This is a genomic window from Aeromonas sp. S15(2024) (assembly GCF_041402265.1).
GTDB lineage: Bacteria > Pseudomonadota > Gammaproteobacteria > Enterobacterales > Aeromonadaceae > Aeromonas > Aeromonas dhakensis.
On the sequence record NZ_JBGLQY010000014.1, the window covers coordinates 1 to 56232 of the forward strand.

The 56232-nt window shown below is 61.0% G+C and carries 56 protein-coding genes (1 of these 56 only partly in view); 19 read left to right on the forward strand and 37 right to left on the reverse strand.

The features are described from left to right. The coding region (locus tag ACB033_RS20205) for a hypothetical protein (protein WP_371140719.1) at positions 1-205 on the forward strand (205 nt) is incomplete at its 5' end. 109 nt (positions 206-314) lie between these two features. Here ACB033_RS20205 and ACB033_RS20210 read toward each other — a convergent pair. From ACB033_RS20210 to ACB033_RS20235, 6 genes are read right to left on the reverse strand one after another with little or no spacing between them, the layout of a single operon-like run. Then, a complete protein-coding gene (locus ACB033_RS20210; protein ID WP_017781085.1) occupies positions 315-1493 on the reverse strand; it encodes a hypothetical protein in 1179 nt (392 codons plus the stop codon). 2 nt (positions 1494-1495) lie between these two features. Then, entirely contained in the window at positions 1496-2158 is a 663-nt protein-coding gene (locus ACB033_RS20215; protein WP_017787829.1) for an energy transducer TonB, read from the reverse strand. Continuing rightward, complete coding sequence (locus ACB033_RS20220) at positions 2155-2556, reverse strand: biopolymer transporter ExbD (RefSeq protein WP_139725612.1); 402 nt, start codon at positions 2554-2556, stop codon at positions 2155-2157. The genes ACB033_RS20215 and ACB033_RS20220 overlap by 4 nt, the downstream gene beginning before the upstream one ends. Beyond that, a complete protein-coding gene (locus ACB033_RS20225; protein ID WP_094697168.1) occupies positions 2553-3083 on the reverse strand; it encodes a MotA/TolQ/ExbB proton channel family protein in 531 nt (176 codons plus the stop codon). The genes ACB033_RS20220 and ACB033_RS20225 overlap by 4 nt, the downstream gene beginning before the upstream one ends. Next, on the reverse strand, positions 3080-4387 hold the full coding sequence (locus tag ACB033_RS20230) for a MotA/TolQ/ExbB proton channel family protein (protein ID WP_139431915.1): 1308 nt from the start codon (positions 4385-4387) through the stop codon (positions 3080-3082). Before ACB033_RS20230 ends, ACB033_RS20225 begins: the two co-directional genes overlap by 4 nt. Further along, the gene (locus ACB033_RS20235) at positions 4384-5145 is read right to left on the reverse strand and encodes a DUF3450 domain-containing protein (protein ID WP_043171116.1); all 762 of its coding nucleotides are present in this window, start codon (positions 5143-5145) and stop codon (positions 4384-4386) included. The genes ACB033_RS20230 and ACB033_RS20235 overlap by 4 nt, the downstream gene beginning before the upstream one ends. Positions 5146-5354: 209 nt before the next feature. On the opposite strand from ACB033_RS20235, the gene ACB033_RS20240 reads away from it, so the two are divergent. After that, entirely contained in the window at positions 5355-6131 is a 777-nt protein-coding gene (locus tag ACB033_RS20240) for a LuxR family transcriptional regulator (RefSeq protein WP_016352388.1), read from the forward strand. 69 nt (positions 6132-6200) lie between these two features. On the opposite strand, the gene glmS is transcribed toward ACB033_RS20240, so the two are convergent. After that, positions 6201-8033, reverse strand: coding sequence for a glutamine--fructose-6-phosphate transaminase (isomerizing) (gene glmS, locus ACB033_RS20245; protein WP_139725610.1), 1833 nt, complete (start codon positions 8031-8033; stop codon positions 6201-6203). A 51-nt stretch (positions 8034-8084) separates the two neighbouring features. Next, the gene (locus tag ACB033_RS20250) at positions 8085-8858 is read right to left on the reverse strand and encodes a DeoR/GlpR family DNA-binding transcription regulator (RefSeq protein ID WP_005307234.1); all 774 of its coding nucleotides are present in this window, start codon (positions 8856-8858) and stop codon (positions 8085-8087) included. A gap of 122 nt (positions 8859-8980) precedes the next feature. On the opposite strand from ACB033_RS20250, the gene blrA reads away from it, so the two are divergent. The 4 genes from blrA (at position 8981) to creD (ending at position 13459) form a co-directional block, all read left to right on the forward strand. Continuing rightward, positions 8981-9655: a beta-lactam response regulator transcription factor BlrA gene (blrA, locus tag ACB033_RS20255; RefSeq protein WP_123245613.1), complete on the forward strand. Its 675-nt coding sequence runs from the start codon at positions 8981-8983 to the stop codon at positions 9653-9655. A 34-nt stretch (positions 9656-9689) separates the two neighbouring features. Then, on the forward strand, positions 9690-11111 hold the full coding sequence (gene blrB, locus ACB033_RS20260) for a beta-lactam sensor histidine kinase BlrB (protein ID WP_139725609.1): 1422 nt from the start codon (positions 9690-9692) through the stop codon (positions 11109-11111). Between the two features lie 75 nt (positions 11112-11186). Next, positions 11187-11981, forward strand: a complete 795-nt coding sequence (gene blaOXA, locus ACB033_RS20265; protein ID WP_139725608.1) for an OXA-12 family class D beta-lactamase — start codon at positions 11187-11189, stop codon at positions 11979-11981. Positions 11982-12097: 116 nt separating this feature from the next. Next, positions 12098-13459: a cell envelope integrity protein CreD gene (gene creD, locus ACB033_RS20270; protein WP_139725607.1), complete on the forward strand. Its 1362-nt coding sequence runs from the start codon at positions 12098-12100 to the stop codon at positions 13457-13459. A 50-nt stretch (positions 13460-13509) separates the two neighbouring features. On the opposite strand, the gene glmU is transcribed toward creD, so the two are convergent. The 15 genes from glmU to mioC form a co-directional block, all read right to left on the reverse strand. Then, positions 13510-14871, reverse strand: a complete 1362-nt coding sequence (gene glmU, locus ACB033_RS20275) for a bifunctional UDP-N-acetylglucosamine diphosphorylase/glucosamine-1-phosphate N-acetyltransferase GlmU (RefSeq protein WP_139725606.1) — start codon at positions 14869-14871, stop codon at positions 13510-13512. Between the two features lie 93 nt (positions 14872-14964). Next, on the reverse strand, positions 14965-15393 hold the full coding sequence (locus tag ACB033_RS20280; protein WP_005307217.1) for a F0F1 ATP synthase subunit epsilon: 429 nt from the start codon (positions 15391-15393) through the stop codon (positions 14965-14967). Positions 15394-15411: 18 nt separating this feature from the next. Then, on the reverse strand, positions 15412-16800 hold the full coding sequence (gene atpD / locus ACB033_RS20285; RefSeq protein WP_005307215.1) for a F0F1 ATP synthase subunit beta: 1389 nt from the start codon (positions 16798-16800) through the stop codon (positions 15412-15414). A gap of 33 nt (positions 16801-16833) precedes the next feature. Further along, entirely contained in the window at positions 16834-17700 is an 867-nt protein-coding gene (gene atpG, locus ACB033_RS20290; protein WP_005307212.1) for a F0F1 ATP synthase subunit gamma, read from the reverse strand. A gap of 43 nt (positions 17701-17743) precedes the next feature. After that, positions 17744-19285 carry a F0F1 ATP synthase subunit alpha gene (gene atpA / locus ACB033_RS20295; protein WP_005307210.1) on the reverse strand — a complete coding sequence of 514 codons (1542 nt, stop codon included), beginning with the start codon at positions 19283-19285 and terminating at the stop codon, positions 17744-17746. Between the two features lie 15 nt (positions 19286-19300). After that, complete coding sequence (gene atpH / locus ACB033_RS20300) at positions 19301-19834, reverse strand: F0F1 ATP synthase subunit delta (RefSeq protein WP_005307208.1); 534 nt, start codon at positions 19832-19834, stop codon at positions 19301-19303. 13 nt (positions 19835-19847) lie between these two features. Then, entirely contained in the window at positions 19848-20318 is a 471-nt protein-coding gene (gene atpF / locus ACB033_RS20305) for a F0F1 ATP synthase subunit B (RefSeq protein ID WP_005307207.1), read from the reverse strand. 52 nt (positions 20319-20370) lie between these two features. Continuing rightward, positions 20371-20613 (reverse strand): F0F1 ATP synthase subunit C, encoded by a 243-nt coding sequence (atpE, locus tag ACB033_RS20310; RefSeq protein ID WP_005307205.1) that lies wholly within the window; start codon positions 20611-20613, stop codon positions 20371-20373. Between the two features lie 58 nt (positions 20614-20671). Continuing rightward, positions 20672-21454, reverse strand: coding sequence for a F0F1 ATP synthase subunit A (gene atpB, locus ACB033_RS20315; RefSeq protein ID WP_005307200.1), 783 nt, complete (start codon positions 21452-21454; stop codon positions 20672-20674). 8 nt (positions 21455-21462) lie between these two features. Then, a complete protein-coding gene (locus ACB033_RS20320) occupies positions 21463-21873 on the reverse strand; it encodes an ATP synthase subunit I (protein ID WP_162519895.1) in 411 nt (136 codons plus the stop codon). A 190-nt stretch (positions 21874-22063) separates the two neighbouring features. Continuing rightward, entirely contained in the window at positions 22064-22978 is a 915-nt protein-coding gene (locus tag ACB033_RS20325) for a ParB/RepB/Spo0J family partition protein (protein ID WP_010635594.1), read from the reverse strand. Further along, complete coding sequence (locus ACB033_RS20330; RefSeq protein ID WP_005307193.1) at positions 22975-23778, reverse strand: ParA family protein; 804 nt, start codon at positions 23776-23778, stop codon at positions 22975-22977. The genes ACB033_RS20325 and ACB033_RS20330 overlap by 4 nt, the downstream gene beginning before the upstream one ends. 26 nt (positions 23779-23804) lie before the next feature. Beyond that, positions 23805-24431, reverse strand: coding sequence for a 16S rRNA (guanine(527)-N(7))-methyltransferase RsmG (gene rsmG / locus ACB033_RS20335; RefSeq protein ID WP_139725604.1), 627 nt, complete (start codon positions 24429-24431; stop codon positions 23805-23807). 20 nt (positions 24432-24451) lie between these two features. Further along, the gene (gene mnmG / locus ACB033_RS20340) at positions 24452-26341 is read right to left on the reverse strand and encodes a tRNA uridine-5-carboxymethylaminomethyl(34) synthesis enzyme MnmG (protein WP_017783543.1); all 1890 of its coding nucleotides are present in this window, start codon (positions 26339-26341) and stop codon (positions 24452-24454) included. A 509-nt stretch (positions 26342-26850) separates the two neighbouring features. Next, complete coding sequence (gene mioC, locus ACB033_RS20345) at positions 26851-27300, reverse strand: FMN-binding protein MioC (protein WP_043171123.1); 450 nt, start codon at positions 27298-27300, stop codon at positions 26851-26853. 383 nt (positions 27301-27683) lie between these two features. Here mioC and ACB033_RS20350 point away from each other — a divergent pair, with 383 nt between their 5' ends. From ACB033_RS20350 to fhuB, 5 genes are all read left to right on the forward strand, one after another. After that, a complete protein-coding gene (locus ACB033_RS20350) occupies positions 27684-29816 on the forward strand; it encodes a TonB-dependent siderophore receptor (protein WP_162519894.1) in 2133 nt (710 codons plus the stop codon). A gap of 79 nt (positions 29817-29895) precedes the next feature. Beyond that, positions 29896-31554, forward strand: coding sequence for a multidrug ABC transporter permease/ATP-binding protein (locus tag ACB033_RS20355; protein WP_139725602.1), 1659 nt, complete (start codon positions 29896-29898; stop codon positions 31552-31554). Positions 31555-31576: 22 nt separating this feature from the next. Then, the gene (locus tag ACB033_RS20360; RefSeq protein ID WP_005307174.1) at positions 31577-32341 is read left to right on the forward strand and encodes an ATP-binding cassette domain-containing protein; all 765 of its coding nucleotides are present in this window, start codon (positions 31577-31579) and stop codon (positions 32339-32341) included. Positions 32342-32359: 18 nt separating this feature from the next. Continuing rightward, a complete protein-coding gene (locus ACB033_RS20365; protein WP_139725601.1) occupies positions 32360-33283 on the forward strand; it encodes an ABC transporter substrate-binding protein in 924 nt (307 codons plus the stop codon). Further along, entirely contained in the window at positions 33283-35265 is a 1983-nt protein-coding gene (gene fhuB, locus ACB033_RS20370) for a Fe(3+)-hydroxamate ABC transporter permease FhuB (RefSeq protein ID WP_139725600.1), read from the forward strand. Before ACB033_RS20365 ends, fhuB begins: the two co-directional genes overlap by 1 nt. A 70-nt stretch (positions 35266-35335) precedes the next feature. Here fhuB and mnmE read toward each other — a convergent pair whose 3' ends face one another. The 8 genes from mnmE to ACB033_RS20410 all read right to left on the reverse strand — a co-directional run bounded on the left by mnmE (position 35336) and on the right by ACB033_RS20410 (position 41686). Further along, positions 35336-36697, reverse strand: coding sequence for a tRNA uridine-5-carboxymethylaminomethyl(34) synthesis GTPase MnmE (mnmE, locus tag ACB033_RS20375; RefSeq protein ID WP_106553667.1), 1362 nt, complete (start codon positions 36695-36697; stop codon positions 35336-35338). A gap of 109 nt (positions 36698-36806) precedes the next feature. Next, positions 36807-38453 (reverse strand): membrane protein insertase YidC, encoded by a 1647-nt coding sequence (yidC, locus tag ACB033_RS20380; protein ID WP_010635604.1) that lies wholly within the window; start codon positions 38451-38453, stop codon positions 36807-36809. Positions 38454-38458: 5 nt separating this feature from the next. After that, entirely contained in the window at positions 38459-38707 is a 249-nt protein-coding gene (yidD, locus tag ACB033_RS20385; RefSeq protein ID WP_010635605.1) for a membrane protein insertion efficiency factor YidD, read from the reverse strand. Continuing rightward, a complete protein-coding gene (gene rnpA / locus ACB033_RS20390) occupies positions 38674-39033 on the reverse strand; it encodes a ribonuclease P protein component (protein WP_005307159.1) in 360 nt (119 codons plus the stop codon). Before rnpA ends, yidD begins: the two co-directional genes overlap by 34 nt. Further along, positions 39033-39167 (reverse strand): 50S ribosomal protein L34, encoded by a 135-nt coding sequence (rpmH, locus tag ACB033_RS20395; RefSeq protein WP_005307156.1) that lies wholly within the window; start codon positions 39165-39167, stop codon positions 39033-39035. The genes rnpA and rpmH overlap by 1 nt, the downstream gene beginning before the upstream one ends. A 269-nt stretch (positions 39168-39436) precedes the next feature. After that, positions 39437-40171 (reverse strand): amino acid ABC transporter ATP-binding protein, encoded by a 735-nt coding sequence (locus ACB033_RS20400; protein ID WP_005307149.1) that lies wholly within the window; start codon positions 40169-40171, stop codon positions 39437-39439. Positions 40172-40258: 87 nt separating this feature from the next. Further along, positions 40259-40927 carry an amino acid ABC transporter permease gene (locus tag ACB033_RS20405; protein ID WP_005307147.1) on the reverse strand — a complete coding sequence of 223 codons (669 nt, stop codon included), beginning with the start codon at positions 40925-40927 and terminating at the stop codon, positions 40259-40261. Beyond that, complete coding sequence (locus ACB033_RS20410; RefSeq protein ID WP_005307144.1) at positions 40928-41686, reverse strand: amino acid ABC transporter substrate-binding protein; 759 nt, start codon at positions 41684-41686, stop codon at positions 40928-40930. Between the two features lie 313 nt (positions 41687-41999). On the opposite strand from ACB033_RS20410, the gene dnaA reads away from it, so the two are divergent. The 4 genes from dnaA to gyrB all read left to right on the forward strand — a co-directional run bounded on the left by dnaA (position 42000) and on the right by gyrB (position 48071). Continuing rightward, positions 42000-43370, forward strand: coding sequence for a chromosomal replication initiator protein DnaA (gene dnaA, locus ACB033_RS20415; RefSeq protein WP_005307141.1), 1371 nt, complete (start codon positions 42000-42002; stop codon positions 43368-43370). 83 nt (positions 43371-43453) lie between these two features. Beyond that, positions 43454-44557 (forward strand): DNA polymerase III subunit beta, encoded by a 1104-nt coding sequence (gene dnaN / locus ACB033_RS20420; protein WP_005307138.1) that lies wholly within the window; start codon positions 43454-43456, stop codon positions 44555-44557. Positions 44558-44559: 2 nt separating this feature from the next. Further along, complete coding sequence (gene recF / locus ACB033_RS20425) at positions 44560-45663, forward strand: DNA replication/repair protein RecF (protein WP_017787844.1); 1104 nt, start codon at positions 44560-44562, stop codon at positions 45661-45663. Continuing rightward, positions 45660-48071, forward strand: a complete 2412-nt coding sequence (gene gyrB, locus ACB033_RS20430; RefSeq protein WP_017766631.1) for a DNA topoisomerase (ATP-hydrolyzing) subunit B — start codon at positions 45660-45662, stop codon at positions 48069-48071. The genes recF and gyrB overlap by 4 nt, the downstream gene beginning before the upstream one ends. A gap of 102 nt (positions 48072-48173) precedes the next feature. Here the strand turns inward: gyrB and ACB033_RS20435 are convergent, their stop codons facing one another. Next, on the reverse strand, positions 48174-48551 hold the full coding sequence (locus tag ACB033_RS20435; RefSeq protein WP_139725598.1) for a VOC family protein: 378 nt from the start codon (positions 48549-48551) through the stop codon (positions 48174-48176). A gap of 66 nt (positions 48552-48617) precedes the next feature. Further along, on the reverse strand, positions 48618-49322 hold the full coding sequence (locus ACB033_RS20440) for a helix-turn-helix transcriptional regulator (RefSeq protein ID WP_371140720.1): 705 nt from the start codon (positions 49320-49322) through the stop codon (positions 48618-48620). Between the two features lie 236 nt (positions 49323-49558). Between ACB033_RS20440 and ACB033_RS20445 the strand changes: the two genes are divergently transcribed. Together ACB033_RS20445 and ACB033_RS20450 are read left to right on the forward strand one after the other, a co-directional pair. After that, positions 49559-49972, forward strand: a complete 414-nt coding sequence (locus ACB033_RS20445; RefSeq protein ID WP_010635612.1) for an Hsp20 family protein — start codon at positions 49559-49561, stop codon at positions 49970-49972. A gap of 93 nt (positions 49973-50065) precedes the next feature. Beyond that, a complete protein-coding gene (locus tag ACB033_RS20450) occupies positions 50066-50506 on the forward strand; it encodes an Hsp20 family protein (protein ID WP_042027063.1) in 441 nt (146 codons plus the stop codon). Between the two features lie 74 nt (positions 50507-50580). Here the strand turns inward: ACB033_RS20450 and ACB033_RS20455 are convergent, their stop codons facing one another. After that, complete coding sequence (locus tag ACB033_RS20455) at positions 50581-51831, reverse strand: valine--pyruvate transaminase (RefSeq protein WP_017766634.1); 1251 nt, start codon at positions 51829-51831, stop codon at positions 50581-50583. A 282-nt stretch (positions 51832-52113) separates the two neighbouring features. Between ACB033_RS20455 and ACB033_RS20460 the strand changes: the two genes are divergently transcribed. Beyond that, a complete protein-coding gene (locus ACB033_RS20460) occupies positions 52114-52347 on the forward strand; it encodes a hypothetical protein (RefSeq protein WP_005307116.1) in 234 nt (77 codons plus the stop codon). Here ACB033_RS20460 and ACB033_RS20465 read toward each other — a convergent pair. Next, entirely contained in the window at positions 52277-53101 is an 825-nt protein-coding gene (locus ACB033_RS20465) for a helix-turn-helix domain-containing protein (RefSeq protein WP_126880804.1), read from the reverse strand. The genes ACB033_RS20460 and ACB033_RS20465 overlap by 71 nt on opposite strands. 92 nt (positions 53102-53193) lie before the next feature. Here ACB033_RS20465 and ACB033_RS20470 point away from each other — a divergent pair, with 92 nt between their 5' ends. Further along, positions 53194-54321 carry a multidrug effflux MFS transporter gene (locus ACB033_RS20470; protein WP_126880803.1) on the forward strand — a complete coding sequence of 376 codons (1128 nt, stop codon included), beginning with the start codon at positions 53194-53196 and terminating at the stop codon, positions 54319-54321. Positions 54322-54325: 4 nt separating this feature from the next. On the opposite strand, the gene ACB033_RS20475 is transcribed toward ACB033_RS20470, so the two are convergent. Beyond that, on the reverse strand, positions 54326-55009 hold the full coding sequence (locus ACB033_RS20475) for a response regulator (protein WP_017780324.1): 684 nt from the start codon (positions 55007-55009) through the stop codon (positions 54326-54328). 38 nt (positions 55010-55047) lie between these two features. Then, positions 55048-56232, reverse strand: the 3' end of a protein-coding gene (locus tag ACB033_RS20480) for a sensor histidine kinase KdpD (protein ID WP_139725596.1). Its footprint extends 1404 nt past the window's final position; the window shows 1185 of its 2589 coding nt (coding positions 1405-2589); its start codon lies off the right edge, out of view; it ends in the stop codon at positions 55048-55050.

Below are 56232 nucleotides of genomic sequence, written 5' to 3' on the forward strand. Positions count from 1 at the left end.
AAAATTGTTTTTGATGCTCGATGCTGTGAGTGCCCACACAGATTGCTTGATTCAAATTGTTAAAGAGCGTGGCGCTTGTCGCGCTGAGGTGGCGTATAATACCTTCCTCACTTCGAAAGTCAAGCGGTTGTTTTCGCTTTTCTTTCGGCGCCCACTTCGCAAGGAAGCTGGCTCATCAGGTTGGCGTGTTCCGCCGTGCTGGTAGGGGCGCATTATAGGGAGCCGCGCCGCGATGACAAGGGCTTTTTGCAAAAACGCGTTCGTTTGCTGAAAAAGCAGACTAAAGCCCTCTAATCACAGGTTTTCGCCCGGTTTCACGCCGCTTTTTTGCTCAACTCTTCGCTTTGAGCCTGGATATAGTTGACCCAGCTGGTCGCCCGCTGCTGCCAGTTGCCCTGCTGCTGCAGCTCACGGGCCAGCACCAGCGCCTCGGCATACTGCTCCTTATTAAGGTGTGCCTGTACCAGCAGCGCCTTGGCCCTGTTGCCTTGCTCCCCTTTCACCGACTTGATGGCGGCGAGCTGAGTCATGGCGGCATCTGTTTTGCCTTGTTGCAACAGCAGCTCGGCGGCGCGCATGGCCGCCTTGGGATGAGCATGCTCGCGGGCGAGCAGTTGCCAGCTGTCGACGGCCTTCGGCCACTCGCGTGCCCCTTCCCACAACTGGGCCAGCAGCTGACGGTTCTCGGCGCTTTGCTTCATCTGTCCCTTTGCCATGGCAGCTTCCAGCAGGCGGGCGCCGCGATAGGGCAGCCCCTGCCAGGCGTACAGGCGGATCAGCTGGTTACGGGCGGCGGCATCATCCATCAGCTGACGGTCGATGGCGGTTTGCAGCAGAGCCAGCGCCTGATCGCCGCGCTTGGCAGAAAGATTGAGCGACACCGCCTGTTGCCACCACTTGCTCTCTTTCGGCTCGTGGCGGATCAGCTCTGCGGCCTGATCGGCCGCCACGCCGTAGCGCTGCAGCGCGGTGAGGGCCGAGAGGCGGATGATCGCAGCCTGCTTCTGCCAGCTCTTCTTCAACAGCTGTTCACTCTGGCTGGCCGCCTCACCATACTGCTTGTTGTGGTAATGGAGGCCGGCCAGACGCAGGCGCAAGGCATCGTCAGCCTTGATGGCCAACGCGGCCTTGTAGCTGGCGATGGCACCGGCCCAGTTGGATTGCTGGGCCTGGATGTCGCCGCGCAGCCGCAGCAGTTGCAGCTGTTGCTGCTCGGGCCACTCTTTATAGGCCAGCGCCTGCTCCACGTAACGGCTCGCCTGCGCGGTCTGCTGCAGGTTGGCAGCCAGGGAGGCCTGCAGCTGGGCCAGCCAGGCGCGCTCAGCATCGCTATTTGGTTTGAGGCCGGATGCCTTGCTCTGGGCCTGTTGCCACTGGCCGGACTGATAGAGCTTCATCACGGGCTCCAGCTGGCGGGAGAAAAGAGGGCTCACCTCCATCGCCAGACAGGCTTGGCTGACCAGGGCCAGCACACAGATCCAGATCCGCAACATAGTTATGACTCCAGTTTGAATTTGAGCGTGATGACTTGTACCAGCTTGTCGGTGGCACCCGGCCTAGGCTGATAGCGCCACTTGTTGATCGCCTGAATGGCCGCCCGCTCGAACTGACGCTTCGGCTTGGCCTCGACCACTTCCACATCCTGTACCCGACCGTCGGCATCGACGCTGAAACGCAGGGTCACCGACCCTTCGATGCCGGCCTGCTGGGCCCGATAGGGATAGACTGGCTCGATCCGCTGCAATGGCATCAGCATCTCGCCGGCGCCGATCCCGGCACCTTGCTGCTGGCCATGGAAGTTGCCGCTCGCGACCGGGTTGGGACTGGTCGCAACGCCAGGAGCATAGACCTGCACCGCGCTGAGGCTGGAGACCAGATCCAGGCTCGGCTGCACCGAGGGCAGCGGGGCCGCCGCCGGCATAGGCAGCGGCGTCGAGGCCAGCGCGGCAGGTGGCTCCGGCAGGGGTTCCGGCTCCTGGGGTACCGGGCGCTCACGCACCTGCACCTCGGTCACCTCGTTCTGCATGTTGATGACGATGGATTTCTGCTCGGCGCTCGCCTTCTCCCCTCTGGGCGGCTCCACCAGGGTGGCCATGAACAACAGGATCCCCAGACTGAGGGCAATCCCCAGTCCCAGGCTCATCAGCTTGTATTTCATTTCGGTGCCACCGCCACGGCGATGTTGGCGATGCCTGCCGCCTTGGCCTCATCCATCACCCGCACCACCTTGCCGTGGGGTACCCGCTCGTCGGCCTGGATCACCAGGCTGGCATCGGGCTGCTCCGCCAGCAGGCGGGCGACGCTGGTCTGCACCCGCTCCACGTCGATCTGCTTGCGGTCGAGGAATATCTGCCCCTGGGGGCCGATCGCCAGCATGATGCTGGAAGATTTCTGCGCCTTGGCCTGGCTGGCCTGAGGCCTGTGCACCTCGAGCCCGGCTTCGCGCACGAAGGAGGTGGTGACAATAAAGAAGATCAGCATGATGAACACAATATCCAGCATGGGGGTCATGTCGATCTGCACTTCATCGCGCTGGCGTTTGGATTGCCGTCTCATTGCATTACCTTCTCTTCTCGCAGGCCGTCCCGGGTCTTGGCCAGCGCACGCTTGGCCTGGCTCTCGAGCCGGCTGAGTAACAACACGCCGGAGAGAGCGACCACCATGCCAGCCATGGTGGGGATGGTGGCGCGGGAGATCCCGCCTGCCATGCTCTCCGGGTTAAAGCGGTTGGCCGCGGCCAACGCATCGAATACGCCTATCATGCCGGTCACGGTACCCAGCAGCCCCAGCATGGGGCAGAGCACCACCAGGGTGCGGATGAAGATCAGATGACGGTTGAGCTCAAGCTCGGCCTCGGCCAGCCAGCGGCTGCGGATCGCCCGAGCGTGCCAGCTGTGACGCTCGCTGCGGGCCTGCCAGCGGCCGAGCAGCTGGCGCTGCAGCGGGGCAAACCCCAGGTTGAGGTAGAGCAGCCGCTCGATCATCAGAATCCACATCAGCACCAGCAGGGCCAGAATGACCCAGAGCACCGGGCCACCACGGCCCATGAAGCTCTGCAGCTGTTGCCAGATGTCGAGCATCATGCCGCCCGCTCCATCCCGCCGTTATTGCTTTCGGCCCGCTCGGCCAGAATGCCGGCCACCTGCTGTTCCAGCACGTTGGAGAGCTCGGTGAAGCGGGACTGCAGCAGGCTGTGGGCCAAGATCAGCGGAATGGCCGCGACCAGACCCTGTACCGTGGTGACCAGCGCCATGGAGATGCCGCCCGCCATGATCTTGGGATCGCCGGTGCCGAACTGGGTGATGGCCTGGAAGGTGCCGATCATCCCGGTCACGGTACCGAGCAGCCCCAGCATGGGAGCGATGGCCGCGATCACCTTGACCATGCCGATGCCGCGCTCCATGCGAGGGGTCTCCTGCAGGATCGCCTCATCGAGACGCAGCTCGAGGGTCTCCATGCTCAGCTCTGGATGCTTGTCAGCCACCGTCAGCACCCGGCCGAGGGCGTTGTCGGCATGATATTCACCGCTCTTGAGCTGACGACGAACCCGACCCAGTTCACGGGAAAGACTCCACAGCCGTACCCCGGCGATCCCCAGGCCAATGGCGGCCAGCAGCACGATAATGGCGCCGACCTGGCCGCCCTGCTGGACTTGCTGCCAGAAGGTGGGGGCTTGTGCCAGCATCGCCAGCAGGGTGCCGTGGGAGGGATCCAGCGGCAGCGCTTCCCCTTCCTGGCCCTGATAAGCGGCCGCGGCGGAGAGCACGTTGCCGGGCAGGCCCAGCACCGGGCTCAGGCCTTCGGCGGTTGGCTGCAGGAACCCCTGCTCGCCAAACAGCGCGAAGCTGCCGACCCGGGTCAGCGACTGCTCGCTGGCCGCCCCCTGAGCATCCAGCACCTTGCCGTTGAACTGGGCAACCCGGCCCGACTCGCGGATCTCCTGCAGCAGGGTGGCAGGCAGCAGGGCAAGGGCGGCGCGATCCGGTACCTGCTTCTCCTGCGCCATCGCCTTGAGCGGCGCGAGGCGCTCGGGGTACTGACCTTCGACCGCGGATTCACTCAGCAGCTTGACCGCATCGCTGGCCCCCTGACGGGTGACCGCAAAGATCTCGTTCATGTCGCCGGAGGCCTGCTCCCACTGGGCATTGAGCTCCACCAGCTGCTTCTCATTGGTAGCGAACTGGCTGGCCAGCTCCTTGCTCAGGCGCTGGGCCTCGGCCAGCTTGGCGCGGGCACTGTTCAGCTCCTTGGAGACAGACGCCAGATCCTGTTGTGCCTGCTGTTCACGGGCCTGTTCCTGCTGCTGCCAGGCTTCATCGGCCACAGCGGCAGTGGTGCCCAGAGAGAGGGCGAGGGCGAGGGGGAACCACTTCATGGTGACGCTCATGACTGGGCCTCCTGACCACGGCTGACAGAAAGGGGGACATTCAACAACTGGGGAACCTTCTTGTCGGCGGCCATCTCCAGTGCCTCGGCGACGGGGGAGAGCCACTGGCTGTCGAGGGGCTGCCACTGCTTGTTCTGCCCGGACCAGCGCCACGCCTGGGAACGATCGGCGGTCATCGCCAACAGGGAGACCCGGCCCACCGCCAGCACGTCGACCCGGCGCGGCGCGCCGTCCAGCACCAGTTCGGCGGCATAACTGTCGAGCCGGCTGCCATATTCCGCTTCGATCTGGTAGGCCTGCAGCAGCTGGCGGAACTTCTCCGCCTCGCTCACGTCAGCCCTAGCCAGAGTGGCTTTCAACTGTTCAACTCGCGCCAGGCGATCTTCCTTGCGCAGCGGAATGTCATTTTGTACCAGCTGCTCCAGATCGGCCTGCATCTGCAGCATCAGCGGGATCAGGCCCTGCCGGGTCTCCTGTACCGCTTCCAGTTGCTGACTCAGCTTGCCCAGCTCATTTTGCTGATCGGCCACCAGAGACTGCATGTAGCGGTTGTAGGCTTCCAGATCGCGCAGTTGCAGCTGCGCATTCTGCAGCTCCAGCCTGGCGGCAACGGCCGCATCGGCGGCTTTCTCCACGCGCTGCTGGGAGGCTTTCCCGGCAGCTATGCTGTTTTTCAGTGCCGGCGCGACCAGCTCGTCGGCGCCGGCAGCGAAGTGGACTGACAGTGGCAACAAGGCCAAACCCCAAAACTTGTTCATGATATAAATCTTAACAATGATAACTATTCTCATTGTCTCAGAGTGGAGGGTCAGTGGCAATCAGATGATTTTGTTGGCCTTCGGCTGAAAAAACAGGATAATTTTTAAGCAAGCACGGGAGTCACTGGCGTTGTTCGTCACAACACCAAATTAATAAATAAAAAATATCTTTTCGATCAATGTGATAGAGATCGAAAAAGGAGAAGTTCATGTTCAACGATGCGATCTGGGAACATATCGATCGGTTCACCAAGGCCAAGAAGACCAGCGACATCCAGCAGCAGCTGGAGCGCTTCAGTCACCAGATGGGCTTTGATTACTTTCGTTTGCTGATTATTTTTCCCATCAGCATGCAGAAATCCCATGTGGCGTTGTTCAACAACTGCCCCACCAGCTGGTTCGATGCCTATTCGGAGCGGCACTACCTGACCCAGGATCCGGTCGTCTTTCTGGGACTGAAGCAGACCCAGCCCATCTTCTGGAACAAGCTCGACTGCGACTCCCCCTGGCTGCCCAGCGCCAGCCGGGAGGTGATGAACCTGGCCGCCGACTTCGGGGTGAGAAACGGCGTCTCCTTCCCGCTGCATACGCCGCAGGGGGAACACGGCATCCTCTCCTTCATCAGCAAGGAGAAGTCCAATTCCGATCTGATGTTTGAAAACGTTCCCTTGCTGTCGTTTTGCGCCAGCTACATCTTCAACTCGGCACTGCAACTGATAAAGAGCAGGCCGGACCTGATGAAGTACCTGACCGAGCTGTCCGATCGGGAGAAGGAGTGCCTGTTCTGGGCCAGCGAGGGCAAGACCTCCTGGGAGATCGCCACCATTCTCGGCATCAGCGAGCGGACCGTGAACTTCCACCTCAATCAGGTCACCAACAAGACCGACTCGAAGAACCGCAACCAGGCGATCGCCAAGAGCATCTCCAGCGGCATCATAGTACCTTCGCTGGACGACGTGACTATCACCAACCTGCGGTTGTCGTGACGCCAGCCCAGCAGCACAGCCAATAAAAAAGAGCCGCAATGCGGCTCTTTTTTCATTTCCGGCGACGGCTTATTCCACGGTCACGGATTTCGCCAGGTTGCGCGGCTGATCCACGTCGGTGCCCTTGATGAGGGCAACATGGTAGGAGAGCAGCTGCAGCGGCACGGTATAGACGATCGGCGCGATCACCTCTTCCACGTGGTTCAGGCTCATCACCCGCATGGTCTCGTCGCTCTTGAAGCCGGTATCGGCATCGGCGAAGACGTAGAGGATACCGCCACGGGCACGCACCTCTTCCACGTTGGACTTGAGCTTCTCCAGCAGATCGTTGTTCGGCGCCACCACTATGATGGGCATCTCGGCATCGATCAGCGCCAGCGGGCCGTGCTTCAACTCACCGGCGGCATAGGCCTCGGCGTGGATGTAGGAGATCTCTTTCAGCTTGAGTGCCCCTTCCATGGCGATGGGGTACTGGCTGCCGCGACCCAGGAACAGGCTGTGGTGCTTGTCGGCAAACTCTTCGGCCAGGGCCTCGATATCCTTGGCCAGCGCCAGGCTCTCCTTGATGCGCAGCGGCAGGGCCTGCAGCGCCTTGACCAGCTCAGCTTCGGCGGCGGTGCTCAGGTGGCCGCGGCAACGACCGATGGAGGCCACCAGCATCAGCAGACCAGCCAGCTGGGTGGTGAACGCCTTGGTAGAGGCCACGCCGATTTCGGCACCGGCTCGGGTCATAAAGGCCAGATCCGATTCACGCACCAGGGAGGAGCCCGGCACGTTGCAGATGGCCAGCGAGCTCATGTAGCCGGACTCCTTGGCCAGGCGCAGGGCGGCCAGGGTATCGGCGGTCTCGCCGCTCTGGGAGAGGGTCACCAGCAGGCTATTGGGGCGCACCACCGACTTGCGGTAGCGGAATTCGGAGGCGATCTCCACGTCGCAGGAGACGCCGGCGATCTCTTCGAACCAGTAGCGAGCCACCATGCCGGAGTGATAGGAGGTGCCACAGGCGACGATCTGCACGTGATCGACCTTGTCGAAGATGGCGCGCGCGCCGTTGCCGAACGACTCGACCACCACGTGATCACCACCCAGACGCCCTTCCAGGGTGTTGGTGATGGCCTTGGGTTGCTCGTGGATCTCTTTGAGCATGTAGTGGCGATACTCGCCCTTGTCACCGGCGTCGTGGGAGAGTTCGGACTCCTGCTCTTCACGCACCACGGCCTCGCCGTGGGTATCGAAGATGTGCACGTCGCGACGGGTCACTTCGGCCACGTCACCCTCTTCCAGGAAGATAAAGCGACGGGTCACCGGCAGCAGCGCCATCTGGTCGGAAGCGATGAAGTTCTCGCCGATGCCGCGGCCGATCACCAGCGGGGAGCCTGAACGGGCCACCACCATGCGGCTGTCGTCACGGCAGTCCATCACCACAGTGCCGTAGGCGCCGCGCAGCTGCTTCACCGCCACCTGCATGGCAGCCAGCAGGCTGGGGGCGGATTTCAGCTCGTGGTGCACCAGGTGGGCGATCACCTCGGTATCCGTGTCGGAGCTGAACACATAGCCCAGCGCCTTCAACTCTTCCCGCAGCTCTTCATGGTTCTCGATGATGCCGTTGTGCACCACCACGATATGCTCGGAGACGTGAGGGTGGGCATTGCGCTCGGACGGTTCGCCGTGAGTGGCCCAGCGGGTGTGGGCGATGCCGGTACCGCCATGCACGGACTGCTCGTCCAGCGCCTTGGCCAGCTCGGCCACCTTGCCGAGGCGACGCACCCGCTGCAGCGGCTGACTGGCGCTGAACACGGCCACACCGGCCGAGTCGTAGCCGCGGTATTCCAGACGGCGCAGACCCTCTACCAGAATTTCAGCCACATCACGTTGGGCGACGGCCCCGACGATGCCACACATACACTTCTCCTTAAGATGCTATTGATTCGGTTGGATAATCATTTGTTCAGGTCAGACTGCCACGGGGGCGCAGATCAGCTGGATCCCCTTGGCCTGAATTCGTTCTCTGGCCGAGATGGCCAGCCCCTCGTCGGTCACCAGGGTATGGATGCTGGACCAGGGCAGTTCGAGATTGGGGATCTTGCGGCCGATCTTCTCCGACTCCACCATGACGATGACCTCCCGCGACACCTCGGCCATCACCCGGGACAGCCCCACCAGCTCATTGAAGGTGGTGGTACCGCGTTCCGGATCGATGCCGTCGGCGCCGATGAACAGCTGGTCGAAGTCATAGGAGCGCAGCACCTGCTCCGCCACCTGACCCTGGAAGGATTCGGAGTGGGGGTCCCATGTGCCTCCCGTCATTAACAGGGTAGGCTCGTTTTCCAGCTCGCGCAGGGCACCGGCCACATTGAGGGAGTTGGTCATCACGATGAGACCGCGCTTGTTGCCGAGCAGCGGGATCATGGCGCTGGTAGTGGTGCCGCTGTCGATGATGACGCGGTTGTGATCGCGGATCCGTTCGGCCGCCGCCTTGGCGATAGCCAGCTTTCGTTTCGAAACTTGCTCTGGATTGCCGTCCACCACCATCTCGCTGGGCAGGGGGACGGCGCCACCGTAACGACGCAGCAACAGACCACCGGTCTCCAGCACGGCCAGATCTTTGCGAATGGTCACCTCGGAGGTGGAGAAGTGCTTGGCCAAGGCATCGACGCTCACTTCACCCTGCTCCTGCACCAGGCTGACGATGGTGTGACGGCGCTGCTGAGTATTACGTTTGGTCATCTTAAAGTTTCGATTCGAAAGAATGTCGAAATGTTAATGCCTTTTCTGGAAAAATCAAACGGCAAATAGGATCCGATATGGTTCGATGCCAGAATGGGGGGCTGATTTGCGACGAGGATGCCATGCAAAAACGAACCATCTGGCTGGTAGAAGATGAAGCCAGCATCGCCGACACCCTGATCTATGCCCTGCAAACCGACGGCTTCGAGGTGGAGTGGTTTTCCCTCGGCCAGCCTTTGCTGGAGCGACTTGCCCAGTCGCGCCCCGACTTCCTGATCCTGGATGTGGGGTTGCCGGACATCAGCGGTTTCGAGTTGTGCAAGCAGGTGCGGGTACTGTGCGATACCCCGCTGATGTTTCTCACTGCACGCAGCGAAGAGATAGACCGCCTGATCGGGCTGGAGATTGGGGCCGACGACTACGTGGCCAAGCCCTTCTCGCCTCGCGAGGTGTGCGCCAGGGTGCGGGTCATCCTGCGCCGCAGCCAGCCAGCCGCCCCCCAGCCGAGCCAGACCCTCACCCTGGACGAGGAGCGGGCCCGCATCAGCTTTCACGGCCAGCCGCTAGCGCTCACCCGCTACGAATACCTGCTGCTCAAGACCCTGATGCTGACGCCGGGCCGGGTCTACTCCCGCCAGCAGCTGATGGATCTGGTGTGGAGCGGGGCGGAAGAGAGCCTGGATCGCACCGTCGACACCCACATCAAAACCATCCGCGCCAAGCTGCGAGAGCGGGATCCGGACGCCAACCTGATCCTGACCCACCGCGGATTGGGTTACAGCCTGGAGCAGGCATGAACAGACGGTTGCCGGGTCACGGCCGGGGGATGACATGAGAATCGGACTGCAACTGCTGTGCGGGCTGGTGCTGATCTTTGCGCTGGCCGCCTGGTTCGTGCTGGAGATCTTCGTCGAGGAGATCAAACCAGGGGTGCGCAGCGCCACCGAAGATACCCTGGTAGACATGGCCCAGATGCTGGCCCCGCTGGCGCTGGATGACCTGCAGGAGGGGAAGATGGCCGACGGCCGGCTGGCCAGCGCCTTCGCCCGCCTCAACCAGAGCCCCATCAACGCCCTCATCGACGGCCACCTCAAGCAGCAGGCGGAGTACCGCATCTATGTGGTCGACCGCTGGGGCAAGGTGGTTTACGACTCGGACGGGGTGGATCTGGGCAAGGACTACTCGCGCTGGAACGACGTCTACCTGACCCTGCGCGGCGAATACGGCGCCCGCAGCACCCGCAGCGATCCCGACGATCCCACCAGCTCGGTGATGCACGTCGCCGCCCCGCTGCGGGAGGGGGACGACATCCTCGGTTCCCTCACCGTCGCCAAACCCAACCGTACCCTGCTGCCCATGATAGAACGCAGCGAGCACCAGCTGCTGCAGGGGGCTGCCTTGCTGCTGTTCATCTCGCTGCTCATTGGCGCCCTGTTGGTGTGGTGGCTCAACCGCGCCATCGGCAAGCTGGTGCACTATGCCGATGCGGTCAGCCAGGGCCAGCCCGCCACTCTGCCACGCCTCTACAGCCCGGAGCTGGATCGGCTCGGCCGCTCCCTTGAGACCATGCGCCGCCAGCTGGACGGCAAGGCCTACATCGAAGCCTATGTGCACAGCCTGACCCACGAGCTCAAGAGCCCGCTGGCCGCCATTCGCGGGGCAGGGGAAATACTGACCGAGGTGCCGCCGCTGGACGTCGCAAAGCGCTTTATCGGCAACATCAATCTGGAGACGGCCCGCATGCAGCAGCTGATCGAGCGGATGCTGCAGCTGGCCAAACTGGAGTCGGGACAGGGGCTGGACAGACAGGCGGTCGAGCCGGCCAGGCTGGGCAGGCGGGCGCTCGACGCCCGTCAGATCCTGGCCCAGCGCCGCCAGATCACCCTGCACGCCGAGCTGGGGGAAACCCAGAAACAGAAGTGGGACCCGCTGCTGGTGGAGCAGGCCCTCGGCAACCTGCTGGACAACGCTCTCGACTTCTCCCCCGTCGGCAGTACCCTCAGGCTGAGCGGCGCCATGGAGGAGGGGGGTTACTGCTTCCGGGTGCGGGATCAGGGACCCGGCATTCCGGACTATGCCCTGCCGCGCATCTTCGAGCGCTTCTACTCCCTGCCCAGACCCGACAAGGGCAAGAGCAGCGGCCTCGGGCTCAGCTTCGCCATGGAGGTGGCGCGCCAGCACGGCGGCCGGCTGACCCTCACCAACCAGGCTGACGGCGGGGTGCTGGCCGAGCTCTGGTTGCCAGCGGGCTGACACTTCACACTGGGCACATAAAGCGGCGCTATGCTGGTGTTTTCCCAGCGAACTTTATGTGCTCAAGGAGCCCCCATGTCCCGCCTTCTGTTATCCGGCCTGCTCGGCGCAGGCCTGCTGTTTTCGCTGCCTGCCAGCGCCGCCACCGGCTGCTTTCTCTATGCCGACGGCAACGGCCAGACCCTCTCCAGCGAAGGGGATTGTTCAAGCCAGCTGCCACCCGCGTCCACCTTCAAAATCCCGCTGGCGCTGATGGGTTATGACAGCGGCTTTCTGGTAGACGAAGAGCACCCGGCACTGCCCTTCAAGCCGGGTTACGACGACTGGCTGCCCGCCTGGCGGGAGACCACCACCCCGCGCCGCTGGGAAACCTACTCGGTGGTCTGGTTCTCCCAGCAGATCACCGAATGGCTGGGGATGGATCGCTTCCAGCAGTACGTCGACCGTTTCGACTACGGCAACCGGGATCTTTCCGGCAACCCCGGCAAACACGACGGTCTGACCCAGGCCTGGCTCAGCTCCAGCCTGGCCATCAGCCCAGAGGAACAGGCCCGCTTCCTCGGCAAGATGGTGAGCAGCAAGCTGCCGGTGTCGGCGCAGACCCTGCAGTACACCGCCAACATCCTCAAGGTGAGCGAGATCGACGGCTGGCAAATCCACGGCAAGACCGGCATGGGCTATCCGAAGAAGCTGGATGGCAGCCTCAACCGGGATCAGCAGATCGGCTGGTTCGTCGGCTGGGCCAGCAAACCGGGCAAGCAGCTCATCTTTGTCCACACCGTGGTGCAGAAACCCGGCAAGCAGTTTGCCTCCCTCAGGGCCAAGGAAGAGGTGCTGGCCGCCCTGCCGGCCAAACTGAAAACCCTGTGATACCCAGACCGGCGCTCTGCGCCGGTTTTTTATCCCCCTTCACCTCCACTTCACACAGCCCCATCCCCCCTTCACCCGACCCAGCCACACTCGCTCCATCAACAAGGAGACGTGTCATGGTCAAACAGATATTCAGCCACAAGATCTTTCTGCTGCTGTTGCTCAGCCTGCTGTTGATGGTGCCGGTGCAATCCATCATGGAGCTGAACCGGGAGCGCCAGGCCTATCGCAGCCAGGCCATCCACAGCATCATGGCCAGCAGCAGCGGGCCGCAGCGACTGCTGGGGCCGGTCGTAGTGCAGCCTTATACCCGCACCGTCACGGTGGAGCAGGATGGCAAGCGCTTCGAGCGCAAGCTGCAGCTCTATCGCTACCTGCTGCCGGAACAGCTGGATGTGCAGGCCAGCATGGAGGTGACCCCGCGCAAGCTCGGCATCTACCAGGCCCAGGTCTATCACACCCGGCTCTCCCTCTCCGGGCGGCTGCCTGCCGAACTGAACGGTAAAACCCTGATCAGCGGCGAACCGGATCTGGCCGTCGATGGCGCCGATCCCGCCCTGGTGGCAGGTAAACCCTATCTGAGCCTGGTGCTGTCCGATGCCCGCGGCATCAACCGGGTACCCGAGCTGCAACTGGGTGAGCAGCGCACCCCGTTCGCCCCCGGCGCCCTGCTGGGTGATGGACTGGCCGGCATCCATGCGCCGCTCGCGGCCCTGCCGGGGGAGGGTGGCGCCTTTCACATCGAGCTGGATTTGCAGGGGATGAACCAGCTGGAAGTGGTACCGCTAGGCCAGGACAGCAGGCTCAACCTCGCCAGCAACTGGCCCCACCCCAACTTCATCGGCGACTTTCTGCCTGGCAGCCGTACCCTCACCGCCAGCGGCTTCGAGGCGAGCTGGCAGAGCAGCTGGTTTGCCACCGACATGGAGAGCCGTTTCAACCGGATGATGAAGGGTGCCAGCGGCGATCTGCCCGCCTTCAGCGTCAGCCTGGTGCAGCCGGTGGATCACTATCAGCAGAACGAGCGGGCCGCCAAGTATGCGCTGCTGTTCATCGGCCTCACCTTCCTCAGCTTCTTCATGTTCGAGCTGCTCAAGGGGCTGCGGGTGCACCCGATCCAGTACGCGCTGGTGGGCATGGGGCTGGCCATCTTCTATCTGGTGCTGCTGGCACTGACCGAACACCTCGGCTTTGCCTGGGCCTACCTGATTGCCGCCCTGGCCAGCGTAACCCTCAACGGCTTCTACCTCAGCCATGTGCTGGGCGGCCCCAAACAGGGGCTCGGCTTCGCGGCCCTGCTGGGGCTGGTCTACGCCATCCTGTTCGGCTTGCTGCAGGCCGAGGAGATAGCCCTGCTGCTCGGCGCCCTGCTGCTGTTCGCCATCCTGGCGCTGGTCATGGTGCTGACCCGCAAGCTGGACTGGTATCGGGTGATGGGGAATGCCCCGACGCCCCCTGCCAGCGGGCAGGAGAGCTGAAAACAAAACCGGCGCCATCAGGCGCCGGTTTGCATTTCATTGATCGGGCATCACTTCTTCTTGACCGGGCGAGGCCAGTTTGGAATATGACGCTGAGCCACCCGGGTGATCACCAGCTCGTTCTCGGCCACGTCCTTGGTGATGGTGGAGCCGGCCCCCAGGGTCGCCCCCTTGCCGATGCGCACCGGCGCCACCAGCTGGGTGTCGGAGCCGACGAAGACGTCGTCCTCGATGATGGTCTGGAACTTGTTGACCCCGTCGTAGTTGCAGGTGATGGTGCCGGCACCGATGTTCACCTTGGCGCCGACGTCAGCATCACCCAGATAGGTCAGATGACCGCACTTGGAGCCAACCCCGAGGCGCGCCTTCTTCATCTCGACGAAATTGCCGACGTGAGCATCCTGCTCCAGTACGGCACCCGGGCGCAGGCGGGTAAAAGGACCGACCGAGCACTGGTCGGCGATTTGCGCGCCTTCGATGACGGAGTAGGGTTTCACCTCGGTGTGATCGCCGATCACGCAATCCTTCAGCACGCTGCCGGCACCGATGCGGACGTGGTTGCCCAGCACCACCTTGCCTTCGATGATGACGTTGACGTCGATCACCACCTCTTCCCCGATCTCCAGAGTGCCACGCAGATCGAAGCGGGCCGGGTCGATCAGGGTGGCACCGGCGATCATCAGCTTCTCGGCCTGCATCTGCTGATAGCTGCGCTCGAGCTGGGCCAGCTGCACCCGGTTGTTGGCCCCTTCCACTTCCATGGCGCTGTCCGGATGAACCGCGGCAATGGGGCAGTTGTCGGCGTGGGCCATGGCAATGACGTCGGTCAGATAGAACTCGCCCTGGGCATTCTTGTTGTCCAGACGGGAGAGCCAGCTGCGCAGCTGGCCACCGTTGGCCACCAGCACGCCGGTGTTGACTTCGCGGATGGCGAGCTGCTCGGCGTTGGCATCCTTCTGCTCGACGATGCCGACCACCTGGCCATTGCTGCGCACGATACGGCCATAGCCGGTCGGGTTGTCCAGCACCACGGTCAGCAGCGCCATGCCATCGCTTGCCTTGGCCGCCAGCAGCCGCTGCAGGGTATCGGGCTGGATCAGCGGGGTATCGCCGTACAGCACCAGCACGTCGTCTTCATCGTTCCAGAACGGGATGGCCTGGGCCACCGCATGACCGGTTCCCAGCTGCTGAGCCTGCAGTACCCAGTTCAGGTCGGATGCCTGGATCCGCTCCTTCAGCAGTTCGGCACCGTGGCCATAGACCAGGTGCAGCTGCTCGGCCCCCACCTGGCGGGCGGTATCGATCACATGGGAGACCATGGGCTTGTTGGCGACCGGGTGCAGTACCTTGGGCAGGGAGGAACGCATACGGGTGCCTTTACCCGCAGCCAGGATCACGACATTGAGAGACATAGCTAGCCTTTGAAACAGGTGGAAATGCTGGGCGGAGTCTATCCAACGAGTAAAAAAAAAGCGACCCGCAGGTCGCTTTTTACCTCACCGTTATTAACGGTAATTCTTTTTGACGATATCGATGACCCGCAGTTGAGCCATCGCCTTGGCCAGCTCGGTGGCGGCCTGGGCGTAGTCGATATCACCATGGGAGCTGTGGATCCGCTCTTCCGCCGCGCGTTTGGCTTCCTGGGCTTTCGCCTCATCCAAATCGTCGGCACGAATCGCGGTGTCCGCCAGCACGGTCACGGCTTCGGGTTGCACTTCCAGCATGCCGCCGGAGATGTACAGCACCTCTTCAGTTCCGTTCTGCTTCACCAAGCGGACCAGGCCCGGCTTGATGGCAGTCAGCAACGGAGCATGACCGTGGCGGAGACCCAGCTCACCTTCGGAGCCTGATACCTGAGCGGACTGCACGCGACCGGAAAACAGTTTTCCTTCGGCGCTCACCACGTCCAGGTGAAAGGAGATCATCTCAGCCATGGGCCCTCCTATCGAGGCTTACAGTTTCTTGGCTTTCTCGACAACTTCGTCGATGCTGCCAACCATGTAAAACGCCTGCTCCGGCAGATCGTCGTACTCGCCTTTCAGGATGCCCTGGAAACCACGGATGGTCTCTTTCAGCGGCACGTATTTGCCCGGAGAACCGGTAAACACTTCGGCCACGAAGAACGGCTGGGACAGGAAACGCTCGATCTTACGGGCACGGGCTACGGTCAGTTTGTCTTCTTCTGACAGTTCATCCATACCCAGGATGGCGATGATGTCCTTCAGCTCTTTGTAGCGCTGCAGCACGGTCTGAACGCCACGAGCAGTCTCGTAGTGCTCCTTGCCAACCACCAGCGGATCCAGCTGACGGGAGGTGGAGTCCAACGGGTCAACGGCTGGGTAGATACCCAGTGCCGCGATCTGACGGGACAGTACCACGGTCGCATCCAGGTGGGCGAAGGTGGTCGCCGGAGACGGGTCGGTCAAGTCATCCGCAGGCACGTAAACGGCCTGTACGGAGGTGATGGAACCGGTCTTGGTGGAGGTGATGCGCTCCTGCAGAACACCCATCTCCTCGGCCAGGGTCGGCTGGTAACCTACTGCAGAGGGCATACGACCCAGCAGTGCGGATACCTCGGTGCCCGCGAGCGTGTAACGGTAGATGTTGTCCACGAAGAACAGCACGTCACGACCTTCGTCACGGAACTTCTCGGCCATGGTCAGACCGGTCAGCGCTACGCGCAGACGGTTTCCGGGCGGCTCGTTCATCTGACCGTAAACCAGAGATACTTTGTCCAGTACGTTGGACTCCATCATCTCGTGGTAGAAGTCGTTACCCTCACGGGTACGCTCACCTACACCGGCGAACACGGAGTAACCGCTGTGTTCGATCGCGATGTTACGGATCAGCTCCATCATGTTTACGGTTTTGCCTACACCGGCACCACCGAACAGACCAACCTTACCACCCTTGGCGAACGGGCATACCAGGTCGATAACCTTGATACCGGTCTCCAGCAGGTCGTTGCTGTTGGACTGATCTTCGTAGCTGGGAGCCGCGCGGTGGATGGACCAACGCTCTTCTTCACCGATCGGACCTTTTTCGTCGATCGGATCGCCCAGTACGTTCATGATCCGACCCAGAGTCGATACGCCGACCGGCACCTGGATGGATTTACCGCTATTCACTACTTCCAACCCACGACGCAGACCGTCGGAGGAGCCCATGGTGATGCAACGAACGACGCCGCCACCGATCTGTTGCTGAACTTCCAGCACCAGACCCTGGCCTTGACCTTCGCTGACAACCTTCAGTGCATCGTACACCTGGGGCACGGCATCTTGCGGGAACTCGATGTCCACCACAGCGCCGATGATTTGGACGATGAAACCGTTACTCATGTCAAATCCTCTAAACCTTTGATAACCCTTGCCTTACACCGCAGCAGCACCGGACACGATCTCTGTCAGTTCCTGGGTAATACTGGCCTGACGGGCCTTGTTGTATACCAGTTGCAGATCGTTAATCAGGTTACCGGCGTTGTCAGTCGCGGCTTGCATGGCAACCATTCGGGCTGCCTGTTCACTTGCCAAGTTTTCCACTACCCCCTGGTAGACCTGGGATTCGACGTAGCGAATCAGCAGGGTATCCAGCAGTTGCTTGGGATCCGGCTCATAGAGGTAATCCCAGTGGTGTTTCTTGGCGAGCTTGCTGTCTTCAGTTACGGGCAAAGGCAGCAGTTGATCGACTCGTGGTTGCTGAACCATGGTGTTGACGAACTTGTTGTACACCAGATACAGCCTGTCAATCTCACCGTTGTCGTAAGCCTTCAGCATGACCTTGACTGAACCAATCAGGTCATTGACGCTCGGGTTATCGCCCAGTCCTGCGACGTGAGCTTTCACCTTGGCGCCGTGCCGTTCAAAGAAGTTGGAGGCCTTGTTGCCGATCAGAGCCAGGTCAACCTTGGCTCCTTTCGCGCTCCATTGCTTCATGTCATTGAGGGCAGCCTTGAACAGGTTGATGTTCAGACCACCACACAGGCCACGGTCGGTGGAGACGACGATGTAACCCACTCGCTTGACCTCACGTTCGATGAGGTAGGGGTGCTTGTATTCCAGGTTCCCCTGAGCGATATGGCCGATCACCTTGCGCATGGTTTCAGCGTACGGACGGCTGGCAGACATGCGATCTTGCGCACGGCGCATCTTGCTTGCTGCCACCATTTCCATAGCGCCGGTGATCTTCTGAGTGTTTTTCACACTCGCGATCTTGTTACGTATCTCTTTTGCGCCGGCCATCTCTTACTCTCCATCAGGTGGCAGCTCGCGCTGCCACACACGCTTACCAGGTCTGGGTTGCCTTGAAGTTGTCCAGCAACGCAGTCAGCTTGCCAACGATCGCGTCGTTGTAGTCGGCCTTGGCATTGATTTCAGCCATCAGCTCGGCATGCTGGGTATTGGCGTAAGAGAGCAGAGCGGCTTCGAAGTCGACGATCTTGTTCAGCTCGACATCGGAGAGATAGCCTTTTTCCGCGGCGAACAGCACCAGAGACTGGTGAGCCACGCTCAGCGGAGAGTACTGCTTCTGCTTCATCAGCTCGGTCACTTTCTGACCGTGGTCCAGCTGCTTGCGGGTCGCATCGTCCAGGTCGGAAGAGAACTGGGCGAATGCAGCCAGTTCGCGATACTGGGCCAGCGCGGTACGGATACCACCGGACAGCTTCTTGACGATCTTGGTCTGAGCGGCACCACCTACACGGGATACGGAGATACCCGGGTCAACGGCCGGACGGATACCGGAGTTGAACAGTTGTGAAGTCAGGAAGATCTGGCCATCGGTGATGGAGATCACGTTGGTCGGAACGAACGCGGATACGTCACCAGCCTGGGTTTCGATGATCGGCAGCGCGGTCAGAGAACCGGTCTGGCCTTTCACTTCACCGTTGGTGAACTTCTCTACGTACTCGGCGTTGACGCGAGCAGCACGCTCCAGCAGACGGGAGTGCAGATAGAAAACGTCGCCCGGGTAGGCTTCGCGTCCTGGCGGACGGCGCAGCAGCAGGGAGATCTGGCGATAAGCTACGGCCTGCTTGGACAGGTCATCATAGATGATCAGCGCGTCTTCACCGCGGTCACGGAAGTACTCACCCATGGAGCAGCCGGCATACGGAGCCAAGTACTGCAGGGCAGCCGCTTCGGAGGCAGAGGCAACCACCACTATGGTGTTGGCCAGGGCGCCGTGCTCTTCCAGCTTGCGCACCACGTTGGCGATGGTGGAGGCCTTCTGGCCGATCGCAACGTAGACACACTTAATGCCGGAGTCTTTCTGGTTGATGATGGTGTCGATGGCGATGGCAGTCTTACCCACCTGACGGTCACCGATGATCAGCTCACGCTGGCCACGACCGATAGGGATCATGGCATCGATGGCTTTCAGACCGGTCTGGACCGGCTGGTCAACAGACTTACGCTCGATAACGCCCGGTGCAATCACTTCGATCGGCGAGAAGCCGTCGTTGTCGATTGGACCTTTACCGTCGATCGGCTGACCCAGGGTGTTCAACACCCGGCCCAACAGACCACGACCGACCGGCACTTCCAGAATGCGGCCAGTCCCTTTTACTTTCATTCCTTCTGACAGACCGTCATAGGAACCCATGATCACCGCACCGACGGAGTCACGCTCCAGGTTCAATGCCAGAGCGTAGCGGTTGCCCGGCAGCTCGATCATCTCACCTTGCATGGCATCGGCCAGGCCGTGAATACGAATGATACCGTCGCTCACAGAGACGATGGTACCTTCGTTACGCGCTTCGCTCTTTACATCAAACTGCGCAATGCGCTGCTTGATCAGCTCGGCGATTTCAGTGGAATTCAGTTGCATGCTCTAATACCCCAATCAAGATTGCAGCGCGTCAGCCATGCGATCCAGCTTACCGCGGACCGTGCCGTCGATAACCAGGTCACCGGCCTTGATGAGCACCCCGGCCATCAAGGACGCATCCATGCTGCAATTCAGCTTCACTTTGCGCGCGAGACGTTGTTCCAGAGAAGCCTGAATATTGGCTTTCTGCTGGTCGGTCAGTTCGATCGCCGAAATCACGTCAGCCTGAACTTCTTTATCCAGTTCAGCCTTGAACGCGACGAATTCGGCAACGACCGCCGGCAGCACACCCAAGCGACCATTCTCGGCCATCACCCGGATCAGGTTTTGACCATGCTCGTCGAGTTGCTCACCACAGATGCCGACAAACAACTTTGCCAGCTCTTCGGCAGCCACAGAGCCGTTTACCAGGTTGTGGATGGTCTCGTTCTCCGCTACTTGTGCAGCGAAGCCGAGCATCCCCAGCCACTGATCAACCGCCTTGTGCTCAACGGCAAACTCGAAAGCAGCCTTGGCGTAGGGGCGAGCGATTGTAGTCAGTTCAGACATAGCCCCGTTCCCGTTACAGTTCTGCTACCAGCTTGTCGACGATGTCGCTGTTGGCAGCCTGGTCGATTTGGCGCGCCAGGATCTTCTCTGCACCAGCAATGGCAAGAGCAGCAACCTGCTTACGCAGTTCTTCTTTGGCACGATGACGTTCAGCTTCAATCTCGGCACGGCCCTGAGCCAGGATTTTTTCCCGCTCAGATTGGGCACCGGCAGCAGCTTCATCAATGATCTGGGCCTTGCGTTTGTTGGCCTGTTCAATGATTTCTGCAGCCTGGAGCTTGGCTTCTTTCAGCTGATCGGTGGCGTTGGCCTTGGCCAAATCCAGATCTTTCTTGGCACGCTCGGCAGAAGAGAGGCCGTCAGCAATGGTTTTCTGACGGGCTTCGATGGCAGCCATCAGCGGCGGCCACACGTACTTCATGCAAAACACTACGAAGAAGAAAAAAGCAACTGCTTGGCCGAGGAGGGTGGCGTTGATATTCACAGCCTGTGTCCTCTTAGTTAGTTAATGGGTTATGTCCGGAGGTCGCTATGACTTAGCCGGCAACCGCAAACATCACGTACAGACCCAGACCAACGGCGATCATCGGGATCGCATCCACCAGACCCATCACGATGAAGAACTGGGTACGCAGAACAGGGATCAGGTCCGGTTGACGAGCTGCACCTTCCAGGAATTTGCCACCCAGGATACCGATACCGATGGAAGCGCCGATAGCCGCCAGACCCATCATCATTGCAGCAGCGATGTACAGCAGGTCCATGTTCAAGTTTTCCATGAGGATCTCCATTTATTTAGATGTAATTGATTGTATAAAAAGGATTATTTGAGTTGCATCAACCATGGTCTTCTTGAGCCATCGACAGATAGACGATGGTCAGCACCATGAAGATAAACGCCTGCAAAGTGATGATCAGGATGTGGAAAATTGCCCAAGGCACGGACAGGATCCACTGAGACCACCAGGGTAGCAAACCCGCAATCAGGATAAAGATCAGTTCGCCAGCATACATGTTGCCGAACAGTCGAAGACCCAGAGAAACAGGTTTGGAAATCAGCGTAACAGTTTCCAGGATGAGGTTAACCGGGATGGCCGCCGGGTGGTTGAAAGGCTGAAGCGTCAGCTCCTTCACAAACCCGCCGATACCCTTGACCTTGATGCTGTAGTACAGGATCAAGAAGAACACGCCCAAAGCCATGGACATGGTGATGTTAACGTCAGCAGAGGGAACCACACGCAGATAGGGAACACCCATCAACTGTGCAGCGTGGGGGATAAAGTCAACGGGGATCAGATCCATCAGGTTCATCAGGAAGATCCACACAAACACCGTCAGGGCCAAAGGTGCGATGACCTTGTTGCGACCGTGAAAGATGTCCTTGACGTTACCACTCACAAACTCGACCAGCATCTCCACAAAGCACTGCAGTTTACCGGGCACACCACTGGTAGCGTTGACGGCTACGCGGCGGAACAACCAGATAAACAGAGCGCCCAACAGAACAGAAAATATCATTGAGTCGACATTGACTGTCCAGAACCCAGACCCGACTTGCAGATGGGTCAGATGGTGGGAGATATATCCCTGAGGAGTCAGGACTTCTCCGGTTGCAGACATGAGTTTTCCTAATAGTGGTTGTTAAGCGTGAATGAGACTATCCACTGTACAACGAGGGCGAGGATATAAGTGGCAAAGAACGAGACGGTATCGACCTCGATCCCGGCGCCAAACATCAGGGCGAAAAGTCCTGTTGTAGTAATGAGCTTAATCCCTGCCCCACCATAAAAGTCCCGCAGAACCAGGCCCACGCTCTCTTTCGTCACCTTGCGGCGCAGAACCCAGAGCGTGAACAGGGCTTGTGGAACCCAGTACATACCCCCCCCGTAGAGAGAGGAGCGTCCGGCAAACGCACCGGCCTGGTAAAACCAGACGGTACTGATCGCCAGGATCAGGACGAGCTGACAAACGAGCATAGCCAAGGCCAGCGTTAAACCTTCCAAGGCTATTTTCTGCTTCACCAACCTACCCCTGAACATTACAGAACTGTAAAAAATCGGGATCCGAAGACCCCGCGTTTACAGCCCAAAAAGCCGGTCAAATTATACCCTTGAAGACAGCTATTGCAACATGGCAAAAATCCTTAATTTTTGCGGCTTTCCGCACAGAATTAAGGTTATGTTCATATCAAAAGGAATGGATGTTTTATTACTACAAAAAGCGTAAAAATCACGATTCTGACAGGCCAAAATAGCTCAATACCCGGTCCAAATCCGCCAAGTTCTCGTAACTAATTACTAACTTGCCGCTATCCTGTTTTCCCGGCTGAAGTTGTACCTGATTGCCAATTTTTTCTGAGATCTGGCGCTCGAGATAACCAAACTGGGGATCGCGGACGGGCTCGACCCTGGCTTTTGCCGGTTCCAGCGCCTTTTGCACCAATTTCTCGGTATCTCGCACGGTCAGCCCCTTCTGGGCAACCAGTTTGGCCAGTTCGGACTGGGCCTGGCCACTCAGGGCCAGCAGGGCACGGGCATGACCCATGTCGAGGTCACCGTGCTCGACGAAGCGCTTCACGTCGTCGTTGAGCTGGTTGAGGCGCAGCAGGTTGGTCACCGTGGTGCGGGACTTGCCCACCGCATCGGCTACCTGCTGGTGGGTCAGTTCGAATTCGGTCAGCAGCCGCTGCAGGGCGACCGCCTCCTCGATGGCGTTGAGGTCTTCACGCTGGATGTTCTCGATGAGCGCGATGGCGACGGCAGCCTCGTCAGGCACGTCCTTGACCAGGCAGGGCACCACCTCGAGGCGCGCCAGCTGGGAGGCGCGCCAGCGCCGCTCACCGGCGATGATTTCGAAGGATTGCTCGCCAAGGGGGCGCACCACTATGGGCTGGATCACCCCCTGGGCACGGATGGAATTGGCCAGCTCTTCCAGCGCATCCTGCGACATGTCCTTGCGCGGCTGGTACTTGCCGGACTGCAACCACTCCACCGGCAGCTTGCGCAGTTCGCCCTGATTGGTCGGGGTCGGGGCCATGGCCTGCTCGGTGCGCTGATCGCTCATCACCTGCTTCTGGCGCGCGGCCGTGCTGGTGCTGAGCAGAGCGTCCAGCCCCTTGCCCAGCCCACGTTTTTTCGGCGTCATATGCTCTCTCGGTCTGCGATGGTCACCTGACGCTCCTGCTCCTGGCGACGCAAGATCTCGCCAGCCAGAGCCAGATAGGCCTTGGCGCCCACCGATGATTTGTCATAGTGCATGGCCGGGGCGCCGAAACTCGGTGCCTCCGCCAGTCTTACGTTGCGGGGAATGATGGTGCGATAGACCTTGTCCCCGAAGTGCTGTTTAAGCTGATCGGACACATCATTGGCCAGCCGGTTGCGGTGATCGAACATGGTGCGCAGCACCCCTTCGATCTTCAGATCCGGATTGACCACGGCTGCCAGCTTGCTGATGGTGTCGACCAGGGCGGTCAACCCTTCCAGCGCATAGTATTCGCACTGCATGGGCACCAGCACGGAGTCGGCGGCGGCCATGGCGTTGACGGTCAGCATGTTGAGAGAAGGCGGGCAGTCGATGAAGACGTAGTCGTACTTGTCCCGCACCGCGGCCAGCGCGTTGCGCAGGCGGATCTCGCGGGCGAAGAACTCCATCAGACGAATTTCGGCCGCGGTCACGTCGGCGTTGGCGGCGATCAGGTGATAGCCCCCGGAGGTTTCGGGGATGATCACCTCGCCGATGGGGGCGTCCTCGATCAGCAGCTCATAGGCAGTGCGCTCGACTTCGTACTTGTCGACACCGCTGCCCATGGTGGCATTGCCCTGCGGATCCAGATCGATCACCAGCACCTTGCGGCGGGTAGCGGCCATGGAGGCGGCCAGATTCACACAGGTGGTGGTTTTACCCACTCCACCCTTCTGGTTGGCTATGGCGATGACTTTTCCCACACTGTCCCCTAAATGAAACTGCGACCCTATTCGGGCTGGATATGTTTGAATTCCAGCAGATGACGTTCGCCTTCCAGCTCCGGCACCACCAGTTGATGGGAGGCGACCAGACGGATGTTGGCGGGCAACTGGGCCAGCTCCTGCTCGGGATACTGTCCCTTGAGCGCGAGGAAACTGCCCTGGGCCGACGGCAGATGGTGACACCAGCCCAGCATGTCCTCCAGTGAGGCGAAGGCCCGGCTCAGCACGCCGTCAAATCCCACCTCGGGCTGATACTCCTCGACCCGGGATTTGACGGGAGTCACGTTGGTCAAGCCCAGCTCCAGGATCACCTGGCGGATGAAGTTGATCCGCTTGCCCAGACTGTCCAGCAGCACGAACTGCTTGTCCGGATTGATGATCGCCAGCGGCAGTCCGGGCAGACCCGGGCCAGTGCCCACATCGATGAAGCGCTCACCGTGCAGGTGCCGGCTCACCACCAGGCTGTCGAGGATGTGCTTGACCAGCATGGCGTCCGGATCTCGTACCGAGGTGAGATTGTAAGCCTTGTTCCACTTGTGCAGCAACTCGACAAGCCGAACCAACTGGTTCTTTTGGGTCTCGGTGATAACAATTCCGGCCTGCATGAGCAGGCCGTTCAATCTTTCCAGCATGTTTTGCAACGGTAGGATCCTCAGGCGGTTTTACGCAGCAGGCCGTGTTTTTTCAGATGAACCAGCAGGATGGAGATGGCCGCCGGGGTGATGCCGGAGATGCGGGACGCCTGACCTATGGTCTGCGGCTTGGCATCGTTGAGCTTGGCGATCACCTCGTTGGAGAGGCCGTTGACGTCGCGGTAGTTCATGTCCAGCGGCAGCAGGGTGTTCTCGTTGCGCAGCTGCTTCTCCACCTCGTCGTGCTGGCGTTCGATGTAGCCGGCGTACTTGATCTGGATCTCCACCTGATCGGCGGCGGCCGAATCGCTCAGCGCAGGCCCGACCCCCTCGATGGCCATCAGCGCATCGTAGGTCACCTCGGGGCGACGCAGCAGCTCTTCCAGGCTCTGCTCGCGGGTCAGCGGGGTGTTGACCAGGGCGTTGACCGCCTCCAGCGACGGATGTTGCGGGTGGATCCAGGTCGAGCGCATGCGCTGCCGCTCCTGCTCCACCTGTTCCATCTTGGCGTTGAACTTGCTCCAGCGCTCGTCATCCACCAGGCCCAGCTCGCGGCCGATGGCGGTCAGGCGCAGATCGGCGTTGTCTTCCCGCAGCAGCAGGCGATATTCGGCACGGCTGGTGAACATGCGGTAGGGTTCGCGGGTTCCCAGGGTGGAGAGATCGTCCATCATCACGCCGATGTAGGCCTGATCCCGGCGCGGATGCCAGGGATCCTTGCCCTGCGCACGCAAGGCGGCGTTCAGACCGGCCAGCAGGCCCTGGGCTGCCGCCTCTTCATAGCCGGTGGTGCCGTTGATCTGGCCGGCGAAGAACAGGTTGCCGATGCACTTGCTCTCCATGTTGGCCTTGAGATCCCGCGGATCGAAGAAATCGTACTCGATGGCATAACCCGGGCGGGTGATATGCGCATTCTCGAAGCCGCGCACGGAGCGGACGATCTGTACCTGCACGTCGAACGGCAGGCTGGTTGAGATCCCGTTCGGGTAGAGTTCGTGGGTGGTCAGGCCTTCCGGCTCGACGAAAATCTGGTGCGCCGTCTTGTCGGCAAAACGGGTGATCTTGTCCTCGATCGATGGGCAGTAGCGCGGACCAATCCCCTCTATCACCCCGGCGTACATGGGGCTGCGATCCAGGTTGTTGCGGATCACCTCGTGGGTGCGCTCGTTGGTATGGGTAACGTAGCAGGGCACCTGACGCGGATGCTGGCTGGCATCGCCGATGAAGGAGAAGACCGGACGGGGATCGTCACCGTGCTGGGCCTGCATCACCGAGAAATCGACGCTGCGGGCATCGATGCGGGGCGGCGTACCTGTCTTGAGGCGATCGATGCGCAGCGGCAGTTCCCGCAGGCGCTGGGCGAGGGCGATCGAGGGAGGATCCCCGGCGCGGCCGCCCTTGTAGTTTTCCATGCCGATGTGGATCAGGCCGTTGAGGAAGGTACCCACGGTCAGCACGACCGTCTTGCCGCTGATGCGGATCCCGCTCTGGGTGACCACGCCGGCAACCCGATCCCCGTCCATGATGAGATCGTCACAGGCCTGCTGGAAGATCTTCAGGTTGGGGTAGTTCTCCAGCATCTGGCGCACGACTGCCTTGTAAAGCAGACGATCCGCCTGGGCGCGAGTGGCGCGAACCGCCGGGCCCTTGGAGGAGTTGAGGGTACGGAACTGGATCCCGCCAAGATCGATGGCACGCGCCATGATCCCGCCGAGAGCGTCAACTTCCTTGACCAGGTGTCCCTTGCCGATCCCGCCGATCGCTGGGTTGCAGGACATGTGTCCCAGCGTATCGATATTGTGGGTCAGCAACAGGGTATTGAGGCCCATCCGGGCTGCCGCTGTTGCCGCTTCGGTTCCTGCATGACCGCCACCGACGACGATCACATCAAATTGTTCATGGTATTGCATTGGGGATCACCTTGATCTGCACGCCTGAAGATCTTTGTTTGCCTGTGCTCGAGGGCGGAACATTCTATCTGTTTAGCGTCCTGAGGGGAACGTCTACTTAACGTTCAGTATGGAGGGAGGATCCACTAAATAGATCTTAAGGATCTTTAGATCGATCTTTTATTGGATCTTTTATTAGGATCCGCCGCTTCTGTTGATAAGCACTTTTTGATCATAAAGATCATCGTCTTAAGAGCGATCTCTGGTTGTGGAAAAGCTTGGATCCTGGCCCCGTGAACTGGGGGATAATAAGGGTTTTTATGCACAGACACCCTTTGGTTTAGATCTAATACATGGATAACTATAGGTTTTACAGAGTTTCACACAGGAGTTATTCACAATTTCTCGGGGCATTCTAGGGGAACCCTTGGAACAACTTCTCCGGATCCACCTGTTAATAACCTGGTGGATAGCGATCTGGGGATAAGCGGGGAGATCGAGCCGTTCATGCCGGATCTCCCGCTCCCGGTTCAGGCGATCAGGGCCAACCAGTCCCGGATCCAGATTTCGGCCGCATCTTCCGGGATCTCGTGCCGGGTTACGTCGATGTCGAGACGATCCCCAATCCGGCTGGCGCCGCACTCGGCCAGCAGTCGATCCAGCGTCTTGCCACCCTGGCAGAAGGTGTCATAACTGCTGTCTCCCAGCGCGATCACCCCGTATTTCCAGCCATCAAGATCCGGACGCTGCTCGGCAAGATCCTTGGCGAAAGGCTGCAGATTGTCGGGCACATCGCCAGCACCGTGGGTGGAGGTGACTACCAGCACTATGGCCTCCGGCTCGGCAAGCACCCTGGCCAGGCTGGCAGGGTTGTGGATCTCGGTTTGGTGGCCCGCTTGTTCCAGCAGGCCAGCGACGTGGTCCGCGACATATTCAGAGGCGCCCAGCATGGAGCCGACGACGAGATTGAGTTTGGCCATGGAATGGATCCTGATTTCAGACGAAGCAAGAGAAAGCCGGATTCTACCGCCAAAGGGTGTGGATAAATATGGATAAAGCTTGGGGATAATGGATCCTCGCTGCTTTTGTACGGAAAAAAGGGATCCACGCCCGCCGATCCAGCCCAGTCTTGCGATCGTGTCGAAAAGGGGCCGTTTCCTCCTCTTGTGTGTTCTCCGCTCGGCTCCTGATTCGTAAAGTAACAATGCAGATGCAAATGATTAGCAATTATTGAATCGATTCGATCATGGCTCCTGTAGTAGCATGTCGCTGCTTTATTCGCCTGAGGAACCGGGCTACCGGCATGACCGGCTACCAATAATAAGAAATCAGAAACAACTCATTGATATTTGAGACACTTACTATGATTGCGCAAAAAAACACCCCCATCGCAGCGATGCGAAAGAGAGGGGCACAGCAACTGCTGCCGCTCTCCTGCCTGTTGGCCAGCCTGCCCGTGCTGGCGGCCGAACAACCGAAAGAACTGCCCAAAGCCAGCGAGACCATGGTGGTCACCGGCACCGCCATGAAGGTGGAAGTGCCCATGGCCGAGACGCCTCGCGCCGTCTCCGTGGTCAACCGCGAGGAGCTGGATCAGCGTGCCGTGCAGCAGCTTGACGAGTCCCTGCGCTACCGTTCCGGCGTGCTCACCGGTCTCTATGGCTCCGACAACAATACCGACTGGTTCAAGGTGCGCGGCTTCGATGTCGCCTCCTATCTGGATGGCAGCCGTTTGCTCAGGATGAATGGTTATTACGTCTGGACGCCGGAGCCGTTCGGCCTGGAGAGCGTGGAAGTGCTGAAAGGCCCGGCCTCGATCCTCTACGGCGAGGCGCCTCCCGGCGGCGTGATCAATGCCATCAGCAAGCGGCCGACCGCCACCCCGCAGGGATTGCTGGATCTGCAGCTGGGCAGCCGGGATCACCGCCAGATCGGGGTGGATGTCTCCGATGCACTGACCGACAACAGCCGCTACCGCATGGTTGCTCTTTATAAGGAGCGTGACGGCGTGCTGGACGGCACTTACAACGATCGCGTCTATCTGGCGCCGAGCGTGACCTTCGATCTCTCGGATCGCACCAGCCTGACCCTGCTGGCCAGCTTCCTGCACGACGAAGGGGTGCCGACCAACGGCTTCTTCCCGGTTTACGGCACCCTCAATACCAGCGGTGGCCAGATCGATCCCAGCATCAACCTGAGCCAGCCGGATTACGATAGCAACCGCAACACCCAGCTCTCCACCGGTTACGAGCTGACCCACCAGCTCAACCAGACCTGGGAGTTCAAGCAGAATGTCCGCTTCAACTACAACGATCTGCTGCTGCGCCAGACCTATATATATCCTTGGGCTGCTTGGCCTGCGACACCCGATGAAAATATGCCGGTTCGTGGCCGTGGCATGATCTATCGGGATGGCAACACCAAGAGCGCCACCATGGACAACCAGGTGGTGGGCTACTGGAACACCGACAGCACAGAACAGACCCTGCTGCTGGGGGTGGATCTGCAGCGCCATGTCAACGAGGGGATGGAAGCTGATCAGTGGATGGGAACCATAAATACCCAGCACCCAGATTACAGCGGCTTCCCCGGTTTTGATGAGTCCACTGCCACCCACCAGAAGAGCACCAAGGGCCAGAGCGGCCTCTATGCCCAGCACCAGATCCGCTGGGACGATCGCTGGTTGCTGACCGGCGGCGGTCGCTTCGACTACGTGGAGACCCACAACATCAGCGAAGCCAAGGGCAAGAACGAGAAGCAGTATGATCACGAACTCTCCCTCTCCGGCAGCCTGATGTACCTGGCCGACAATGGTCTCTCTCCTTATGTTGCCTACGCCGAGTCGTTCGAGGTGCTGCCGGGGATTGACCCCAACACCAGCGAATCCTACAAGCCGCTCAAGGGCACCCTGTACGAGACCGGCGTCAAGTACGCGCCGAGCTTCCTCGATGGCTACATCAACCTGGCCCTGTTCGATCTGGAGCAGACCAACTCGCTGGTCTCCACCGGTTCCGGCCAGCAGACCCAGGCGGGCGAACTGACCTCCCGGGGTGTCGAGCTGGAAGGGAGCGTGCAGGCCACCGAGGTGCTGCGTCTGACCGCGGCCTACACCTATACCGATGCCAAGACCAACGACACCGGCAAGGGCGATCGCCGTGCCAGCCTGATCCCGCGCCACCAAGCCTCCTTCTGGGGCAACTACAAGGTGCTGCAGGGTCCGGTCTCTGGTCTCGAGCTGGGGAGTGGCGTGCGCTACGTCGGCTCCAGCGTCGGCATCGGTGCCGTGAATGCGGATTACACCCCCATCTATGGTTCGGCCCAGGTGCCAGCCCATACCGTGTGGGATGCGATGATCGGGTATGACTTTGCCAAGAACTGGCGGGCTCAGCTCAACGTCAACAACCTGCTGGGTGATACCTACGTGGCCAGCTGCGACTACTACTGCTACTACGGCGAGCCGCGCAGCGTAGTGGGCAGCATCAACTACCGCTGGTAATCGAAGTGGGGCGGGAACCGGGTTCCCGCCCTTCTTTTCACCTGCAGTTGCTCTGATCTCTCTGGAATACCGGTCCGTTATGGAACTCTTTTCTCTGGTTTATCGCCAATATCGTTGGCCCTTCATCGCCATTACCCTGCTCAGCCTGCTCAGTGCCGTCAGCGGGATTGGTGTCATTGCCTTTATCAATCAGTCTCTCGTCGAATCCGTCGGCGATCCGCTGCCGGTGCTCGGTCAGCTGATCGGCCTCATCTTATTGCTGCTGGTGATCACGCTCGGCTCTCAGCTGGCGCTGACCACCCTCGGCCATCATTTCGTCTACCGGCTGCGCGGCCGCCTGCTCAAGCAGTTGCTGGATACCGATGTCGCCCGCCTGCGCCAGATTGGCCAGGGGCCGCTGCTGGCCTCCCTTTCCAGCGACATCGGCCAGATCACCATCGCCTTCGTGCGCCTGCCCGAGCTGGTGCAGGGGCTGGTGCTCACCCTGGGGTCGGCCCTCTATCTCGGCTGGCTGTCGCCGGCCCTGCTCGGCGTCACCACCCTCTGGGTCACTTTTACTATGGTGGTGGGTTGGCTGCTGGTGAACCGGGTCTATCGCCATCTCTCCCACATGCGTCAGGCCGAGGATCGGCTCTATCAGAACTATCAGGCCATCATCGCCGGCAGCAAGGAGCTGGCGCTCAACCGCGAGCGGGCCCACTTCGTCTACCACCAGCTTTATCAGCAGAATGCGCAGGACTATCGGGAGCAGATCATTCGCGCCGACACCTATCATCTGAGCGCGGTGAACTGGTCGAATATCATGATGCTGGGGGCCATTGGCCTGGTCTTCTTCCTGGCCAACGGGCTGGGCTGGGCCGACACCCAGGTGGCCGCCACCTTCGCTCTGACCCTGCTGTTCTTGCGTACCCCCTTGCTGCAGGGCATTGGCGCGCTGCCGACCCTGCTCTCCGCCCAGGTGGCGTTCGACAAGATTGCAGCCCTCAATCTGGCCGCACCGGACGCCGACTTCCCGCTGCCGTCCGCGCCCCGCGCCTGGCAGCGCATCGAGCTGGAGCAGGTGAGCTTTCACTATCAGGGGGAGGGCGGCTTTGCCGTCGGCCCTATCGATCTGGTCATCGAAAAGGGGGAGCAGATCTTCATCATCGGTGGCAACGGCTCCGGCAAGTCGACCCTGGCCATGCTGCTGACCGGCCTCTATCAGCCGGTAGCGGGCCGGATCCTGCTGGATGGGGAGCCGATCACCGATCGCAACGCCTATCTGGCGCTGTTCTCCGCCATCTTCACCGACTATCACCTGTTCCAGCACCTGCTGGGGCCGGAACCCAAGGATGGGCTGGTGGCCGAGTGGCTGGAGCGGCTGCAGATGGGCAGCAAGCTCGCCATCGAAGATGGCTTCATCGCCGATATCGACCTCTCCCAGGGACAGCGCAAGCGAGTCGCTCTGCTGCTGGCGCTGGCCGAGCAGCGCGAGGTGATGCTGTTCGACGAGTGGGCTGCGGATCAGGATCCCCAGTTCCGCCGCATCTTCTATCAGCTGTTGCTGCCGCGCCTGAAGCAGATGGGCAAGACGGTGATCGCCATCAGCCACGACGATCTCTACTTCTCCCAGGCCGACCGGCTGCTGGAGATGCGCCAGGGCCGGCTCAGCGAGCTGACCGGCGAGCGGCGCGAGCAGGTGAGCCGCGATGCCGTCGCCCATCTGGATTGTGACTTGAATGCAGAGGTGCCGGTTTGAACCCGGCCAACAGGAACCGCTTATGTTTGAGATGAAATCCGCCAGCTTCGCGGTCAATGACCGCACGCTGCTGCACCCCACCGATCTCTGTTTCGAGCAGGGCAAGGTCTATGGCCTCATCGGCCACAACGGTTCGGGCAAATCCACCCTGCTCAAGCTGCTGGCACGCCAGCAGCCGCTCAGTGACGGCGAGATCCGGTTCGATGACAAGCCGCTACCGGCGTGGGGGGCGCGCGACTTCGCCCGTCAGGTGGCCTATCTGCCCCAGCATCTGCCGAGCGCCGAAAACCTGCTCGGGCGGGAGCTGGTGGAGATGGGCCGCTACCCCTGGCGCGGCCTGCTGGGCCGGATGGGGGCGGAGGATCACCGCCAGGTCGAACGGGCCATCGCGCTGACCCATACCGAACGCTTCGCCGACCGGCTGGTGGACACGCTGTCCGGCGGCGAGCGGGGGCGGGTGTGGCTGGCCATGCTGCTGGCCCAGGAGAGCCGTTTCATCCTGCTGGACGAGCCGCTGGCCGCGCTGGACGTAGCTCATCAGGTAGAGGTGCTCACGCTCGTCAAGCAGTTGAGCCGCCAGCTCAAGCTCGGGGTCATCATCGTCATTCACGACATCAACATGGCCTCCCGCTTCTGCGATCGGCTGGTGGCGCTGCACTCCGGCCGCCTGCTGACCCACGGCGAACCCGAGCAGATCATGACCGGCGAGACCCTGCACGCCATCTATGGCATCCCGATGGAGGTCATTCGCCACCCGGCCCATGACCACGCCATCGCCATCGTTTAGATAAGGCTTGTTATCTCGATGCTCTTATTCAAGAAAGTTGGCTGGTTCTGCTGCCTCTTGGCTCCGCTTATGTTGCAGGCCGAGCCAGCGATGCCTGCCGCTGCAGACCTCCCTCAAGCCGATGCGGTGAAGTCGGTACCCCGCATCGCCACCGTCGACTGGACCATAGCCGAAACCCTGCTGGCACTCGGGGTGACGCCGCTGGCGGTGGGGGATGTCGGTTCCTACCGCGCCTGGGTCGGTGAACCGCTGCTGCCGGCTGCCGTGGTGGATATCGGCCAGCGCGCCCAGCCCAACCGGGAGCTGCTGGCCGAGCTCAAACCCGATCGCATCCTCATCTCGCCGCTGGCGGCCCCGCTGGCGCCGACCCTCTCCCGCATCGCGCTGGTACAATCCATCGCGCTCTACGAGCCGGATGCCGATCTGTGGCAGCGGCTGCACGAGGCGACCCTGACCATAGCCGCGCTGGTGGACAAAACCGCCGAGGCCGAGCAACTGCTGGCCAGGCTGGACCAGGATCTGGCGCAGATGCGGGCGGCGTTGCCTGCAGAGCTGCCGCCCCTGCTAGTGGTGCAGTTCATCGATGAGCGCCATGTGCGGGTATTTGGCCGCCACAGCCTGTTCGAGGCGGTGATGCAGCGGCTCGGCCTGCGCAATGGCTGGCAGGGGGAGACCAATGCCTGGGGCTTTGCCGTGGCCAGTCTGGAGCAGTTGATGGCGCTGCCGCAGGCGCGGCTGGTGGTGGTCGATCCGATCCCGGTCGGGGTGAGTGAGCGGCTGCAGGAGCCCGGTCTGTGGCAGCAGCTGCCACAGGTGAGGGCGGCGGCCGTGCTGCATCTGCCCGCGGTGTGGAGTTTTGGCGGCGTGCTGGCGGCGCGTCGCTTTGCCGTGCAGCTGAGTACTGCGCTGCAGCGGGATGGGCAAAGCGGGGAGGGGCTGTGATGAACCAGATTTTTCCATCGCCGCTGCGACTGCCTGTCAGCCTGTTGCTGGGATTGACGCTGGCGCTCGCCGGTTGGGAGCTGGCCGATCAATTGCCGGTGGCGCGTTGGCTGGCGACCCTGTTATCGCCAGATCTGACCGATGCCAGCCAGGTGGTAGTCCACTTCAGCTGGCTGCCGCGCCTTGCCGTCTGCCTGCTGGCCGGCGCCGCCCTCGGGCTGGCCGGCACCCTGATGCAGCAGGTGTTGCGCAACCCGCTGGCCTCGCCCACCACCCTGGGGGTAGCCTCCGGCGCCCAGCTGGCGCTGATGATGGTGACCCTGTTTGCTCCCTCCTGGCTGCTGCTGGGGCGGGAGTGGATCGCCATGGCCGGCGGCAGTCTCGCCATGGGGCTGGTGTTTGCTCTGGCCTGGCGTCGCCAGCTCGATCCGGTGGTCATCGTCTTTGCCGGGCTGGTGATCAACCTCTATCTGGCGGCCATCAGCATGGGGCTCCTGTTGTTCTTTCAGGAGGAGCTGAAAGGCTTGCTGGTGTGGGGCAGTGGCTCGCTGGTGCAGAACAGCTGGAGCGGGGTGAGTTACCTGCTGCCCCGTCTGCTGCTGGCTGGCGTGCTGGCCGCGGTGCTGGTGCGCCCGCTGGCGGTGCTGGAGCTGGATGATGCCAGTGCCCGCAGTCTGGGGGTCTCCCTTCAACACCTGCGTTTCGCCGGACTGGGGCTAGCGGTGTTCGTCACTGCCTGCGTGGTGAGCGTGGTGGGGCTGATCGGCTTCATCGGGTTGGCGGCGCCCGCCCTGGTGCGCTTGCTGGGGGTGAGAAAACTGGCCCTGCGACTGCTGTGGGCCCCGCTATTGGGCGCTCTGCTGCTGGCGGCCACCGATCTGTTGCTGCAATCCTTGAGCCGCAGCGGCTCTGTACTCATTCCGACCGGCGCCATGACGGCTCTGCTGGGGGCGCCGCTGTTGTTGTGGCTGATCCCGCGCCTGGGTATCAAGTCGGGCACACCAAAGGCGAATGCCGCCCTGCTGGTGGCCCGCCACCCGGCACCGGCTCGCCTTGTCGGCCTGATGTTGATGGGGCTGGTATTGGCGGTGATGGCCTCCCTGCTGTTTGGACAGGGGATTGACGGCTGGCACTGGCCTAGCTGGCTGCGCTGGCAGGCCCAGCTGGAGTGGCGGCTGCCGCGCACCCTGGCGGCCGGTGCGGCGGGCATGCTGCTGGCGCTGGCGGGCACCCTGCTGCAACGGGTCAGCAGCAACCCCATGGCGAGTCCCGAGCTGCTGGGGGTGAGTGGTGGCACCTTCATGGGGGTGATTGCCACGGCGCTGCTGCTACCCGCCCTGCCGCTGCCCATGATGCTGGCCGGCGGCCTGTTAGGTGCCTTCGGTTGTCTGCTGCTGTTGCTGCTGGTCAATCGCAGCCACGGCTTCCAGCCGGAGCGGCTGCTGCTCTCCGGCATCGCCATCACGGCGCTGTTCGAGCCGCTACAGGCCATCGCGCTGGCCAACGGTGACCTGCGGGTGCAGCAACTGCTCTCCTGGATGTCCGGCTCCACCTATTACGTCACCCTGCCGCTTGCCGGCGGGTTGGTCGTGCTGGCACTGACGCTGCTGGCAGCCTGCCTGCTGCTCAGCCGCTGGCTCGATCTGCTGCCGATGGGGCCGGCGGTGGCCGCCGCGCTCGGCATTCGGCTCAACCGGGCCCAGCTCGCCATCCTGCTGCTGGTGGCCGTGCTCACCGCCAGCGCGACCCTGGTGGTGGGGCCGCTCTCCTTCGTCGGCCTGCTGGCACCGCACATGGCCAAGCTGATGGGGCTGGTGCGGGCACGCTGGCATCTACTCGGTGCCGCCGTCTCCGGCGCCCTGCTGATGGTGTCGGCGGACTGGATCGGCCAGCAGATCCTGTTCCCGCAGGAGCTGCCGGTGGGGCTGGTCTCCACCTTGTTAGGGGGCGCTTACTTCATGTGGTGTCTGCGCCGCCTCTAGGTTGGTGGATGAAAAATGCACAAAAAAAGCCCGGGATGAACCCGGGCTTTTTATTGCCTGCCGTACGGCGTTATTTGCCGATGCAGAAGCTGGAGAAGATGCGGCCCAGCAGATCGTCGGAGCTGAACTCGCCGGTGATCTCACTGAGTGACTCCTGCGCGAGGCGCAGCTCTTCGGCCACCAGCTCGCCGGCCACGAACACCTCCAGCTGCTCCTTGGCTACCAGCAGCCGCTCGGCGGCACGCTCCAGAGCGTCCAGGTGGCGGCGGCGGGCCATGAAGCCCCCCTCGGTGTTGCCCTGGAAGCCCATGCAGGCTTTCAGATGCTCGCGCAGGGCGGGCAGTCCCAGCTCGGTCTTGGCGGAGATGCGGTAGACTGCATGGCCCTGCTCCTGACTCGGCGCCAGATCTTCGCCGGTCAGGTCGGCCTTGTTGCGAATGACGGTGAGGCCAATCTTTTTTGGCAACCGATCAACAAATTCCGGCCAGATCTCCCGCGGGTCGACCGCATCCGTGGTGGTGCCATCCACCATAAACAGCACCCGGTCGGCCTGTTCAATCTCGGCCCAGGCACGCTCGATGCCGATCTGCTCCACCTTGTCCTGGGTGTCGCGCAGGCCGGCGGTGTCGATGATGTGCAGCGGCATGCCATCCAGATGGATGTGCTCGCGCAGCACGTCGCGGGTGGTGCCGGCGATCTCGGTGACGATGGCGGACTCGCGGCCGGCCAGGGCGTTGAGCAGGCTCGATTTTCCGGCGTTGGGGCGACCGGCGATCACCACCTTCATCCCTTCCCGCAGCAGGGCGCCCTGCTTGGCCTCGCCGCGCACCGCATCCAGTTCGTCCATGATGGCGTAGAGATCCCCCGCCACCTTGCCGTCGGAGAGAAAGTCGATCTCCTCGTCCGGGAAGTCGATGGCGGCCTCCACATAGATACGCAGCCGGGTGAGACTCTCCACCAGTTGCTGGATCTTGCCGGAGAACTGCCCCTGCAGGGAGTGCATGGCACTGCGGGCCGCCTGCTCGCTGGAAGCCTCGATGAGGTCGGCGATGGCCTCGGCCTGGGCCAGATCCAGCTTGTCGTTCATGAAGGCGCGCTCGCTGAACTCGCCGGGGCGGGCTGGGCGCAGCCCCTTTATCTGCAGGATGCGGCGCACCAGCATGTCCATGATCACCGGGCCGCCGTGGCCCTGCAGCTCCAGCACGTCTTCGCCGGTGAAGCTGTTGGGGGCCTTGAACAGCAGGGCGATGCCCTGATCCAGCGGCTGGCCTTGCTCATCCCTGAACGGCAGATATTCGGCGTAACGCACCCGGGGGAGCTTGCCGAGCACTATCTCGGCGACCTGTTCGGCGGCGGGGCCGGAGACGCGGACTATGCCGACGCCGCCACGGCCGGGGGCGGTGGCCTGGGCCACGATGGTATCTGTAGTCATCTTGCTTGGCTCATTTGTTCGCTGATGGTTCACAGCAGTGGGGTCATTGTAATAAAAAAGGCGGCCCGAAGGCCGCCTCTTTTGTCATCCATCTTGCCATCGGGAGCGATTAGCTGCGGGTATGCAGGCCTTTCTTCTCCAGCTGACGATAGATGATGGTCTGCTGGGTAATGGAGATGACGTTGCTCACCAGCCAGTACAGGGTCAGACCTGCCGGGAACCAGAGGAACATGAAAGTGAAGATGATCGGCATGAACTGCATCACTTTCTGCTGCATCGGGTCGGTAATGGTGGTCGGGCTCATCTTCTGCAGATACCACATGGAGGCACCCATGAGGATCGGCAGCACGAAGAAGGGGTCCTTCACCGACAGGTCGGTGATCCACAGGGCGAACGGCGCGTGGCGCAGCTCGACGGACTCCATCAGTGCCCAGTAGAGGGCGATGAAGATCGGCATCTGTACCAGGATCGGCAGACAGCCACCCAGCGGGTTGACCTTCTCCTTCTTGTACAGCTCCATCATGCCCTGAGACATCTTCTGGCGATCGTCGCCGAAGCGCTCGCGCAGGGCGGCCAGCTTGGGCTGCAGCATGCGCATCTTGGCCATGGAGGTGTACTGGGCCTTGGTCAGCGGGAACATGACGCCGCGCACCAGCAGGGTCAGCATGATGATGGCCAGACCCCAGTTCTGGACGAAACCGTGGAACACGGTCAGCAGCCAGTGCAGCGGTTGGGCGATGAACCAGAGCCAGCCGTAGTCGACGGTCAGGTCGAGGTGGTTTGCCACCTTGGCCATCTGATCCTGCAGCTTGGGACCGACCCACAGCTTGCTGGTCACTTCGGCCTGCTGGCCGGCAGCGATGTCAACCAGCGGTGCCTTGTAGCCGATGATGGCCTGGTCTTTGCCAGGGATCACACGGCTGTAGAAGCTGTTGGTGTCGTCGGCATTCGGTGCCCAGGCGGAGACGAAGTAGTGTTGCAGCATGGCGACCCAACCACCCTTGGTGGTCTTGTTCAGGTCGGCATCCTTCATCTCGTCGAAGGTGTACTTCTTGTAGCGGGTATCTTCGCTGGAGAAGGCACCACCGCGGTAGGCGCTGGCCACCATGGCGTGACCCTGCTGGTCTTTCGGCGTGGCCACAGTCTGCTTCAGCTGACCGTAGAACTGCACCTGGACCGGCTCGGCAGACTTGTTGTCGATCTTGTAGTCGACGCCGACTGCGTAGTCACCACGCTTGAGGACGAACTCCTTGGTGAAGACCACGCCCTTGCTGTCGGTCCAGGTCATCGGGACGACGACTTGATCCTGACCGTCGGCCAGCTGGTAGCTGGTCTGGGCGGCTTCATAGGTGGGACGACCCTGGGGCTGGCTGTCCGGGCCATTGCGACCCACCAGACCGCTCTGGGCAACATAGAGGTGCTCAGGCTGACTGGTCAGCAGTACGAACGGTTGATCCTTGCCTTCTTCCAGCTTGTGGGCCAGCAGTTCGGCAGAGACGATGTCACCACCCTGGGTATCCAGGGTCAGCTTGAGCACGTCGGAGGTGACGGTGATCAGCTTGCGTGCGGTGTTCGCGTTGGCTTGCTCGGAAACCTGAGGAATATCACCGGTCTGACCGGCTTCAGGTACGAAATGTTCGGTTTGGGCCACGGTAGTTGGGGCCGGCTTCGGAGCCTTGTCGGACTCCCACTGTTGCCAGAGCAAAAAGCTCACGAACAGCAAACCGATCAGGATGAGATTGCGTTGTGATTCCATAGTCTTCAGTTTCTTCGCTTTGGTTGCGGAACCGGGTCATAACCACCCTCGGATAAGGGATGGCATTTTAATAGACGTTTGCTGGCTAACCAAACGCCTTTTATGAAACCGTGAAGTCGGATTGCTTCTATCGCAAATTGGGAACAAGTCGGGGTGAAACGGCAGCGCGGCCCGAGCAGAGGGCTAATGATTAGCTGATACAGGCGTATCAGTTTGACAGCTACCCATTGCAACGGCGTGACAGAGTGCGCCATAGCTTTTCCAGTAACTTGAACAGTTCCTCGTTATCCATCTCCTTCACACCGGCCTTGGCGATCACGACGATGTCGATAGCGGGCAGATTGGCTTGATTGAGGCGGAAACTTTCCCGAACCACCCGTTTTACACGGTTGCGCCAGACGGCACGCTTGAGTGCTTTTTTGGGCACGGCGAGACCAAGGCGAGGGTGTTCGAGCGAATTGGGAGAGGCGAGAAGTGTAATCTGCGGAGAAGCGGCCCGGACAGGCTCGGCGAAAACGCGTTTGAAGTGTTCGGGAGTTAACAGACGTAACTCCCGAGAAAAGGCGTGCTGGGTAGGCATTAGACTACCAGGCGGGCACGACCCTTGGCACGACGAGCGGCCAGAACTTTACGACCGTTGGCAGTTGCCATGCGGGCGCGGAAACCGTGAGAGCGCTTGCGCTTCAGGTTGGACGGTTGAAAAGTACGTTTCATGATTCGATTCCGTATTTCTGTACAGTTTTGATTGTCACACTTAGCCGACGCGCCAGCTATAGCGTGTGACGACTAGCAAAAGAGGCCGAATTCTAAACAGAGTTCGGCTTTTAGTCAATCCGCCGTTCCCTCCCATCCTGCCCAGACCTTGAAAAGGTCTTGGGCGAACGTGAGGATCCGAAGGATCAAGGGCTCCGGATTATACTGGCAACCCGGGGTTTAACAAGGATCCTCCAATAAAAAAGGCGGCAATGCCGCCAAAGAGAGAGCTATTTAAGCACTTTGCGCAGGAACTCCCGGGTGCGGGGATCCTGCGGATCGACCAATATCTGATCCGGCGGGCCCTGTTCCACGATCCGGCCCCCCTCCATGAAGATCACCCGATCGGCAACATCTCTAGCAAATTCAATCTCATGGGTCACCACTACCATGGTCTGGTGCTGGCGAGCCAGCTCCTTCATCAGACCCAGTACTTCGTCAACCCATTCGGGATCGAGGGCCGAGGTGGGTTCGTCAAACAGGATCACCTTGGAGTGAGCCGCCATGGCCCGGCCGATGCCGACCCGTTGCTGCTGACCGCCCGACAATGAGGCCGGATAGGCGTCCTGCTTGTCGGCGAGACCTATGTCCTTGAGGATGCCGAGGGCGGTGGCACGGGCCTCCGCCTTCGGCTGTTTCCAGACGGTGATCAGCCCCTCGGCAATGTTGTCCAGCGCCGTCTTGTTGGCAAACAGGGCGTAGTTCTGGAACACGAAGGAGGCGCGCTTGCGCAGCTCGATGGCCTGCTGCTCGCTGGCCTTGGCCAGGTTGAGCTGCAGATCGTCGATGGCTAGGGTGCCCGTATCGGGAGTCTCCAGCAGGTTGAGGCAGCGCAGCAAGGTGGACTTGCCGGTGCCGGAGGGGCCGATGATGACGACGATTTCCCCCTTTTTCACCTCCAGATCGATGCTGTTTAGCACCTGATTGCCGTCATATGCCTTGGAGAGGCCGGTTAGCTTGATCATGATGGCCCTCCTTTAAACAGGCGCAGAGTTAAAACGGACTTCCGGCGTGCATTGCAAGCGGGTCGGTTGCGTTGTCATGGCAAACCCCTAATAGGCACGGTTGAGCCGCACTTCCAGCAGATGCTGCAGGCGGGTAAAGAAGATGACTACCACCCAGTAGACCAGGGCCACCGCCATGAAGCTCTCGAAGAACTTGAAGGAGGAGGAGGCTTCCATCTGCGCCTTGCCCATGATCTCGGCCACCCCCAGGGTGAAGGCCAGCGAGGTGCTCTTGATCATGTCGATGAAGTAGTTCATCAGCGACGGCGTGGCGATGCGGGCCGCCTGCGGCAGTATGATCCGCTGCATTGCCTGGTAACGGCTCATGCCGATGCTGAGGGCAGCTTCCATCTGGCTCTTGTGGATGCCAATGATGGAGGCACGGATCGACTCGGCCATGTAGGCGGCAAAGTGCAGGGTCAAACCGACGATGGCGGCGGTGAAGGCATCCATTCCCACGAAGATGGGGAACAGCTGCGGCAGCCCGTAGTAGAGCAGGAACAGCTGGACGAGCAGCGGTGTACCCCGAAAGAACGAGATATAGAGCATCGCCAGCCAGTGGATCACGGGAACGCGAAAGACCCGTACTATCGCCAGGGCCAGCGACAGTACGAGTGCCAACGCGAATCCCCACAGGGCCATTTCCATCGTGGTGCCCAGATACTTGAGCAGGATGGGAAACAGCCCCAGCGTGTATTCGAGGTCAAATTCCATCATTTATTTGTCGGTGATGTCGGAAGCGAACCATTTTTCAGAGATCTGACGCAGGGAACCATCCTTGCGCATGGCGGTGAGGGCGTCATCGACCTTCTTCAGCAGTGCCTGCTTTTCCGGGGTCTTCAGGAAGGGCAGGGCGTTCTCGATGGTCTCGAACGGTGCGCCAGCCTGTTGCAGCGGCAGCTTGGATTCCTTGATCAGCTGGGCGGTGGAGACGCGGTCCATCACGAAGGCGTCGATGCGGCCCAGCGCTACATCCTGCTCGAAGGCGGAGTCATAGGTGCGGATGTCGATCTTCTTGTTGGGGTCGTTCTTGCGCAGCAGCTCTTCGAAGTTGGAGCCCAGGTTCACCGCGACCTTCTTGCCTTCCAGATCCTTGATGCCGTGAATGGTGCTGTTGCCCTTGCGCACCACGATCTGGGCGCCGTCATAGACATAGGGCTGGGAGAAGGCGTACTTGGCCTTGCGCTCGTCGGTGATGGTGATCTGGTTGGAGATGGTATCGACGCGGCCGGTTTCCAGCATGCCGAACAGGCCGGAGAAGCTGGCGGTCACGAACTCGACCTTGTAGCCGGTGCGCTCGCCGATCTGGTTCCACATGTCCACTTCAAAGCCCTGCAGCTTGTCCTGCTTGACGAAGGTGAACGGGAAGTACTTGCCGGACATGCCGACCTTGATGGTTTCTTGGGCGATGGCTTGACCGGACAGGGCGGCCAGCAGAATGGCTGCGCCGGAGACCAGCTTGATGGATGACGTCATGGTGATTCCTCTCTCTCTGTAGTTCTGTATTTTTAGTTGTAAACGCTGGGGTTGCGCTGATGTTATTGGAATAAAACCTAAAGAATAAATGATATTTGGTTATATAAAATAACCGCTTCAGGTCTGGATCTTTGGTGCATCGGTGACGGGATCGGGCTGTGGGTAACTTTGGGGATGAAATCAGATCCACGGCTGCTGGATCCTTGAAAGTCAAGGATCTTATTTGCTGGATCCGCGAGGTCGCGGCTAGAGATCCAGCCGCTAAAAACGTAGAATAGCCGGTCTTTAGTTAATCAATCGACGGGAGTTTAGAGTGACTGCTTCGCTATGGCAGCAGTGCCTTAACCGGCTGCAAGATGAGTTGCCCTCGGCAGAATTCAGCATGTGGATCCGGCCGCTTCAAGCGGAGTTGAGTGACAATACTCTGACCCTGTATGCACCGAATCGTTTCGTTCTGGACTGGGTTCGAGACAAGTATCTCATCCGGGTGAACGGCATCATCAATGAGCTCTGCGGGGTCGATGGCCCCACCCTGCGTTTTGACATCGGCAATCGTCCCCATCCCGTCGCGGTGGCCAGGGCGCCGGCACGGGGTGCGGATCCTGTGAATAACTCGCAGAAGAGCTGGGAAAGCAAGGCCGAGGCCAAGCCCGAACCGAACCACAAGAGCAACACCAACGTGAACTATACCTTCGAGAATTTCGTCGAGGGTAAGTCCAACCAGTTGGCCCGTGCGGCTGCCCGTCAGGTTGCCGACAATCCGGGCGGGGCCTACAACCCGCTGTTCCTCTATGGCGGCACCGGTCTGGGTAAGACCCACCTGCTGCATGCCGTCGGCAACGCCATCAAGGAGCGCAAGCAGGACGCCAAAGTCATCTACATGCACTCCGAGCGGTTTGTGCAGGACATGGTGAAGGCGCTGCAGAATAACGCCATTGAAGAGTTCAAGCGTTATTACCGTAGCGTCGATGCCCTGCTCATCGATGACATCCAGTTCTTTGCCAACAAGGAGCGCTCCCAGGAGGAGTTCTTCCACACCTTCAACGCCCTGCTCGAAGGCAACCAGCAGATCATCCTGACCTCGGATCGCTATCCGAAGGAGATCAACGGGGTGGAAGATCGTCTCAAGTCCCGCTTCGGCTGGGGCCTGACCGTGGCGATCGAGCCGCCGGAGCTGGAGACGCGTGTCGCCATCCTGATGCGCAAGGCGGACGAGAACCAGATCCACCTGCCGGACGAAGTGGCCTTCTTCATCGCCAAGCGGCTGCGCTCCAACGTACGCGAGCTGGAAGGGGCGCTGAACCGGGTGATCGCCAATGCCAACTTCACCGGTCGCGCCATCAACATCGACTTCGTGCGCGAAGCGCTGCGCGATCTGCTGGCGTTGCAGGAGAAGCTGGTCACCATCGACAATATTCAGAAGACGGTGGCGGAGTACTACAAGATCAAGCTGGCGGATCTGCTCTCCAAGCGCCGTTCCCGCTCCGTTGCCCGTCCACGCCAGCTGGCGATGGCACTGGCGAAGGAGCTGACCAACCATAGCTTGCCGGAGATAGGTGATGCCTTTGGTGGTCGTGACCACACTACCGTGCTTCATGCCTGCCGCAAGATCGAGCAGCTGAAGGAAGAGAGTCACGACATCAAGGAAGACTATTCCAACCTGATCCGTACCCTTTCTTCCTGATGACGGAACTGAGTGCACAGATGCAGCTTGAACATGCCAACCTGATCCGAAACCTTTACTCCTAATCACAACGGAGAGCACAGATGCAGCTCGAAATTAGCCGTGAGGCCCTGTTACGTCCTCTGCAACTGGTGTCCGGTGCCCTCGGTGGCCGGCCGACCCTGCCGATCCTCGGCAACGTGCTGCTTGATGTCAGCAACGGTCTGTTGTCACTGACCGGTACCGACCTCGAAGTGGAGATGATCGGTCAGGTCTATCTCAACAGCGACAGTCAGGATGGCCGCACCACAGTACCGGCGCGCAAGCTGCTGGACATCTGTCGCGGTCTGCCGGAGGGGGCGGACATTCGTCTCAATACCGAAGGCGAGCGCCTGATCATCCGCTCCGGCCGCTCCCGCTTCAACCTGTCGACCCTGCCGGCCACCGAATACCCGAACATCGAGGATTGGGAGTCCGTGCTCGAGTTCGACATCGGCCAGCTGGAGCTGAAAAAACTCATCGACGCGACCCAGTTCTCCATGGCGAGCCAGGACGTGCGCTACTACCTGAACGGCATGCTGTTCGAGAGCGAGGGCCACGGCCTGCGTACCGTGGCCACCGATGGTCACCGGCTGGCGACCTGCCGCCGCGAGGTGGTGAGCGAATCGCTGCCCGATCATCAGGTCATCCTGCCGCGTAAAGGCGTGCTGGAACTGGTGCGTCTGCTGGAAGCGGAAGACAAGCCGGTACGGCTGCAGATCGGCCGCAGCAACCTGCGCGCCGCCCTCGACGGCTTTATCTTCACCTCCAAGCTGGTGGATGGCCGTTTCCCGGACTGGCGCCGCGTCATTCCGCGCAACAGCGACAAGGCCCTGATCGCCGGCCGTGAGGATCTGCGCCAGGCCTTTGCCCGTGCCGCCATCCTCTCCAACGAGAAATTCCGTGGGGTGCGTCTCAATCTGCAGGAAAACCTGCTGCGCATCACCGCCAACAACCCGGAACAGGAAGAAGCCGAAGAGCTGCTTGACGTACAATACGAAGCCGGCGAGATGGAGATCGGTTTCAACGTCTCTTATGTGCTGGACGTGCTGAATACGTTAAAATGTGACCAAATCCGGATCAGCCTGAGCGATTCCATCAGCAGCGCCATTATTGAGGATTTTGACAGTCAGGATGCTCAGTACGTGGTAATGCCGATGCGGATCTAGTCGTGTCCCTGGTCAAACTCCAGCTCAGCGACTTTCGCAATATCCAGCAGGCCAGTCTCGCGCTGTCACCCGGCCTCAATATCCTGGTCGGGTGCAACGGCAGCGGCAAGACCAGCGTGCTGGAAGCCATTCACTACCTCGGTCTCGGTCGCTCCTTTCGCACTCACCTGACCGGGCGGGTCATCCGCCAGGGGGAGAGGGCGTTTACCCTGTTCGCCCAGTGCGAACTGGAAGGGCGCCAGGTGCCCATTGGTCTCGCCAAGGACAAGAGTGGCGAGACCCAGCTCAAGATTGCCGGTGCCCAGGCCCAGCGCCTGGCCGACCTGGCCGAGCTGCTGCCGGTGCAGCTGATCCACCCGGATGGCTTCAACCTGCTGACCGGCGGGCCCCAGGCTCGCCGAGCCTGGCTCGACTGGGGTGTTTTTCATCAGGAACCGACCTTCTTCTCCTTGTGGGGACGGGTACGGCGGCTGCTGAAACAGCGCAATGCACTGCTGCGCCAGAGCACCCAGTATCGCCAACTGGCGTTCTGGGATCAGGAGTTGGTGCGGTTGGGGGGAGAGCTGGCCGAGTTTCGCGCCAGTTATTGTCAGGCCATTACCCCCCTGATCAAGGAGATGACGGCGGACTTTTTGCCGGAATTCGACATCAGCCTTGGATTCTATCGAGGCTGGGAAAAAGATACCCCGCTCAATGAATTGCTAGAGGCGGGGTTTGAGCGGGATCGGACGCTGGGTTACACGGGCGTTGGTCCGCAGAAGGCCGATGTGCGCCTCAAGGCGAACGGCGTGCCCGCTCAGGATATTTTGTCCAGGGGTCAGTTGAAGTTGTTGGTCTGTGCCATGCGACTGGCCCAAGGGCTCTATTTGAATCAACATAGCAGCCGTGGCTGTATTTTTTTAATTGACGATTTTGCCTCTGAACTGGATGTCGACAAGCGCCGCTTGCTGGCCGCAAGGCTGAAGCAGTGTGCGTCCCAGGTGTTCATCACCGCCATCGACACCGGTCAGCTCGCAGACATGATGGATGCGAATGACTGCAAGTTGTTCCACGTGGAACAAGGCAAGATCTCCGAAACGTTAGAGAAGGCAGAGAGTAAGCTATGAGTGAAAATACTTACGACTCCTCGAATATCAAGGTACTGAAGGGCCTGGATGCGGTCCGCAAGCGCCCGGGGATGTATATCGGCGATACGGATGATGGCTCGGGCCTGCACCACATGGTGTTCGAAGTGGTCGATAACTCCATTGACGAGGCGCTCGCTGGCTACTGCTCCGATATTCAGGTCAAGATCCACTCCGATGGTTCCGTCTCCGTCCGTGACAACGGCCGCGGCATTCCTGTCGACATTCACCCGGAAGAGGGTCGCTCCGCCGCAGAGGTCATCATGACCGTGCTGCACGCCGGCGGCAAATTCGATGATAACTCCTACAAGGTGTCTGGCGGTCTGCACGGCGTGGGCGTCTCCGTGGTGAACGCGCTCTCTGACAAGCTGCTGCTGACCATCCGTCGCAACGGTCACGTCTACGAGCAGACCTATCACCTGGGTGAGCCACAGGCCCCGCTCAAGCAGATCGGCGATGCCACCACCACCGGGACCGAAGTGCGCTTCTGGCCGAGCCCGACCATCTTCAGCGACACCCTGTTCCACTACGAGATCCTGGCCAAGCGCCTGCGCGAGCTCTCCTTTCTCAACTCCGGCGTTTCCATCCGTCTGATGGACGAGCGTGACGGCCGCGAGGCGCACTTCTGCTACGAAGGCGGCATCAAGGCGTTCGTCGAGTACCTGAACCAGAACAAGACCCCGATCCATCCGAAGGTGTTCCACTTCACCACCGAGCAGGACGGCATCGGCGTCGAAGTGGCGATGCAGTGGAACGACGCCTATCAGGAAGGGGTCTACTGCTTCACCAACAACATTCCGCAGCGTGATGGCGGCACTCACCTGGTGGGCTTCCGTACCGCGCTGACCCGTACCCTCAACTCCTACATGGACAAAGAGGACTACAGCAAGAAGGCCAAGTCTGCCGCCAGCGGCGATGACGTGCGTGAAGGTCTGATTGCCGTTATCTCCGTCAAGGTGCCGGATCCCAAGTTCTCCTCCCAGACCAAGGACAAGCTGGTCTCTTCCGAAGTGAAGACCGCCGTCGAACAGGCGATGGGCGAGAAGCTGGCCGACTTCCTGCTGGAAAACCCGGGCGATGCCAAGATCGTGGTCAACAAGATCATCGATGCGGCCCGTGCCCGTGAAGCAGCCCGCAAGGCCCGCGAACTGACCCGCCGCAAGGGCGCGCTGGATATCGCCGGTCTGCCCGGCAAGCTGGCCGACTGTCAGGAAAAAGACCCGGCGCTCTCCGAACTCTACATAGTGGAAGGGGACTCTGCTGGCGGTTCCGCCAAGCAGGGTCGCAACCGGAAGAACCAGGCCATCCTGCCACTCAAGGGCAAGATCCTGAACGTGGAGAAGGCCCGTTTCGACAAGATGATCTCCTCCCAGGAGGTGGGCACCCTGATCACCGCACTGGGCTGTGGTATCGGTCGCGACGAGTACAACCCGGACAAGCTGCGCTATCACAACATCATCATCATGACCGATGCGGACGTCGATGGTGCGCACATCCGTACCCTGCTGCTGACCTTCTTCTATCGTCAGATGCCGGAAATCATCGAACGTGGTTATGTCTACATCGCCCAGCCGCCGCTCTACAAGGTGAAGAAGGGCAAGCAGGAGCAGTATCTGAAAGACGAAGATGCGCTGCTGCAGTACCAGACCGCCATGGCGCTGGACGGTGCGACCCTGCACGTCAACGAGTCTGCCCCGGCCATCGGTGGCGAGGCGCTGGAGCGTCTGGTCAACCAGCATCGCGCCGTGACCCACCTCATCACCCGCATGTCCCGTCGTGCGCCGGAAGCCGTGCTGACCCAGCTGATCTATCAGCCGGAACTGAACGAAGCACTGCTGACCAGCGAGAGCGATCTGCAGGCCTGGTGCCAGAGCATGGAAGCCGTGCTCAACGAGAGCAACCACGGCATCCAGTACCAGATGCAGGTGCGCCGCGATGAAGAGCGCCGTCTGTTCGTGCCGCACGCCGTGGTACGTCAGCACGGTGTCGACCGCGAATACCCGATCAGCTACGACTTCCTGCAATCCTCCGAGTACCGTCAACTGGTCTCGCTGGGCAAGGAGATTGCCAACCTGATCGAGGAAGGCGGTTACATCAAGCGTGGCGAGAAGGTGAAGCCGGTCGCCAGCTTCGTCGAAGCGGTCGAGTGGCTGATGGGCGAAGGCAAGCGCGGCATCTACATCCAGCGCTATAAAGGGCTGGGTGAGATGAACCCGGACCAGCTGTGGGAAACCACCATGGATCCGGAAGCCCGTCGCATGCTGCGCGTTACCATCGATGATGCCGTCGGTGCCGATCAGCTCTTCTCTACCCTGATGGGTGACGCAGTAGAGCCGCGTCGCGACTTTATCGAGACCAACGCCCTGCGCGTGGCCAACCTCGACGTCTAATTCGACGCATCAGTACGATATAAAAAAGCCGCTCCCTTGTGAGCGGCTTTTTGTTTTTCTGGTGGAGGAAGTGGCTCGTTCCACGTGGAACATTGAACCCGATTACCCCAGTTCAGGTGCAGGGCAGTAGAGGCGCAGACGATGGCCGTCCTGGTCGAGGGCCATACAGGTGTAGCCAAACTCCATCCGGGTCGGTGCCTGGATGAGGGTAAGCCCGCGTGCCTGCCACTCCGCAGACTGGTGATCGACGGCGGCATCATCGGGGAGGGCGAAGGCCAGCTCCATGGCCCCGGCCGTTTGGGTCACGGCGGGTTCGACCGTGGCGCTGGACCAGAGTGCCAGCCTGGCGCCTGACTCGAACACAAACATGGCAAAGGTGGGGGACTCTTCCACCGGTGAGCGGCCGAACAGCTCGCGGTAGAAGAGCGCACTGCGGGTCGGGTCGGCAACGTAGAGGATGGTGAACTGGGGGACTAACATGGTGATGCTCCTTGCTGATGAGATGGCGCATCGGCGCCGACCCCATCAGCATGGCGCCGCCTGCTGTCAGTTTCTGTCAGCAATGAATCTGGGCTGCGGGATCTGCTGGCTGGCGCGCCACTCCTTGAGCCGCCGCTCCCGACTGCCAGGATAAGGTTCCGCCTCCAGCCGCATCGTGCTGATCCTGTCCACCCGAAAGTGGCGAAAGCCCTGGCGCAGCTCACACCAGGCCACCAGTACCCGCACCTGATCGAAGTAGCCGAGGGCGAAGGGCCAGACGGTACGCTCCGAACTCGCTTCCTTGAGATCACGGTAGTGCAGAGTCACCTTGCGCTGCTGGCGGATGGCGCTGCGCAGCGGAGCCTCATCGACGGGGCTGTCACCGCGAGCAGTGCCGATCAGCAGGGCATTGGCATGCAGCTGTTGGCGATAGTCGGTGGGCAGCACGGCCTCTATCTTGGCCAGCGCGCTGCTGGCGGCGGTGCTGAGGGCATGATCGGCATGGGCCGCCACCCAGCGTGAGCCCAGTACCAGCGCATCCAGTTCCTCTTCGCTGAACATCAGCGGCGGCAGCATGAAGCCGGGGCGCAGCACATAGCCGATACCCGCTTCCCCCTCGATGTGGGCGCCCTGTGCCTGCAGGGTGGCAATATCCCGATAGAGGGTGCGCAGACTGATGCCAAGCTGGCTGGCCAGCTCGCTGCCGGTAATGGCGTAGCGGTGGCCGCGCAGCAGTTGCAGCAAAGCCAACAGGCGTTCGGAACGGGACATGATGTGACTCCTCAAGATCTCCGCTCAGGGTGCCATGTTTGTGACTGGAGGAGGAAGCCCAATAAGGAAAAAGCCAGCAAATGGGCGGAGAGAAGATTTTTCGATCAGAGCCCTTGAAAGCCGACAGCGGGCCCCTATATAGATAACAAGGCCGGAACGCTCGACAGAGGTTTCGACCAGGCGCCCGTCCATCAGGAGGGCAAACAATCGGTTATTGCTCAAAAGAGGATAATACTATGCGTTCTATCGACTTTTCTCCGCTCTATCGTTCTGCCATCGGTTTCGATCGTCTGGCCAATCTCATCGAATCTGCCGCCAGCAATGGCAATGCCGGTTATCCCCCCTACAACATCGAGCAGCTGGGTGACAGCGACTACCGCATCAGCATGGCGGTGGCGGGCTTTACCCAGGAAGAGCTGGAGCTGAGCTTCCAGGAAAATCTGCTGACGGTGAAGGGCAACAAGCAGGCCGATACCGAGCGTAACTACCTCTATCAAGGCATAGCCGAACGCGGCTTCGAGCGTCGCTTCCAGCTGGCCGACTATGTGCGGGTGAAGGGGGCCGATCTGAAGAACGGCCTGCTGCACATCGACCTGGTGCGCGAAGTGCCCGAGGCGATGAAGCCCCGCAAGATCGAGATCAACGGCTGATAGCCTGACCTCGTTGCATTGTTGATGTTTCCCGGGTGCCGATTGACGGGCCCGTGGAGAGTAAACCCTGTTGCTTTATAGAAGGATAGGATCATGCGTAACCTCGATTTTTCTCATCTCTATTCCAATGCCGTCGGCTTTGAGCGGATGGCCCGTGAGCTGGAAGGCCTGTTCGATCAGAAGACCTCGGCCTACCCCCCGTACAACATCGAAAAACGCGATCACGACAGCTACCTCATCACGGTTGCCGTTGCTGGTTTCGATCGCAATGAGCTAGAGCTGGAGACCGAAAACGGCACCCTCAAGGTGAAGGGGCGCAAGGTTGCCTCCATGGGCGAGCGCCAGTTCCTCCATCAGGGGATCGCCGAGCGGGACTTCGAGCTCGCCTTCAAGCTGAGCCAGCATGTAGAGGTGCAGGGCGCCAAGCTGGAGCATGGCCTGCTGACCATAGAGCTGGCCCGCGAGCTGCCGGAGGCGCTCAAGCCCCGCGCCATCCCCATCGGCAAGCCCGAGCAGCTGGCGCTGCCCGGCTAAACAGTACCGCTGACCAGCTGATAGAAGAGAGGCCTGCATTCGCAGGCCTCTCTGTTTTTGTATCGCCGGGCGGATTAGCCGGCGTAGAGGGCGTTAATCTCGTCGGCCAGGATGGCGATGCCGCGGCGCACCAGCTCCTCGCTCTGGGAGTAGTTGAGGCGGATGCACTCCCGGCTGTGACGCCACTCCGGATCGTCGATGCCAGGGAAGAAGTAGTGGCCCGGCACGATCAGCAGGTTCTTCGCCTTCAGTCGCTCGTAGAGTGCCTGGCAGTGGATCGGTAGGTCTTCGAACCAGAGCCAGAGGAAGAGGGCACCTTCCGGCTTGTGGATATGGAAGCGCGGATCGGGGATCGCCTCGCGCAGCAGCTGCACCGCCAGCTCCGCCTTCTGCCGATAGAAGGGTTTCACCACCTGTTCGCTGAGGGCGATGATCTCGCCGCTCTCGATCATCGGAATGGTGATGGCGGGGCCCAGACTGCCCGGTGCCAGATTGATGATGCCGCTTAGGTTGGTGATGGCCTGAATGATCTTCTCGTCGGCGATGACGATGCCGCAGCGGGTGCCCGGCAACCCCAGCTTGGAGAGGCTCATGCAGAGGATGGTGTTGGCGTTCCAGAACGGCTTGGCCTCGCTGAAGATGATGCCAGGGAAGGGGACGCCATAGGCATTGTCGATCAGCAGCGGAATGCCCTTGTCGCGAGCGATCTGATCGAGGTGCTCGATCTCTTCATCGGTCAACACGTTGCCGGTCGGGTTGGTCGGCCGGGAGACGCAGATCACCCCGATGTCGTCACCCACCTGCAGGCTTTCGAAGTCCACGTGGTACTTGAACTGGCCATCGGCCAGCTTCTCGATGGTGGGTTTGTAGGCCACGAAGTAGTCGTCCGCCAGTGCCGAGTCGGCATAACCGATGTACTCGGGAGCGAGCGGGAACAGCACCTTCTTCTTGCGGCCATCGGCAAATTCGCCCGCCAGCAGGTTGAATAGATAGAAGAAGGCGTTCTGGCTGCCGTTGGTCAGGGCGATGTTGCGGGCGGAGATCTCCCAACCCAGCTCCTTGCTGAGCAGGGCCGCCAGCGCCTTGGTGAACCTGTCCTTGCCCTGGGGGCCATCGTAGTTGGCCATCGCCTTCACCAGCTCGCCGTTGTCGAGCAGGCTCTTGGCCTCGGCCTGAAAGCGTTCCAGCATGGCGGGGATGGGGGCTGGGTTGCCGCCACCCAACATGATGGCGTCCGGATTGGTCAGCCCCTGATTAAGGTCATCCATGAGTTGGGTAATACCGGCATGGCGAGTGAACTTCTCGCCGAACAAGGAAAATTCCATTCGGTGACAGATCCAGAGTCAGTTACGGGGGAGCTAGCACCATAGCTCAGTTTAAAAGCGGGTGTCGATCAAAAAGATGGGACGTTCCACGTGGAACAGCAGGCAAAATCTAGTGTGGTGAAAATAACCACTTGTTGGTTCAACCCTGACCACAGGGTGTTTTCCAACTGGAGCTATTTATTATCTAAAAACAATTAATTTAAACAAAATCATGCTGTTATAGATGTGGCACGACAATTGGAATAGTTATCTGGTCATCTCAACCACACCGGAGCACACCAGATGAAAATCCTGATCGCAACCTTGATTGCCAGCAGCCTGAGCCTGAACGTCATGGCCGACGAATACCCCAGACCCGAACTGGACAGCGTCAAGCTGGAGCAGGAAATATTGGCCCAGCAGCAGCAGGCCTCCCATGCCGTGGTGGCGGAAGCCATTCACAACCTCAAGCCGCTGGCGCTGGATACCCTGGTGGTGGAGGCGAGCTCGGCCGATGCGACTCACCCCGAGAGTTGAGATAGCGCAAGGGGGTCTGCCCCGTATGTTGCCTGAAGAAGGCGATGAAGGCGCTGTCGCTGGCGAACTCCAGCGCAGCCGCCACCCGGCTGATGGGCTCGTCTTCGGCCAGCAGCTCCAGCGCCCGCAGCAGTCGCCACTGCTGACGCCAGGCCTGGTAGCTCATGCCGGTCTCCCGCATGAAGATGCGGCCTATGGTCTTGTCACTGGCACCCACCCGTTCGGCCAGCCGGTTGAGCCGATCGGGCAGGGCATCGCCCTGTTTCACCTCCTGCAGCCAGCCCGCCAGACGCACGTCTGACGGCAGCGGCAACTGCCAGGATTCCCGCGGCGCTTGCGCCAGCTCCTCTTTCAATAATGCCAGTGTGCAGGTCTGCTTTGCCTCCGGTTTGTCCCACGGCCAGAGCGCCATCCGTTCGATGATCTCCCGCAGCAGCGGGTTGACCGCCAGCACCGCCATCTCGGCCGGCAAGCAGGGTTCGGTTGTGAAATAGAGGGAGCGATAAGCCACCACCCCGCGCATCAGCACCCGATGGGGCAGACCCGCCGGCAACCAGGCGGCCCGCGTCGGCGGCAGCAGGCAGACCTGATCGTCCAGCTCTATGGTCATGCAGCCGGCCTGGGCGAACAGCAGCTGATGGCGCCTGTGCTGGTGGCGGCCAGAGTCGTGCCAGCCGAGGGCGGCGGCGATACCGATGGCACTGCCGTCGTGCTGGTCAGGATCAAAAGGGTGATCGGGAAGAATAAAGGCCATGTGTCCGATTATTGATGTTTATAGTCTCGCTTATTGTAATCGGACAATCGGCGTCACTCTAGAATGACGGCCTCTAGTGAAGGAGGTTTGTCATGAACAACAAGTTGCCACCGCTCTGGCTGGTGGTTGGGCTGATGATGTTTCCCCAGATAGTGGAGACCATCTACAGCCCGGTACTGACCCATATCGCCACTGAGTTTCGGGTGAGCGAGGGGCAGGCATCCCAGACCCTGTCGGTCTATTTTCTGGCGTTTGCGGCGGGCGTGGTGTGCTGGGGTCGGTTGTGCGATCTCATCGGTCGGCGCCCAGCCATGCTGGCGGGGTTGCTGACCTATGGCGCCGGCACCCTGCTGGCGTTGCTGGCCACTGAGTTTGAAACCCTGCTGCTGGCCCGGGTCATTGCGGCCTTCGGCGCCGCCGTGGGCTCAGTGGTGACCCAGACCATGCTGCGCGACAGCTATCAGGGCAGCGATCTGGCGCGGGTCTTTTCGGTGATGGGCATAGCGCTTTCCCTCAGCCCAGTGCTGGGGCTGATGAGCGGCGGACTGCTGGCCGATGGTTTTGGTTATCTCGGGGTATTTGGCGCCCTGCTGGCACTAGCAATCGGCTTGTTGCTGATGGCCTGCCGGCAGTTGCCGGAAACCCGACCGATCACCACCCAGCGAGTGGCACTCTGGCCGCTGGCATGCCGGATGGTGCGTGATAGCGGCTTGTGGCGCAGCGCCGCTCTGGTGGCGCTGTTCAACACCATGCTGTTCGGCTACTACAGTCTGGCGCCCTTTCTGTTTGCCGGGCTGGGGTTGAGCGCGGGTGAGTTTGGTTACTCCGGTATCGTGCTGGCACTGGCGACCCTGGGGGGCAGTCTGTTCAACAAGCGTCTGCTGGGGCTTGGCTGGTCGCCTGCCTCCCTGATCCGGCTCGCCGCCGTGTTGGCTCTGGGCTCGGGTTGGCTGGTGTGGGCCAGCCAGGCGTCGCTCTGGTTTCTGCTGCCCATGACGGGAGTGGTAGTGGCATTCGGGCTGGCGATCCCCAATGTGCTGAGCCAGGCGCTGCTGGCCTATAGGGAGGTGGCGGGCAGTGCCGGCGCCCTGTTCGGGCTCGGTTACTACCTGCTGCTTAGCCTGGGGTTGGCGGTTGCAGCCAGCTTGCAGGATCTCGGTCTGCTGCTCGGTGGATGCGGTCTGTTGGCCCTGTGTTGTTGCTGGCGTCGTTCCACGTGAAACATCAGCTGCCGATAAAGCGGTAGCCGATGCCGGATTCGGTCTCGATAAGGGCGGGGTCTTGAGGGTTATCCCCCAGCTTCTTGCGCAGGCTGGCGATGACGATGCGCAGGTAGTGGGTGTCCTCCTTGTGGCTCGGCCCCCAGATGTCGTTGAGCAGCTGGGTCTGCAGCACCAGCTTGCCGGGGTGGCACACCAGCGCCTGCAGCAGGGCGAACTCCTTGCGGGAGAGGGCCACCTCTTCCTCCCCCAGGGTGACCCTGTGGCTGCTGCTGTCCAGGGTCAGCCCGCATTGGGGGAAGTGGCGGCACTCACCGCTGCTGACCCCGGCCCGCTGGCGCAGCAGCACCCGGATACGGGCCATCATCTCGCCGACGCCGAACGGCTTGCTCATGTAGTCATTGGCTCCAGCATCCAGCAGGCGCACCTTCTCCTGCTCCGAGTCCCGCGCCGACAGCACCAGTACCGGATGCTGATGGTGCTCGCGAATGGCCTGCAACACCTGGAGACCATCCCCATCCGGCAGGCCTAGATCCAGGATCACCAGGTCGGGGTTGAGGTGGCGATACTGCGCCACACCCTCGTTGACGCCAACGGCCTCGCTGACCTGATGGCCTTCGGCGATCAGGCTGATCCGCAAAAAACGGCGGATGGCCGCCTCGTCGTCGATGACCAGTATGTGAGCCATTCAACCTCCAGCTCGCTGATGAAAAAGGGCGGCGACCATCAGGCCGCCGGTGCATTGAGGGCCAGCGGCAGGGAGATGCGCATGCAGGTACCGTTGCCGTTGGGGCCGGAAAAGGCCCAGATGCGGCCCCCATGGACCTCTATCATAGCGCGGGAAATGGCGAGGCCAAGCCCGGTACCGCGGCTGCCGCAATCACCAACCGGCTGGGTGTAGAAGAGGTTGAAGATCTTGTCTCGGTCCGACTCGGCGATACCGACCCCGATATCTATGATGTCGATGATGAGGTCGGGGTCCGCCAGCATCACCTTGAACTCGATGGGGGTGCCGGCCGGCGAGTAGCGGGAGGCGTTGTCGAGGATGTTGACCAGCACCTGCTCGATCAGGGCGCCGTGCACATAGAGCCGGGGGATCTGCTGATCGAAGTGCACCAGCAGCTTGTGCTGGCGCCAGGAAGAGTCGAGCCGGCGGCGGGCATTCTCCACCAGATCCGCCAGATCGACCCAGTCCCGTTTCAGCTGGAAGTCGGGTGAGCCGATGCGGGTCATGTCCAGCAGGTTCTGCACATAGCTGTGCAGGCGGCGCGCCTCCTCCTGCACCGAGTGCAACAGCTCGCTGCGGTCTTCGCTGCTGATCCGGTCACCATATTCCAGCAGGGTGCTGCCGGCCCCCATGATGGTGGCGAGCGGCGTCTTCAAATCGTGGGAGACCGAGGAGAGCAGGGCGGCGCGCATCCGGTCGGTCTCTGCCTGCAGCTGGCTGTCGGCCAGCCGCTCGTTGAGGTCGATCCGGGCCAGCGCGGCGCGGATATCGGTGAGCAGCGCCTGCAGCTGATGCTCGGCCGAGGAGGCGAGCGGATTGGCCAGCAGTATGCCCAGCACCAGGTCATCGCTGAGGTGATGGTACTGGGCCTCGGCGGCGTTGAGGGTGGCGGTGTGGGCACCGGCGCTCTGCTTCTGGGCCAGACACCAGTCGATGGCCGCCTTGTCGGTCTGCCCCGGCTTGTGCTCGGTCGAGCCGGCCCAGTACTGGTAGTGCCGATCGAGGGCAAACACCGGCTGGCCCAGTGCCAGCGAGATGGCCTGGCTCCCTTGCCTGAGCACCTCGACCGGACTGCTGGCGGTGGCCAGCCCCTGGCTCAGGGAGAGCAGGGCGTTGCCCAGCTGCTGGGTCTCGCGCAGGCCGACCAGCTGCTGGCGCTGACGGGAGGCGAGCCGTCCGGCCGT

Bases quoted from the DNA above. Each gene is read 5' to 3' on its own strand.
- ACB033_RS20210 (WP_017781085.1), bottom strand. From the start codon at position 1,493: ATGTTGCGGATCTGGATCTGTGTGCTGGCCCTGGTCAGCCAAGCCTGT.
- ACB033_RS20215 (WP_017787829.1), bottom strand. From the start codon at position 2,158: ATGAAATACAAGCTGATGAGCCTGGGACTGGGGATTGCCCTCAGTCTG.
- ACB033_RS20220 (WP_139725612.1), bottom strand. From the start codon at position 2,556: ATGAGACGGCAATCCAAACGCCAGCGCGATGAAGTGCAGATCGACATG.
- ACB033_RS20225 (WP_094697168.1), bottom strand. From the start codon at position 3,083: ATGATGCTCGACATCTGGCAACAGCTGCAGAGCTTCATGGGCCGTGGT.
- ACB033_RS20230 (WP_139431915.1), bottom strand. From the start codon at position 4,387: ATGAGCGTCACCATGAAGTGGTTCCCCCTCGCCCTCGCCCTCTCTCTG.
- ACB033_RS20235 (WP_043171116.1), bottom strand. From the start codon at position 5,145: ATGAACAAGTTTTGGGGTTTGGCCTTGTTGCCACTGTCAGTCCACTTC.
- ACB033_RS20240 (WP_016352388.1), top strand. From the start codon at position 5,355: ATGTTCAACGATGCGATCTGGGAACATATCGATCGGTTCACCAAGGCC.
- glmS (WP_139725610.1), bottom strand. From the start codon at position 8,033: ATGTGTGGCATCGTCGGGGCCGTCGCCCAACGTGATGTGGCTGAAATT.
- ACB033_RS20250 (WP_005307234.1), bottom strand. From the start codon at position 8,858: ATGACCAAACGTAATACTCAGCAGCGCCGTCACACCATCGTCAGCCTG.
- blrA (WP_123245613.1), top strand. From the start codon at position 8,981: ATGCAAAAACGAACCATCTGGCTGGTAGAAGATGAAGCCAGCATCGCC.
- blrB (WP_139725609.1), top strand. From the start codon at position 9,690: ATGAGAATCGGACTGCAACTGCTGTGCGGGCTGGTGCTGATCTTTGCG.
- blaOXA (WP_139725608.1), top strand. From the start codon at position 11,187: ATGTCCCGCCTTCTGTTATCCGGCCTGCTCGGCGCAGGCCTGCTGTTT.
- creD (WP_139725607.1), top strand. From the start codon at position 12,098: ATGGTCAAACAGATATTCAGCCACAAGATCTTTCTGCTGCTGTTGCTC.
- glmU (WP_139725606.1), bottom strand. From the start codon at position 14,871: ATGTCTCTCAATGTCGTGATCCTGGCTGCGGGTAAAGGCACCCGTATG.
- ACB033_RS20280 (WP_005307217.1), bottom strand. From the start codon at position 15,393: ATGGCTGAGATGATCTCCTTTCACCTGGACGTGGTGAGCGCCGAAGGA.
- atpD (WP_005307215.1), bottom strand. From the start codon at position 16,800: ATGAGTAACGGTTTCATCGTCCAAATCATCGGCGCTGTGGTGGACATC.
- atpG (WP_005307212.1), bottom strand. From the start codon at position 17,700: ATGGCCGGCGCAAAAGAGATACGTAACAAGATCGCGAGTGTGAAAAAC.
- atpA (WP_005307210.1), bottom strand. From the start codon at position 19,285: ATGCAACTGAATTCCACTGAAATCGCCGAGCTGATCAAGCAGCGCATT.
- atpH (WP_005307208.1), bottom strand. From the start codon at position 19,834: ATGTCTGAACTGACTACAATCGCTCGCCCCTACGCCAAGGCTGCTTTC.
- atpE (WP_005307205.1), bottom strand. From the start codon at position 20,613: ATGGAAAACTTGAACATGGACCTGCTGTACATCGCTGCTGCAATGATG.
- atpB (WP_005307200.1), bottom strand. From the start codon at position 21,454: ATGTCTGCAACCGGAGAAGTCCTGACTCCTCAGGGATATATCTCCCAC.
- ACB033_RS20320 (WP_162519895.1), bottom strand. From the start codon at position 21,873: ATGTTCAGGGGTAGGTTGGTGAAGCAGAAAATAGCCTTGGAAGGTTTA.
- ACB033_RS20325 (WP_010635594.1), bottom strand. From the start codon at position 22,978: ATGACGCCGAAAAAACGTGGGCTGGGCAAGGGGCTGGACGCTCTGCTC.
- rsmG (WP_139725604.1), bottom strand. From the start codon at position 24,431: ATGCTGGAAAGATTGAACGGCCTGCTCATGCAGGCCGGAATTGTTATC.
- mnmG (WP_017783543.1), bottom strand. From the start codon at position 26,341: ATGCAATACCATGAACAATTTGATGTGATCGTCGTCGGTGGCGGTCAT.
- mioC (WP_043171123.1), bottom strand. From the start codon at position 27,300: ATGGCCAAACTCAATCTCGTCGTCGGCTCCATGCTGGGCGCCTCTGAA.
- ACB033_RS20350 (WP_162519894.1), top strand. From the start codon at position 27,684: ATGATTGCGCAAAAAAACACCCCCATCGCAGCGATGCGAAAGAGAGGG.
- ACB033_RS20355 (WP_139725602.1), top strand. From the start codon at position 29,896: ATGGAACTCTTTTCTCTGGTTTATCGCCAATATCGTTGGCCCTTCATC.
- ACB033_RS20360 (WP_005307174.1), top strand. From the start codon at position 31,577: ATGTTTGAGATGAAATCCGCCAGCTTCGCGGTCAATGACCGCACGCTG.
- ACB033_RS20365 (WP_139725601.1), top strand. From the start codon at position 32,360: ATGCTCTTATTCAAGAAAGTTGGCTGGTTCTGCTGCCTCTTGGCTCCG.
- fhuB (WP_139725600.1), top strand. From the start codon at position 33,283: ATGAACCAGATTTTTCCATCGCCGCTGCGACTGCCTGTCAGCCTGTTG.
- mnmE (WP_106553667.1), bottom strand. From the start codon at position 36,697: ATGACTACAGATACCATCGTGGCCCAGGCCACCGCCCCCGGCCGTGGC.
- yidC (WP_010635604.1), bottom strand. From the start codon at position 38,453: ATGGAATCACAACGCAATCTCATCCTGATCGGTTTGCTGTTCGTGAGC.
- yidD (WP_010635605.1), bottom strand. From the start codon at position 38,707: ATGGCGCACTCTGTCACGCCGTTGCAATGGGTAGCTGTCAAACTGATA.
- rnpA (WP_005307159.1), bottom strand. From the start codon at position 39,033: ATGCCTACCCAGCACGCCTTTTCTCGGGAGTTACGTCTGTTAACTCCC.
- rpmH (WP_005307156.1), bottom strand. From the start codon at position 39,167: ATGAAACGTACTTTTCAACCGTCCAACCTGAAGCGCAAGCGCTCTCAC.
- ACB033_RS20400 (WP_005307149.1), bottom strand. From the start codon at position 40,171: ATGATCAAGCTAACCGGCCTCTCCAAGGCATATGACGGCAATCAGGTG.
- ACB033_RS20405 (WP_005307147.1), bottom strand. From the start codon at position 40,927: ATGATGGAATTTGACCTCGAATACACGCTGGGGCTGTTTCCCATCCTG.
- ACB033_RS20410 (WP_005307144.1), bottom strand. From the start codon at position 41,686: ATGACGTCATCCATCAAGCTGGTCTCCGGCGCAGCCATTCTGCTGGCC.
- dnaN (WP_005307138.1), top strand. From the start codon at position 43,454: ATGCAGCTCGAAATTAGCCGTGAGGCCCTGTTACGTCCTCTGCAACTG.
- gyrB (WP_017766631.1), top strand. From the start codon at position 45,660: ATGAGTGAAAATACTTACGACTCCTCGAATATCAAGGTACTGAAGGGC.
- ACB033_RS20435 (WP_139725598.1), bottom strand. From the start codon at position 48,551: ATGTTAGTCCCCCAGTTCACCATCCTCTACGTTGCCGACCCGACCCGC.
- ACB033_RS20440 (WP_371140720.1), bottom strand. From the start codon at position 49,322: ATGTCCCGTTCCGAACGCCTGTTGGCTTTGCTGCAACTGCTGCGCGGC.
- ACB033_RS20445 (WP_010635612.1), top strand. From the start codon at position 49,559: ATGCGTTCTATCGACTTTTCTCCGCTCTATCGTTCTGCCATCGGTTTC.
- ACB033_RS20450 (WP_042027063.1), top strand. From the start codon at position 50,066: ATGCGTAACCTCGATTTTTCTCATCTCTATTCCAATGCCGTCGGCTTT.
- ACB033_RS20455 (WP_017766634.1), bottom strand. From the start codon at position 51,831: ATGGAATTTTCCTTGTTCGGCGAGAAGTTCACTCGCCATGCCGGTATT.
- ACB033_RS20460 (WP_005307116.1), top strand. From the start codon at position 52,114: ATGAAAATCCTGATCGCAACCTTGATTGCCAGCAGCCTGAGCCTGAAC.
- ACB033_RS20465 (WP_126880804.1), bottom strand. From the start codon at position 53,101: ATGGCCTTTATTCTTCCCGATCACCCTTTTGATCCTGACCAGCACGAC.
- ACB033_RS20470 (WP_126880803.1), top strand. From the start codon at position 53,194: ATGAACAACAAGTTGCCACCGCTCTGGCTGGTGGTTGGGCTGATGATG.
- ACB033_RS20475 (WP_017780324.1), bottom strand. From the start codon at position 55,009: ATGGCTCACATACTGGTCATCGACGACGAGGCGGCCATCCGCCGTTTT.